The organism is Loigolactobacillus binensis, from assembly GCF_005405165.1.
GTDB classification, from domain to species: Bacteria; Bacillota; Bacilli; order Lactobacillales; family Lactobacillaceae; genus Loigolactobacillus; species Loigolactobacillus binensis.
This window is the reverse complement of sequence record NZ_BJDN01000004.1, coordinates 115343-155874: the sequence shown is the minus strand read 5'-3', so window position 1 is coordinate 155874 and position 40532 is coordinate 115343. Positions and strand designations below refer to the sequence as shown.

The following is a 40532-nucleotide window of genomic DNA, read 5'->3' as shown; positions in this document are numbered from 1 at the left end:
GGTTTATTGAGCATAAAAACACCTCACCATTTCTTATGATGAGGCTATCATACCGCGGCCGATACGCTATTTATAGTCGGTCTGTTATTGGGTGCTTACGCCTAATCAAGTCCACAGATTAATTAATTAGAAATTTTAGCAACTAATTATTTGACCTTTTTTGACCAATAGACTAAACTAGCATTACACTTAATTGAGTGCTAAAATTAATTTAAACTTGAAACTTTAGGAGGTCACACTATGTTAGTTCCTACAGTCATTGAACAATCTTCACGGGGCGAACGTGCTTACGATATTTATTCACGTCTGTTAAAAGACCGTATCATCATGTTATCTGGTGAAGTAAACGACCAAATGGCCAACTCGATCATTGCCCAATTACTCTTCTTGGATGCGCAGGATTCAGAAAAGGATGTTTCAATTTACATCAACTCTCCTGGTGGCTCTGTTTCAGCCGGCTTAGCTATTTACGATACCATGAACTTCATTAAAGCTGATGTTCAAACGATCGCAATGGGCATGGCTGCTTCTATGGCCAGCGTTTTACTTACGGCTGGTACTAAGGGCAAGCGTTTTGCTTTGCCAAATTCAACGGTCTTAATCCATCAACCATTAGGTGGTGCCCAAGGTCAGCAAACTGAAATTGAGATCGCAGCACGGGAAATTTTGAAAACACGGAATCGTTTGAACAAGATCTTGGCTGAAGCTTCTGGCCAGGATCTGGCTACCATTCAAAAAGATACTGATCGTGATCATTATTTAACTGCGCAGGAAGCGTTGGATTATGGTTTGATCGACAAAATCATGGTTAACCAAAAATAAATTCACTTTTACCCTACTGGCCTTAGCCGGTAGGGTATTTTTGGAGGTGCTAAAATGGAGACAAGTCAGATCAATCCCGCTAAAATCAGCCAACGTGGCCTAGTAATCGGTGCTAACAACGCCCCAATTACGGTTATTGAATTTATTAACCTCCGTTGTCCTTACTGTAAACAATGGTTTGAAAAGGCCGCGCCACTTTTAGAACCTGCTGTCCAAAACGGTCGGGTCAAACGATTTTTTAAATTCTTTGATAAGCCTAAAGAAAAATTGCAAAAAGGAAACGTGGCCCAACACCACATTCCTTACGCGCAACCAGAAAAGGCTTATGCGGCAATAAAATTTCTCTTCGCCCATCAAAAAGACTGGGGTGAAAACCTAAGTCATTCCGAAATTGATGACTACATCGAACGGCAACTGGCTTTACCTAAGCAGCCTAATCAAACTATGATTGACCTAGTTTTAAAGGAAACACAGGCTGCCAATATTCAATTTGTTCCCACTATCATTATTGGTGCCGCTATTTTTGACGAAAAAATCACACCGGCGGAACTGACCAAGCTGATTTAAAGTTCTAATCTTATAACGCCATTTAACTGAAGCCATACTAAAAAGCCGCGAGAAAATGTTCCCGCGGCTTTTTTCAGTACCTACTGATTTTAAACTGAATTGGTTGTTCTTCATTCATGAAGTCACTTTACCAGCACGTAAATTATCGGCGATCTGCATTAGTTTTCGCAGTCGGTGGTTGATCCCTGATTTAGAGATCGCGCCACTGGGAACCAATTCACCTAATTCTTTCAACGTGATATCCGGATTAGCTAACCGTAAAATTGCGATTTCCTGCAATTTTTGGGGCAAGCTATCTAACCCGACGATCTGCTGAATAAATCTAATATTTTCCACTTGATGGGTGGCAGCGTCGATTGTTTTATTTAAATTTGCAGTTTCACAATTAACCAATCGATTAACTGAATTACGCATGTCGCGCACAATCCGAATATCCTCAAACTTAAGCATAGCACTGGTTGCCCCGATCAATTGCAAAAAATCTGCGATCTTTTCGCCCTCCTTGAGATAAACAATATAGCCTCCCCGACGTTCAGTAACGCGGGCGTTTAAGCCAAATTGATTGATCATCGCGGCAACTTGTTGATTGTGCTCTTCGTACAATGAGTAGATTTCTAAGTGATAGCGACTAGTTTCAGGATTATTGACCGAGCCGCCGGCCAGAAAAGCTCCCCGCAAATAAGAACGTACCTTTTGATCCGAAGCTTTGACCTCTGCTGATGGTAATGTTGACAAGGTTGAGGTTCCCGCCAATATGTGCAGATCATTGAGTACTACAGTACTACCTTGTTTCAAACGTACAATATATAAATTATTTTTCTTCAACTTCATTTTACGGCGCACTAACAATTCAGCTTCGATTGCGTAGTTATCCCGTAAAAGTGCGTAGATTCGGCGAGCGATCGCCGGATTTTCTGTCTGTACATTTAGAATAAATTGATGATTGGCGATGCTTAGCGAACCGTTCATTCGGATCAACGCCTCTAATTCAGCCCGCGCATGTTCGCGGTGAACCTCCAGCGTAGTGAGTTCTTTTTTTACTTCACTAGCATATGAACCCAAAGCGGCCACCTACTTTCTTGTTAATCGTGTGGTTGAAAGGCTAGATTCAGCAGTTCTTGGGCGACCTTATCACCATCGTGAAAGACACCACGATCGTGCAATGATAAAAAGTTATCAGAAATCACTCGGCAGCCTAAGCCGCGTAAACCCTTAAAATCATGCTCAACTTGCACTAAGTATTCGTCATACTTTTGGTGATCCAAATAATCTGGTGGCACTGGTTCCGTGTTGACCAATACCGTGTTAACAAATTGACCCCCTAAGTGATGTGCCAAAACACGCACATGATCGGCATCAGTAAAATGCTCCGTTTCACCTTTTTGCGTCATAATATTACAAACATAGGTCACGTCGGCCTTAGTCTGTCGAACCGCCTGCCCGACATTGCTGATCATTAAATTAGGCAAAATACTTGTAAATAAGCTGCCGGGACCTAGTACAACTGTGTCGGCATCCATAATTGCAGCAATCACCGCTTGAACCGCTTGGGGTTCGGCGTGTGTCGGATCAGCCGGGGTCACCCAAACTCGATCAATGCTTTTACCAGCAGCCGTAATTTCTGCTTCACCGGCAATTTCTGTGCCGTCACTAAAATGTGCATTCAAAACCAAGGGATCATCACTGGCCGGATAAACATGGCCGTCGATACGCATCATACTCGACAATTCTTGAACGGCATCAAAAATACCAGAACGCATTTCCGACAACGCAGCAATGATCAAATTACCGATAGCGTGGCCGCCGAGAAATGAATCATCACTATTAAAGCGATACTGGAAAATATCCAAATAAAGTTGTGGTAAGTTAGATAACGCAACTAAAACATTCCGAATATCACCAGGTGGTACAACGTTCACATAATTGCGAATAGCACCAGACGAGCCACCGTCATCGGCCACCGTTACGATCGCCGTGATATCTGCATTTTGTTTGTGTAGACTTCTGAGGATAACGGGTAACCCAGTTCCCCCACCGATCACCACCATTTTAGGGCGTCGATAATTACGTGGGGATCTTGTCATGAGCGGTTCACCGTTTCCTTTCGCTTATTCATATCACGATGACTAGTTTCGACCGGATAATGTTGACCAAGATCCTTCCCTAAACGCTCGGCGATCGCCACCGAACGATGTTGCCCGCCGGTGCAGCCGATTGCAATCGTTAGACTCGTTTTACCTTCTTTTTCATAACCCGGCATGATCACGTGCAGCATGCTGCTGAAACGTTCGTAAAAGTCTTCTGTGGCCGGCTGCTGCATTACATAATCATAAACGGCTTGGTTCAAACCAGTTAATTTCTTAAATTCTGGTACATAGTAGGGATTCGGTAAGAAACGCACGTCCATTACAATGTCTGCATCGATCGGCACGCCATATTTAAAACCAAACGACATAACTTCCACATGAAAGGTCTGTGTTTCCGCCGATTTAAAATTATCAAAAATTTCTTCCCGCAATTGTCGTGGCGTTAAATTAGATGTATCCACGATCAATTGGGAACGATTTTTAATTTCCGATAATAGACGCCGCTCCTTAACGATTCCGTCTAACAAACGGCCTTCCATCGCTAATGGATGGGCACGCCGTGTTTCTTTATAGCGAGAAACTAATTCTTCATTGGAAGCATCTAAGAAAAGAATTTTCGTAGTCACAAAATTAGTGTTATCCAAATTAGCCAACATTTCGTCCATTTGGTCATAAAAAGCCCGGGAACGCAGATCAATAACTAAAGCAATTTTGGTCACTTTACCGGATTCCTTCACTAATTCCCAAAACTTTGGTAACAAGCTGGGCGGCATATTATCTACACAAAAATAGCCGAGATCTTCAAAACTTTGCATAGCGACTGTTTTACCAGCACCACTCATCCCAGTGATCACCACTAAATTTAACGTATCTACCATTTTTAACATCCTTTCGCAGCGCTTTAATGGCAACGCCACCTAGTGTCTCATTAAACACATCTGAACAAGTGTAACATACCGGGTGTATCATTGCTAGTCTTCGACTTAAATGGATCTGTTTAGGAACAAATAAAAAGCCGCGCCATCCATTACCGACGTCACAGCTTCCGCACAACAATTTAATTTTTTTGTAATGGCCGTTGCGGTATCAATGCCAGCGGCAACCAAGTCAACAAATCAATGATCCCTAATAGTGCCACAATAGCTAGACCAATGCTTACACCAATCGTACCACCACTAAATAATGCCGGTATCACTGCCAATACAAACAACAATAAACTAATTGCTAACCAACCCGTTAAAAGATAATACCCGTAGTCCATTTTGATCATACCGCCAAGTAAGGGCAAAACATACAACACCGTATAAATACCTACGGCAATCCACATACCTATCCCATTAAATAGCACCAACTCCGGCGTGCCCGCGTTAGCTGTTATCAACATAATCGCGGCACAACCTAAAAGCCATGAACCGACACTTAATAACTTTGCTTGATTCTTCATACCGCAACGCCTCCCAACGTTTTAGTAGCAGCACCAACCAATATTTCCCTATCCAATTTACTACTTTTATTATAGTTGATTCAGATGAGAAAGCGTTTAGAAATAACGGACTGAGAACGAAAAAATTTGAGCACACAAAAAGTAGCCACTAGCCGTACTAATTATATTGGACATAAAAAAAACTTTACCGTTTTTGCACGGCAAAGTTTTAGTCATCATTGTAAATGTGCCTTAGCGGCAGCGATTTGTTTTTTGATCTGATCAAAGCCAGTGCCACCCAACGAATTGCGCCGGGCCACTGCTGTACGCGGATCTAGTGCCTGGTAAACATCCGCGGCGATCAATGGCGACAACGCCTGATAGTCAGCTAGCGAAACGTCCTTCAAGTATTTATGTTCTTGAATGCATTTCAAAACTAACTCGCCGACTAATTCGTGCGCCTGACGGAACGGTAAGCCTTTGCTGGCTAAATAATCAGCTAACTCAGTGGCGTTGGAGAAATCGTGACTAGTGGCGTGGGCCAGATTGTCAGTTTTCACCGTCAACGTAGCCAGCATTCCCCGGAAAACCGTCAACGATTGTTCGACGGTATCAACCGCATCGAACATGCCTTCTTTGTCTTCTTGGAAATCCTTGTTATACGCCAGCGGCAAGCCTTTCATCACCGTCAACAAGCCCATTAGGTCACCGTAGACCCGGCCAGTTTTGCCGCGGATCAATTCGGCCATGTCCGGATTCTTTTTCTGCGGCATGATCGAACTACCGGTGGAGTACGTGTCGGATAATTCCACATACTGGAATTCTTGGGTATCCCACAAAATGATCTCTTCGCAGAAACGGGAAAGGTGCATCATCAATTGGGCACAGTTGCTGAGAAACTCCAGAATAAAGTCACGATCACTGACCGCATCCAAACTATTTTGGTAGACATCAGTAAAACCTAATTGCGCGGCACTGTATTCGCGATCAATCGGGAAAGTCGTGCCAGCTAAGGCAGCCGCACCCAGTGGAGAACGATCGGTATGCTTTAAATTAAATTCAAAGCGGTCGTAGTCCCGCTGCAACATTTCGTAGTAGGCCATTAAATAATGGGCGTAAGAGATCGGTTGGGCGTGCTGCATGTGGGTGTAGCCAGGCATCAGCGTTTCCACGTGCTGATCGGCCTTATCTACCACAACTTTTTGTAACTTAACAATCAAGTCCAAAATCGTGTGCAACTGATTTTTCAGGTACAAATGCATGTCCGTCGCCACTTGATCATTCCGACTGCGGGCAGTGTGTAATTTACCAGCCACGGGGCCGATCTCGGCAGTCAATAAGCTTTCCAGATTTAAATGAATATCTTCATTTTCAATGGTGAAATGCAATTCGCCAGCCGCTAATTTGTGCTGCAGCGTGTGCAGGCCCGCCGTGATCTGATCGGCTTCGTCGCCCTTTAAAATGCCGGTGTGCTTCAGCATCGCAACGTGTGCTAATGAGCCGTGCAGATCCTCAGCCGCCATTTTTTGATCAAAATGGATCGATGCGCCGAAGCTTTGTACATATTCGCTTGGCTCTGCGGTAAAACGGCCGCCCCATAATTGATGATTTTCTGCCATAAATTACTCCTTTGCCTGATCTGCGTTCACTTTGTCCTGCACTTGAGTGTAAACCTGTGTTGGTAGGCCCCAAAGCTTGATGAAGCCAACGGCGGAAACATGATCAAATGTATCTGACGACGTGTAAGTAGCCAAATTCTTGTCGTACAAGGAATATGGTGACTTCCGGCCTTCAACGGTAGCGTTGCCTTTAAACAACTTGACCCGGATCGTACCGGTAACCACTTGTTGCGACGTCTTCAAGAACGCCAACAAGGAACTGAACAATGGTGAGAACCAAAGGCCGTTATAAATGGTGTTGGTCAATTGCAATTCAATGGTTGGTTTGAAATGGGCCAAATCACGTTCAAAGGTCAGATCTTCCAAAGCTTTATGCGCCTTGATCAAAACTTCGGCAGCTGGGGCTTCGTAAACTTCCCGTGACTTAATGCCGACTAACCGATTTTCAATATGATCGATCCGGCCAATACCGTGTTTGCCGGCAATTTTATCTAATTTAGCGATCAAATCAACTAGGCCTAATTTTTCGCCGTTTAAGGCAACCGGCACGCCTTGTTTAAATTCGATCTCGACTTTATCGGCTTCATCCGGTGTGTCCTCGATAGCATTAGTCAAATCGTAAGCGTCTGCTGGTGGCGTGACCCAAGGATCTTCCAAGACGCCGGCTTCGTTGGCCCGACCCCAAAGGTTTTGGTCGATGGAGTAAGGACTGCCTAATTTGATTGGTACCGGAATATCATGTTCCTTGGCATAGTTGATTTCTTCTTCACGGGACCATTTCCAGTCCCGAACTGGAGCTTCGATCTTCATTTCTGGTGCTAAAGCGCGAATCGCCACTTCAAACCGAACTTGATCGTTCCCTTTACCAGTACAACCATGGGCGATGGCGGTGGCGCCTTCTTGTTTCGCCACTTCAACTAATTTCTTAGCGATCAATGGCCGCGACAAGGCGGAAACCAACGGGTACTCGCCTTCATACAAGGTATGACCTTGCAGGGCAACGGTAACGTAATCCTGGGCGAATTCTTCACGACAATCTAAAGTGTAAGAAGCAACTGCCCCAATTTTCAAGGCCTTCGACTTAATGAAGTCCATATCCTTGCCAACTTCACCAACATTGATACAAGTTGCGACCACGTCGTACCCTTTTTCGATCAACCACGGAATTGCCACTGAAGTATCCAAGCCACCAGAATACGCTAAAATAATTTTCTCTTTTGCCATTTAAGCCACTCCTTACACGTTTTAATTATTATTAAACTTAATTAATTTTCTTTAATCATTCAATGGATTCATCATAACGCATCAACAAAAAAAATGCAACATTTTTTGATATTTATTCATAAACAAGTTAAATATTCGTATATAGCTGTATATTAGACCGATTTTGTGTAATAAAAAAGTGAGCTTAAGTTCAGCTCACTCTCATTTTTATTGATTTTGTTCAAACCGCGGCCGTTTGCTATCCCGCTCTAAAACGGGCTTTAAATATTGGCCAGTATAACTGTTAAGCGTCGCTGCAATTTTTTCAGGCGTGCCAGTTGCTAAAACTTCACCACCACCGGCGCCACCTTCTGGTCCTAGATCGATCAAATAATCAGCCGTTTTGATCACATCTAAATTATGCTCGATGATCAAAACCGTGTTGCCAGCATCGACTAAGCGATGCAAAACCGTCAACAAACGATTGATATCGTCAGTATGCAAGCCCGTAGTCGGTTCATCTAAAATATAGAACGTTTTACCGGTTTGGCGCCGATGAAGCTCGGAAGCTAACTTCATTCGTTGTGCCTCACCACCTGATAAAGTGGTAGCAGATTGACCTAGTGTGACGTAACCTAAGCCAACATCCACGATCGTTTGCAATTTACGCCGAATTTTCGGAATCGGTTCAAACAATTTCAAAGCTTGCATCACCGTCATGTTTAAAACGTCAGCAATACTATAGCCTTTGTACAGCACCGCCAATGTTTCGGAATTATACCGAGTACCATGACAAACCTCACACGGGACATAGACGTCCGGCAAGAAATTCATTTCAATCTTGATGATGCCGTCCCCTTTACAGGCCTCACAGCGTCCGCCTTTAACGTTGAAGCTGAAACGGTTCTTTTTGTAGCCATGAATCTTGGCCTCATTTGTTTGTGCAAATAAATCACGAATATCGTCGAAGACACTGGTATAGGTCGCCGGATTACTGCGCGGCGTCCGCCCGATCGGACTTTGATCAATGTCGACAATTTTATCAATATTTTTAACACCAGCAACCGATTTATACTGACCAGGCTTTTGTTTATTGCGATTGAGCTTTTGTGCTAAGACACGCTTCAGAATACTGTTGACCAGTGTTGATTTGCCTGAACCGGAAACCCCAGTGACAACAATAAACTTGCCCAATGGAAAATCCACCGTAATGTTCTTTAAGTTATGTTCACTGGCACCAGTAATGCGAATTTTCTTACCATTACCTTTGCGCCGCTTTTCTGGTAGTGGAATGTATTTTTCTCCAGCTAAATATTGACCAGTTAATGAATGTGGATTGGCCTCTACCTCCGCCGGCGTACCGGCAGCCATTACCCGGCCGCCATTTTCACCAGCACCCGGCCCGATGTCGATCAAATAATCGGCAGCACGCATGGTATCTTCATCATGTTCGACCACGATCAATGTATTACCGAGATCACGCATTGACTTCAACGACGTGATCAAACGATCGTTGTCCCGTTGATGCAAGCCAATGGATGGTTCGTCCAAAATATACAGCACGCCGGATAAGTTGGAGCCGATTTGCGTCGCCAAACGAATCCGCTGCGCCTCACCACCAGATAAAGTACCCGCAGAACGGCTTAAATTCAAATAGTCTAACCCAACATTTTTCAAGAAGGTTAACCGATCAGTCACTTCTTTCAGAATTGGTTTAGCAATCGTGTTTTCTTTTTCCGTCAATTTTAAGTGCTTGAAGAATGCTAGAGAGTCATTGATCGCATAATCAGAAACTTCCGCAATATGTTCACCATTGACTTTAACCGCCAAAGCCTGTGGATTCAAACGATAGCCATGACAAACTGGGCAAGTCAATTCAGTCATATATTGCCGCATCTGCGTCCGGGTGAAATCACTGTTAGTTTCCCGATAACGGCGGGCCACATTGTTGACGACTCCTTCAAATGTAGCGTCAACATCACGAATCCCACCAAAGTCATTTTCGTAATGAAAATGAAAGGTTTGGTCGCCGGCGCCGTAAAGGATCGTCTGTTGCTGCTCAGCGCTTAACTTTTTAAACGGTGTATCCAGATCAATATCAAAAGCCGTGGCCGCTTGTTCTAGTAACTGTGGGTAATATTGTGATGAAATTGGATTCCACGGTGCTAATGCGCCGGCACGTAAAGTCATACTCGGATCAGGAACGACTAAATCAGTATCGACTTCCAACTTCATCCCTAAACCATCACATTCAGAACAAGCCCCAAATGGTGCGTTAAACGAAAATAAACGTGGTTCTAGTTCGCCGATCGTAAAACCACAGTAAGGACAGGCATAGTGTTCAGAAAACAAAATGGGGTCACCACCAATAATGTCTGCGGTGGCATACCCTGCAGATAGGCGTAACGCTGATTCAAACGAGTCAAATAGTCGCGATCGGGCACTAGCCTTAACAATAATCCGATCAATTACAATATCAATATCATGTTTCTTATTCTTATCCAGTTCAATATCATCGCCAACGTCCTGAATTTCGTCATCGATCCGAACACGGACATAACCTTCTTTTTGAATGCGTTGCAAAACTTTTTTGTGCTGACCTTTTTTACCGCGAATGATCGGCGACATGATCTGTAGCCGCGTACCTTCAGGCAAAGCGAGGACACGATTAACCATTTGTTCCACCGTTTGACTACTGATCTCGGTGCCATCGTTGGGACAGATCGGGTGGCCAACCCGCGCCCACAACAAACGTAAATAGTCATTAATCTCAGTGACCGTTCCTACCGTTGAGCGCGGATTCTTGGATGTCGTTTTTTGATCAATGGAAATAGCTGGGCTTAACCCATCAATGGAATCTACATCTGGCTTATCCATTTGACCTAAAAACTGGCGTGCATAGGCCGATAAGCTTTCCACATAACGGCGCTGGCCTTCAGCATATAACGTATCAAACGCCAATGAGCTTTTGCCAGAACCTGATAAACCGGTGACGACGACTAATTTGTCCCGGGGAATGGTCACATCAATATCTTTTAAATTGTGGGCCCGCGCCCCATGAATCACAATTTTATCGTTTGCCAAAAGTTATTTCCTCCTACTAGGATGTGGCGCCTAAAATAGAACAATTAGGCCCCACGTACCACTATTCAATTTCTGCTTTTAATTCTAAAATCGTATCGCGCAATGTCGCCGCCTGCTCAAACTCCAAATTCTTGGCTGCTGTACGCATCTGCTCTTCTAACCGTCCAATCATGGCTTTTTGTTCCTTTTTCGACATGTCATTAAAGTCGGTTTCAGCAATGGCCTCGCCGTTGTGTTCGTCCACTGGTACTGATTTAACTGGTGAGATCAGATCACGAATTTCTTTTTTGATCGTTGTCGGTGTGATGTGATGCTTTTCATTATAGGCTTCCTGAATTGACCGCCGCCGCGCAGTTTCATCAATCGCACCTTTCATCGAATCAGTAATATTATCGGCGTACATAATAACTGTTCCGTCAACATTGCGGGATGCCCGCCCAATTGTTTGGATCAATGAACGCTCACTGCGCAAGAAACCTTCCTTATCCGCATCCAAAATAGCGATCAACGATACTTCCGGCACATCGATCCCTTCACGCAATAAATTGATCCCAACTAATACGTCAAATTTACCTAAACGGAGATCACGAATAATTTGCGTCCGTTCCAAAGTTTTAATATCACTATGCAAATAACGGACTTTAATACCCAACTCTTTCAAATAGTCGGTTAAATCTTCGGCCATTTTTTTAGTCAACGTTGTGATAAAAGTTCGTTCGTGGCGCTCAATTCGTAAGTTGATCTCACCGACTAGATCATCGATCTGACCCATGATCGGCCGCACTTCAATTTTAGGATCCAACAATCCTGTCGGCCGAATGATCTGCTCGGCTACCTGATCGGTTTGTTCATATTCATAAGGGCCAGGCGTTGCAGAAACATAAACAATCTGATTGACGTGCTGTTCAAATTCTTTTATGGTCAACGGCCGATTATCCAACGCACTCGGCAAACGAAAACCGTAATCAACTAACATTTGTTTGCGGGCTCGATCACCATTATACATTCCGCGAACTTGGGGCATTGTCACATGCGATTCATCGACCATGATCAGAAAATCTTTCGGGAAAAAGTCGATCAATGTGTACGGCGGTTCCCCTGGTTTACGACCGTCCATATGCCGCGAGTAGTTTTCAATGCCTGAGGTATAGCCCATTTCCCGCATCATTTCAATATCATAATTAGTCCGTTGTTCCAAACGTTGTGCTTCCAACAACTTATGCTGATCGTTTAATTCAGCCAAGCGCGTTTTTAATTCAGCGGCAATACCATCAATTGCGTGTTCCATTTGTGCATCATTGGTCATAAAATGTGTTGCCGGAAAAATGGCGACGTGATCGCGATCACCAATAACTTCACCTGTCAAAGCATCGACTTCGCGAATACGATCAATTTCATCGCCAAAAAACTCGATGCGTAACGCACGTTCATCCCGGGAAGCTGGAAAGATCTCGATCACATCACCACGTACCCGAAAACGGCCCCGCTGAAAATCAATATCGTTGCGTTCAAATTGAATACTGACTAGTTGGCGTAATAATTCATTGCGCTCCAATTCTTGACCAACACGAATCGACAGCACATGATCAGCATATTCTTTAGGATCACCTAAACCAAAAATACTCGAAACTGAAGCCACTACGATCACATCATCACGCTCTAATAACGAGCTGGTCGCCGAATGCCGTAATTTATCGATTTCATCATTAATACTAGAATCTTTTTCAATATAAGTATCACTGGAAGGCACATAAGCCTCTGGCTGATAATAGTCATAGTAACTAACAAAGTATTCCACTGCATTATGCGGGAAAAATTGTTTAAATTCACCATAAAGTTGCCCGGCTAAGGTTTTATTGTGTGCTAAAACTAATGTTGGTTTATTAACATTTTTAATAACTTCACTCATCGTGAAAGTTTTCCCGGTCCCCGTTGCACCAAGCAAAATCTGTGCCTTGGTACCATCTTTGATACCCTTGGTCAATTGTGCGATCGCTGTCGGTTGATCACCAGCAGGCTGATAAGGCGAAACTAATTCAAAATCACGATGTGCTTCACGTTGAATCACAGAATAACCTCCCACTCAAACTCTAATTTACTGTGCAAATACGCACCAAACGAAAAAGGTTGGAAGCAACTCCCAACCTTACTTGTCAATTTACTGGTTCAATTTTAGCATAGCGAACATATTTTCGCTACTATGTTGTTCAGCAAAACTTATTTTATTCTTTTCGCGCCAACAAGCCGTTAGAACCCCTATTTACCAGCAGTGATCTGCTGGGTGATCTGCCGCAATTCATCCTGATTAGTGAAGTTTTCTGCCAACAAATCAGGCAGAATTTCTTTAAAGAAATATTGAACGCTGGCCATATCAACAAAATCAACAATCGTCTGTAAACTTTCCCGATAAATTTCTGTAAAAACGGGTTCTGGATTTCCTTTTTGGATCTCACCAAAGGATTCATAAAGTAAATCGACCTTATCAGCAACCGATAAGATTCGTCCTTCCAGTGTATCGTCTTTGCCTTCACTTAATCGCCGCCGATACGCCGCCTGAAACTCGGTTGGTAGTTCGTTTTGAATAAACGTTTCCGTTAAATTTGCGTCAACATCCGCCAACATTTGCCGTAAAGTCGGTGTCGCATATTTAACCGGCGTTTTAATATCACCGATAAAGCGTTCGGTATAATCGTGATTTAACGCCTTTTCGTATAACGCACGCCAATTCACGGTTTGACCGGCATTCTCTTCAATATCGCCTAACATCTGTGCAATCTGGGTCACCTTAAAGGAGTGTGCCGCAACTGAATGCTCTTCATATTTAAAATAACCTGGTGCGCGGTGGATCGTTTCTAAATTGCTTAAACTTTGTAAATATTGATGCATTCCCATGCTGGTCACCTACCTATTTTGATTTAAATTGTTACTATTTTACCGATATTTGCTTAAGCTGACAAGTTCTTTGCTTCATAAAAAGCTCAGCCAATTAAGACTGAGCTTCTAAACACTTATTCAGCAGCAAATTCAGTTAATGCTTTTTCAAAAGCAGCTAATTTAGTGGCAGCATTAGCCTCACTATCCCCGATCGTACCAACATAGAACTTAATCTTAGGTTCAGTACCAGATGGTCGGATCGCGATCCAAGTTTCATCTGCCAACAAATACTTCAAAACATTAGAAGTTGGCAATGTCATCTTTTCTTGATGCCCATCAGCGTAAGTCTTAGTTTGTTGGGCAAAATCTTCCACTGCAGTAATTTTAACGTCATTAAACGCTACTGGTTGTTCTTCCCGGAACTTAGTCATTAATTTGGTCATTTTATCAGCACCACTAACGCCATCAAAGGTTTGTGAAATGGTCTTTTCAGCATAATAACCATAAGCTTTAAATAAATCCTGCAAACCATCATACAAAGTCTTACCTTGTTTTTGATAGTAAGCCGCAATTTCAGCCAACAATAATAGACCTTGAATCGCATCCTTATCACGAACAAAAGGATTGATCAACGATCCATAACTCTCCTCAAAGCCGTACATATAAGTATGGCTATGGTCTACTTCATACTGCTTGATTTTTTCACCAATAAATTTAAAGCCCGTTAAAACATTGAGCATTTCAACATGATAATGGTGCGCAATTTGCGTCGCTAGTTCCGTAGACACAATTGATTTGATGGCTACTGCATTAGCCGGCAAAGTTCCTGCCGTTTGATTAGCCCGTAAAATATAATCCAACATTAAAGCCGCAATTTGGTTACCGTTTAATAAACGATATTCGCCATTTGGCTGGCGAACGGCGGTTCCCAAACGATCAGCATCAGGATCGGTTGCAACTAAAATATCCGCATTTTCTTCTTTACCTAATGCGATCGCCATATCAAACGCTTCTGGAAATTCTGGGTTAGGAAATGCCACCGTCGGAAATTCCGGATCAGCAATGGCTTGTTGGGCAACTAACTTAAACTGTGTAAAACCAGCATTATGTAATGCTTGCGAGCCTAACATTTTCCCGGTACCATGCAGCGGTGAGTAAACTAGCTTTAGCTTAGGACCAATTTCATCGACTAATTTTTGGTTGATCGTCACTTTTTTAATGTTAGTCAGATAGGCCTCATCCACATCCTCGCCGATCAAAGTCATCAATTTAGCCGTCCGCAAAGCATGCTCGTCGGCCACATCAATTGCGAATAAATCAGCGACCTTCCGCACATAACTTGTGATCAAATCTGCTTCTTTAGGCGGCATTTGTCCACCATCAGGACCATAGATCTTGTAACCATTATATTGCTTAGGATTATGACTTGCCGTCAACATGATTCCAGCGTAAGTCTTCAAATGACGAACAGCAAAGGATAATTCTGGTGTTGGTCGCAAACCGTCAAAAACGTAACTCGGAATTTGGTGTGCGCCTAAAACACGAGCGGCTTCGTGCGCAAATAATTCAGAATTATAGCGGGAGTCAAAACTAATAGCGACCCCCTGCTTTTTCGTTGCTTCATCTAATGTATCCATTAAACGCGCCAAGCCTTCAGTTGCTTGCCGCACTGTATAAATGTTCATCCGGTTGATCCCAGGACCCATAATACCGCGCATACCGGCAGTACCAAATTCCATCGGCGCATAAAAAGCGTCTTCTAATTGTCCTTGATCCGTTGTTGCCGTTAATTCTTCCTTCAAATCAGCATCTAACCCAGGATATGCTACCCAAGTTTGATAAGTATCTTGCCATGCCAATTGCTTCATCTCCTCGTAGTTATTCATCAACAGTATACTACAAACGGGAGCGCTTCACTAAACTTACTTGGTCAGGCCTAATCTAATTTTCATATACCGATTATTGGTCTAGTCCAAATTTGCTTTTGTGAAATGCACAATGGCTATTGTACAGCAGTTTCCAACCTGATTTTCAAAATAACGGCTTAGGTCAAAAAAATTAGGGTGGCACCACCTAATCCATTGAGCACTGACCAAATTTTACCTACGACAAGTTAGCGGTCAGCATGCTACTGTTAAATAGTTAATGCTTATTGGACAAGGCCGATCTTAATTAAAGATACAAAAACAGCACCAACAAAAGTCGACTTTTATTGGTGCTGCTCATTTAATGAAGAATGATTCAACTTATTTTGCGGAAACCTGCTGATCAACTTTATCCCCTAATGACTGAATATAATTGAAGACCTCTTGACCAGCGATACCACCATCGCCAACAGCAGTAGTGATCTGCCGCAAATCTTTTTGACGCACATCCCCAAGTGCAAAAATACCAGGAGTCGCCGTGCGCATGTGTTCATCAGTAACGACCCAGCCTTTTTCATCCAAAATATTTAAATCCTGGAAACCAGTCGTCAACGCATCAATTCCAACGTAGATGAAAGCCCCACTGGCAGGTAAAATATGTTCCTCACCGGATACTTTGTCAGTATAACGAACACCGGTTACCTTCTGGCCATCACCCATAATTTCTTGAGTATTAGCGTTCCAAACAAAATCAACTTTTGGATTAGCAAAAGCGCGTTGTTGAATAATCTTTTGTGCCCGTAATTGGTCACGCCGATGAATGATCGTAACTTTTGAAGCTAATTGAGCGAGATAAAGCCCCTCCTCAACAGCCGAATCGCCACCACCGATCACGGCAACTTCACGATTCTTAAAGAAAGCGCCGTCACAAACAGCACAGTAGGAAACACCACGGCCACTATAATCCTCTTCGCCAGGAATTCCCAACTTACGATGGTCGGCACCAGTAGCAATGACAACGGCCTTGGCTTTAAAGTCACCATCATCGGTATGAACTAACTTAAACTGGCCTTGATCTTCTACACTCGTCACGTTGCCATAAGCGTATTCAGCGCCAAATTGGGTTGCACTTTCGTACATATTCTGCGCCAAATCAGGACCTAAAATTGACTTAAACCCAGGATAATTTTCAATCTCCGCCGTATTATTTAATTGGCCCCCATAAATTCCCCGGTCAATAATAATTACGGAAAGGTTAGATCGTGACGCGTAGAGTGCGGCTGTCAAGCCACCAGGACCGGCACCGATCACAACAACATCTGCCTGTTTTGTCATGCTCATTCCTCCATCTCACAAGTTTATGTTTCCATCTTACGCTGCGCTTTTAGGAAAGTCTAACATTTTGCTTACTTTTAGTTAGAAATTTCCTTGTTCGTGGTGTAATTGCGATAATAGATCCGTCGCTTCATGTTTAAATTCTTGTTGACCACTGGCTAAATAAGTTTTAACGTACTGTAAACTTTGATTAAACTCATTCATAAAGGCATAGCAATTTGCCAAGAAATACTGAATCTCTGGGTGATGTTCACCATAGTGTAAATCCAGTTTTTCTAGCCGCTGAATTGCTTCGTTATAGCGATTATCGTATTGTAGGCAGATGGCTAACTGACAATTAGCAAAGACATAATCATCATCGGTGTGTGCTAAGGTTTGTGCACGCTCTAAGTAAGTGATGGCCTTTTTGTAATTGCTTTTGGAAAAGGCAGTCATGCCTAAATTAAAATAAAATTCACACGATGGTAGAAATGAAATAACTTCACCCATGGCGGTTTGTTTCCTCCTTTGAATTCAATCAATCTTTGAAAGCACATTGATTATAGCATAAAAGCAAATTTGTTAATTTAAAAAGTTCTCATTTAATTATCATCAAACCACTTACGCCAATTCCATTTTACCAGCCCGCTTCATTAACGTCGCAATTTCGGTACCAATATCTTTATTTTCATAGAGCACATGATAAATTGCGGTGGTGATTGGCATATCCACTTGTTGCTGTTGCGCTAATTCATATGCTGCTTTAGTGGTAGCAACACCTTCAACGACCATACCCATATTTTTCAAAACGGCCTCTAAAGATTCCCCTTGGCCTAATTGATTACCGGCCCGCCAGTTACGTGAATGGACACTGGTACAAGTCACGATCAGATCACCAACACCAGATAAACCGATGAAAGTCAGCGGTTGTGCACCAAAGGCTACTCCAAGCCGACTAATTTCTGCAAGTCCGCGGGTCATTAACGCGGCTTTAGTATTATCGCCATAGCCTAGACCATGTAACGCACCGGCACCGATCGCAATCACATTTTTCAAGGCGGCACCCATTTCAACGCCAACAACATCCGTGTTCGTGTAAACCCGGAAATAATCATTCATGAACAACTGCTGTACAGTTTCGGCAGCTGCTAAATCACTGGAGGCCGCAGTCAAGGAGGTAATATCACCAGCTGCAACATCCTCGGCATGACTAGGACCAGAAAGTACAACGATTGCTTGCCGCATAGCGGCGGGAATTTCTTCGGCCAACACAACGGACAGCCGTTTATGTGATTGTTGTTCTAAGCCTTTGCTGGCGTGAATAATGATCGGTTGGCGCTGTGAGCGTTGCAAAACAGTAACCACCTTTCGTGCAACTTGGCGTGTGGCATTAGTCGGGATCACGAAAAGAATCACTTCCACATCAGCTAAAGCGGCTGCTAGATCTGCAGTAGCAACAAGCCGTGGGTCTAACTTGAAATCCGCCAAATAACGGTGATTAGTTTGTTGGGTCATGATTTCTGTGGCCTGGTCAGCCCGGTGCGTCCATAAAGTGACTTGATGGCCATTTTTCACCAATAAATTTGCCAAAACAGTGCCCCAAGAGCCAGCACCTAAGACTGCAATTTTCTTCATTATAATAAATCTTCCTTTTCATCTATAAAATTACTGTGCCATTAATGCGGTCATCCAAATTGAACTGGGTGTCTATGATTAACTTAATGTGCATTATCTTTTTGTGCCCGTGCGGCAGAGGTCAACTGGTTGCCACTTAAGTAATCAGCTAGCAACGGTTGGTAATAACGACGGCCGAACCAGAGAATCAACGCACCAACAAATAAAACTGCCGATAACAACTGTGATACCCGCAAACCGCCAAACAACATCAAACTATCTGTACGCATTCCTTCGATGAAAAAGCGACCAAAAGCATACCAGGTAACGTAGCCTAAGAAAACTTCTCCTTGTTTAAACCAGTGTTTGCGGTGGCGCAGACTCAATAATAAAATCACGCCTAAAAGATCCCACAACGATTCATATAAAAATGTTGGTTGCCGATAAGCCCCGCTAATATACATTTGCTGAATAATAAAATCAGGTAAATGCAGTCCTTGCAAAAAGCTAAGTGTTGTTTTGGCACCAAAGGCCTCTTGATTCATAAAGTTACCCCAGCGACCAATCCCTTGGCCCAGCAAAACTGTTGGCGCAGCAATATCCAGCACCAACCAAACCGGTAACTGCCGTTTACGACAAAAAATCAGCACCACAACTGCCGCAGCGATCAAACTGCCATAAATAGCCATGCCACCATGCCAAATAGCGATGATCTCTCCAGGATGAGCTGCGTAATACGGCCACTCAAACAACACGTAATAGGTTCGTGCCCCGATCAAGGCAAACGGTAACGCCCATAAGATCATATCGAATAGATCATCAGTAGAAACCAAGCGCCGCTCTGCTTCGCGCATGGCTAAAACCACCGCTAAAACAACTCCGGTAGCAATGATCACCCCATACCAGTGAATTTCTAGCGGACCCAAGCGCAGCGCAATTGGATTTAATGCTGCTATTATCAAGCTTGGCCACCATCCTTATCTGGTTTAGTTGGTGAATTAGGCAAGGCATCATTTGCCTTATTAGCCTCATCGGCCTCATCCTCTAGTGTATTCTGTTGGATCAATTGATTTAAATTGGACTCAAAAGTTTTGGTCGCATCGTACCCCATCGTTTTAGCCCGATAATTCATTGCCGCCACTTCAATAATGATCGCCAAATTACGACCGATTTTAACTGGGATCGTAATTTTCGGTAAAGTAACATCAAAAATCTGCATAGTCTCTTCACCATTACCTAAACGATCAAAATTCTTGTCAGCCGTCCAAGTTTCCAAGTGCATAACCACCTGAATTGGCGTATCACTGCGCACAGCCCCAGCGCCAAATAAATTCATCACATCAATAATGCCGATGCCCCGAATTTCCAATAAATGTCGTAAAATTGCTGGCGCTTCGCCAATCAAAGTTTGTTCATCCTGTTCGTAAACCTCTACCCGATCATCAGCGATCAACCGGTGCCCCCGTTTAACTAACTCCAACGCAGTTTCACTTTTGCCCACACCAGAATCACCAGTGATCAGCACACCAATTCCATAAATGTCGACTAAAACACCATGTAACGAGCGGCGTTCAGCTAAGCGTCCTTCTAAATAATCAGTCATCAAGCTAGAAAGTCGTGTGGTTGCTAGCTTGGAACCCAGCACGGGGATGCCAGCTTCCTTGGCGGCCTGCAACATTTCTGCTGGTACCGGTAAAGAACGTGAGACAATAAAAGCTGGTGTGTCCACGCCACACATTTTTCGGAAAATCATTAACCGTTCTTCCGGCATCATCTTTTTGGCAAAAGAGATCTCCGTTCGGCCAAACAACTGGATTCGATCATGCGGATAATAATTAAAATAACCGGTTAATTCCAGCCCCGGTCGTGAGATATCACTGACGGTGATCTGCCGTTTTTTTAAAAACTCTGCGCCAGCATAAACTTCTAAATTAGCACGAGTCACCAACTCACTTACTTTGACACTTTGCACCATTTGATTTAACTCCTATCTCAATAACAGCGACCAACTACCTGGTCGCCAATAATTTTAGCTGCTGTTTTAGTAATTACTAGATTTTTATTGCCGGTGATACAAGCCGTAACACTTTTTATACTTCTGATTTATATTTTAACATTTAGCGTACGATAGCGCACTCATTCTTGTGAAAAGGTCATTTTCATAAACTGTTACATTCGTAACTAACAAAAAAAGTCATTGTGCTGCCTGTTTAGGCCGCGCCAATGACAATTCATTATTTCTTTAAATCTGGTTGTGGCACCACGATCACTAATAAAGTAGCAATCAGGCACATAAATCCAGCCATAAAAAAGGCCATCACATAACTATGAACACTGTCATGAACGGCGCCACTAATGTAAGCCATCAAGGCGCCACCAATTTGATGACCAACAAAGACCCAACCAAATAAAATACCAGAACGGTGTAAACCAAAATTGGCACTGATCAATTTGATCGTCGGTGAAACGGTGGCGTTCCAACTGAGACCAAATAAAATTGCGTACAGGATCAGCACCAACCCGCCTTGGTGAAAGGCCAGTGGTAGTAAGAATAAGGCAATCCCACGTAACCCATATGTAACTGCTAAAATCAGCCGCGAATCAATTTTTTCCGTCAACCAACCAGCTAACAACGATCCGCAGATATCAAACACCCCCATCACCGCTAAAATATTGGCTGAATGAATCGCATTTAGCCCATAATCGTGGCCCGCCGCAATAAAATGAACACCGATCAAACCAGACGTTGACGCACCACAAACAAAAAATGGCAATGCCAATAGCCAGAAGACCTTACTTTTAAGCGCCAAACGTAAAGCTTGCAACGGTTGCATAAGTACACTACGCAGATCAAGTGCCGGATAGCTTGGTGTAGTTAGCTGCGTTTTACCTAAGATCGGTAGTCCAACTTGTTGCGGATAATCACGCATCAACAGTAGATTGGCCAACCAAACTAAGAAAACACCGCCTGCCACAACCAGCGCCGTATACCGCCAACCATGGTGAGCGATCAAGGTTGTGAAAATCGGTAAAACCACCAGCTGCCCAACTGAAGAACTAGCTGTAAATAAGCCCAGCACTAAACCGTGATTTTTCTTGAACCAATTGTTAGCAATATAAATACCAAAAACATCAGCGATCATCCCCGTCATAGTTCCTGACAATAGGCCCACCAGTAATGCCGCTTGCCACAATTGATGCATGAATGGCAATATGGCCGTTACAATCACCAAGATCAGTAAAGCAACACTGCCGACTTTGCGAGCACCATAACGCTGCAAAAAGGCTGCCGAAAAAGGACCGATCAACCCAAATAGTAGTGTGCCAATAGCGATCACCGCCGATTCTGCACCGCGACTCCAATTAAAGCTTTGCTGCCAAGGTAGCACGAAAGTTGCCGGTAATGCCCGCACACTAGCAGAAATTAATAACACTAAAAACCCAATAAATAAAGTTAACCCGTACCAACGGCGTTTACTCATAGGCCACCGCCTTAGCCTGTTGCGTTGCCCGAGCCATCGCGTGAGCTACAGCCAATTTTTGGGATCGACCACCCATTAATTGATCAGATCGTTGACGAAAATCATTTAACGCGCGGTGCATCGTCGGCAAAATCGTATTGGCCGTTGTCGTTAAATAAAGTTGCGTTTGATGACCCTGCCGTTGCTTACGCAGCCATTTTTGTCCACCTAATTTCTGCAATAAGCGTGATAACGTTGATTGTTCATAATCAAATGCTAATGCCAATTCAGTCATCGTAATGCCAGGATTAGCCTCGATCATCAAAGTTAAATAGGTATAGGCTGGGGCCATTTTTGTGCTGGCAAAGCTTTTAGCAGCTAGTTGCTCCAGTTCACGTTGCAAATGATTGGCCGTAAAATACAAACAATTTTGCATAAAGGTTGGTTGTTGAATACTCATAGTCCATCTCCATTTTATAATGTACATACATTATAAAATAATAAAACACTATTAACAAGCACAAAAAAACGTTACCGGATAATTTCGGCAACGTTTTTTTGATTTAATCACGGGCAAAACGATCACTGACGATCGCATTGACCAACGAAATGATAACTGCAGTTAGAATCGAAGCACCAAAACCACTAAAGGCAAAGCCGCTACCAACAAACCAAGCGGTCAGCTGCAACATAATGGCATTGATCACTACACTGAACAAACCTAAGGTCAAAATCGTGATCGGTAACGATAAAATCAGCAAAACTGGTTTGATCAAAGCATTTAGTACACCCAACACTAAACTTGCGCCTAGGGCCATCCAAATGCTGGAAACATAGATCAAATGGGGAAAGAAACCAGCCAGCGCTAAGAAAATCAACGCATTAACTAAGACACGTTTCCAAAAACCCATTAGAAGTCACTCCAATCATCATCTTGAACCTTAACGTCACGAGCATTTTTACGCTGCCGCTGGCGTTGTTCATGGTGATGTTGGCGATACTCAGTTCGACCATAACGTTGCCACTGTTGCTGCTGCGTCCATTGACTCCGACCATAGTGATGACGTCGCCGCGTAATCATTAAAATGAAAAACAAAATCAGTAACGGTACCGCCAATATTCGTAATGTAAATAGTAGCACCACGGCTAACAGAATCAGTAACGGACTTAGAAAAAGAAAAAATAGAAACGGCATTAGAAATCACTCCAATCACTATCATCAGTACTTTGTTGCTCAGTACTATCTTGCGCTTGATAGTCTGGGTGTTGCGGTCGGCTTGGAATCACCAAAGTCAAAAGGACGTATAATACGATTCCGGGAAAGCCGACGGTAAAGAAAGTTACAACAGCATAAATGACGCGTACCCACGTCGGGTCAATATTGAAATACTCAGCAATGCCACCAAGCACCCCACTAATAACGTGCTGTTCTGATTTATATAAACGTTTTTCTGCCATTTTGATCGCTCCTCACAGATGAATTGCGCTGACTTACCTGGACAAGCGGTCCCCAGCGCATTTATTCTTGGGTATCTTTTAACAAAATATTACCAGAAGTCGTACTTAATTCTAGCTTTGCCGGCGTATCCCCTAGATCCCGTTCAAAATCATAAACCGAATTACCCGTGTTATGACGTTCATTTAGTACTTCCACATTACTAAGTCGGGTTTTGATCGCACCAAAGCGCGTCTTACTTTTACCTGCTAATGCTAAAGCCGTTGGCACCGCAACCTTGACGCTACCGTTAACCGAGCTCGCCACTAATTTAGTCAGCGTATTTTCGGTGATCGTCGCTTTAACATCGCCATTGACCGTGGTCAATTCCGCTGATTCCACGTTACTAACAAAACGAACTTCACCATTGACCGTGTTGACCAAGGCGTCGATCAAACGACCACCGTTTACTTTAATATTACCGTTAATTCCTTCAACTTCAAGCATTGAGGCATTGACACTATTGAAAGTCAGCTGACCGTTGGTACTCTTAATAAATAAGTCGTCACCTTCAAAGCCCTCTAAAGTCACATTGCCATTCAATAACTTGATCGTTGTGTGGTCGTAGGTTCGTTCTGGTAAATAAAACGTTAAATCAGCTTGGATCCGTTTGTTTGGTACTTTAAACGTTAACGTATCGGCAGTGTTAGCTAACTCACTACGTTGTAGGAAGTTTTCCAACGGACTATCTGATTCCATTTTACCAAACAATTTCACGTGGGCGCTAACTTTAATATCGGGACTGTCCCAAGTTTTAAAATTAACATCACCATTGGCCACTTTAACGTCTAAAATCGTAGCACTGGCGGTTTCATAAATAAAGTCATGATCAAACTTAGTCGTTGCGATACCAGGGACGCGGATGTTCACTTCTTTCCAATCCACGTTTTCCATGATCGTCTGCGCAGTGTTTTTAATGAATTTACCTAACTGGGTACTAGCATCACCAACCTTTTCACCTACTTGGTTTAAAGTATCGGTGGCATTATCTTTCCAATCATCACCTAAGTTTAATTTATTAGCTAACCGTTCTTTATAGTGATCCCGTTGTGCTTTATGCAATGCGGCAAGTTGTTTTTGTAGTCCAGCCTTTTCATCATTTAAAATAGCGATCTGACTTTCTGCTTTACCGATAGCTTCCTTGGTTTGATCGCGTTCCGCTAATTTATCGGCCGATAAGGTTTCCAGGTCTTCCATGGTATCCAACACCTGTAAATGTTCTTGTTGGCCTTTTAAGTCATGTTGAGCGTCCTTTAATTGCGCTTCAACCGCCTTTAATTGGTCCTGAAGTTCATCCAGCGCCTGCGTATTATCGGTTGTTGTTTCGGCCGACTCAGTTGGCGGTGTTTTTTGTTCAGTAGTTGTCTTTTGTTCAGCTGTACTTTTATCTTGCGCTAAATTTTCTAATAACATTAACGCCTCTTCAGTTGAGATGACGCCTTGTTTGACTAAATCGAGAATTCTTTCGCGTTCATTCATGTTAATGTCCTCCTTGGGCTATAAAGCAAAGCATTATTTAAATTCAAAGTTTAAGGGCAATAACGACTTCTTTTGCCATGACTCTATTATGGCGTGCTGCGCACAAAAATGCATAGGACCTAAGTTGGATTTTCCGCTCAGCTATTTGGTGGAACTACATGACCGACTAGAGCACTGTGATCATAAATAACTTTATGGTCATGTTTTATTGATGGCATCTTTGCCTTAATTTATTCTCACTTTGTTCCAGCAATACGTCAGGATCAATATTAAATTTACTACCGCTAATTAAAACTTGCTCCAAAACATCTGCCAACTCTTCTTTTAGATTATACACTAAGGCTTCCTGTTTATTTTTTTCACCTGGATGATCACGACCAATTTCGATCGCGCGCATGGCTTGTGATAATTCACCAACTTCTTCCGTTAAAAAGTTTAAGCGAATAAACGGCGAATCATGATACCAATTATGAATTTTATAGAAACCACCTAACAATTTCTGATGACCATCAAGTTGCAAATACCTAGTCGCCAGCCTTTTTCACGCAAATTCTCCTTTCTAGTATAGTCCTTCTCCAGACTAGAACACGAGTAACATACTCCTGACCGTGCTTTCTTATCGATCAAATCAGCGATTTTTAATCCCGCTAAAAAGTAGGCCACCTTCATTTATTTTTTTGTTGTGCTCCCCATCAATTTTTATAAAAAAAGAGTATTTGCTAAATGCAAATACCCCTTTAATTCTATTGATCGACTAACGCATCCTTAACTTTGATCTTTTTATCGATCAAACCAGCATTATAGAAAACGTCAGCAATTTTTTGTTGTTCCTTCACGATTGAATTGGTGACTTTTCCCATGGAGAAGGTTCGGCGACCAACTTGCTTTTTGATCACCGTTTTTGATAGATGTAGTGACTTGCTCATCATCGTGATCAATTTATTCTGATGCTTAGTTGCCCATTGCATATCGTCCGCCAAATAACTAACTAAATATTTACTGACTGCGGTATGAGCCTTGGCATAGCTGCTGGTGGAAACCACAAAATCACGATTCTTCGACAGGCCAGTGCCATCAACTAATAATTTAGCGTTTTGCTCGACTTCCGCCGTAGCAGTGAACGGATCCCAAGTAACCCACGCGTCAACTTTACCCTTTGCAAAGGCCACGCTGGCCGCCGATTGATCCATATTAACCAACGTCACATCGTCAGTTGTTAGGCCAGCTTTTTTCAAAGCCTGGAGGATCAAAAACTGCGCGGAAGTTCCTTTAGTATAAGCGATCCGTTTTCCTTTTAGATCCTTTAAGCTGTTGATACTGGCGCCTTTTTTAACCAAAATACCAGAACCATTTTCTTTGGAGGCACCGGCAGCAACATAAACCAAATTCATTCCGCTGGCCTGCGCCGTGACTGGCGGTGTATCACCAAGTCGGGCGTAGTTGATATTACCTGATTTCAAGGCAGTGATCAGCGCCGTACCGTCAGAAAATTCCTTAAAAACAACTTTATAACCTTTTGCCTTCATTTTTTTGGCCAATTCGCCGCGTTGTTGTGAAATGTCCACTGGATCACCTTTTTGATAGCCAATGGTCACTGTCGTTAAGTTACTGTGGCTGGAGTCCGTCTGGCGATAGCCATAAAAGGCAACACCGAGCCACGCGATCAACGCAATTAATAATAAGCCTAGCTTCCAACGGTGCTTTTTCATCTAGCCACACCTGCTGTTAATAGTTGTTCCCGTAATTGCGGCCGTAAAACCTTACCGGTCATATTGCGCGGAAATTCACGGACAAATTCGACCCGCGTTGGGGATTCATATTTGGCCAAATGATCTTGTGCATAATCCAAAATTTGTTGGCGCTGGTCGGCTTCATGTAAACCGGGTGTCGTACTGATCACCACGGCAGTTACTTCTTCACCATACAGCTCATCAGGCATACCAATCACCGAAAGTTGTTCGATAAAAGCCAGTTCATTTAACACGTTTTCCACCGCTGCTGGCGCAACTTTTTCACCGCCACGACTGATAATTTCCTTGCTACGACCCTTAACAAATAAATAGCCCTCCTCATCTAGATAGCCAAGATCACCAGTCAGGAACCACCCATCTTTAAAGGAATCCGGGTTAGGATCCATATACTGCGTGATCACATGGTCGCCTTTGATGACAATTTCACCGAGCACATTAGCTTCGGTGGTGATCACGCCATCCACTAAAATACTGAGTTCGGTTCCGAAAGCTTTACCCGCTGAACCAATCTTAGGTGCATCAAAAGGATTGATCGTACATTGACTAGCGGCTTCGGTCATGCCGTAGCCTTCGATCACTAAGGTGTTGAAATTATCCTGAAAAGCGCGCAATTTATCTTCTGGTAAAGCAAAAGATGATGAGCGGACGTAACGTAAATGAATATCTTCCGCATTTTCCCGATAAACTCGATTGGCATTATCATTTAACAACAAGAACGTTATGATCGTAGGAACGACCGACACCCACGTGACGCCGTTATCTTTGACCTGCTGCCAGAACCGGCTGGCACTGAATTTCGGTGTAACCAGAATCTTTCCGCCAGCTAAGCGCGTGGATAACGTGGACATTACTTGCGCGTTGATGTGAAACATCGGCATGGTGATCATCGCTACATCAGCGGCAGTCATATGATTGCTGACAATATCATTCTGCGCTGCGTTGACCAACATGGCGTGGGTCAGCCCGACACGCTTAGGCTTGCCGGTGGTCCCAGACGTATTTAGGATCAAGCCGAGATCATCTTCTTGCGGCAAATAGGTGCTGGTAGTAAGACGGCCCGCGATTTGCTGGCGATCGACTAAAAACGGCAATTCGGCTACCGTGTGCAAATGTAGGTCATTAGCCACAAACGGAGCTCCCGCTAAAGCCACCGCTAAAGCCGGTGCAAGTAAAATTCCCGCGTAGTGCCGTGCTCGCCAATCGGCCCGTAATTCCGCGATCGGGGTTGTTGGTGAAATTGGATGAACAATGATTCCTAATTCCCAGGCTGCCTGATTGATCACTGGGAAAACAGCGGAATTAGGTAGACAGACTAGAATTTGATCACCATACCCTAACTTGTTGGCCACAAAAGCATTACGTAACTGATGAACGTCATCTTGTAGATCTAAACCAGTGAACCAAATTCCTAAGTTTTCATCTTTAATGACAGGCTGATCTAAATTATTTTTGAGTTGTTGTGATAATAGATTTGTTAGTTTGGTCATGAAGCACCATTCCTCTCTTTTTAAACAAATGCACTTGCGGGCGACCGATCATAATACCAAATGGCGGTACGCGATAACAGAACCACGCAATACCAAAGGAGATCGCGACAACCAATAGATAACCGACTGGGATCAAAATTAAAAATACCCAATCAGGAACACTGACGAAGCTTAACAACCAACTTAAAATAGTTAAGCCGATCATTTGGTCTAAATAGATGCCAAAAGATACTTTGGCACCATTCCGAACAAATTTTTCAAACCAAGGCCAAATGCCATGTTGCCGCCAGTAAGCGTAGGCCTTACCGATCCAAAAGACAAAGATGATCATCATACTGTCATAAATCAACATGTAAGGCTGATGTGGCGAAACGGCGGCCGTGTGGGATAGGCCAAGAACGCCACGGTTCCAAGCATAGTAGGCAACGGTCCCCACACCTAAAGTGATCGTCACTGTAGCGATTGCCTTAATGTGGCGTTGGATAAACGCATTGACTTCTTGATAATGTAAGGACGTATACGCACCAAAAATAAAATAAAATTGATAAGTGAAGACATTAACACCATACGCACGGAACCACCAAAGCCAATGACTATCATCAATGTGTGGCAGTCCATATTTAATGGCAAACATCAATCCTAATTGAATTAAAAAACTGATCAACAGAATTTTATTGTGGCCTTTAGTCCACCGCTTAAATAATTTAACGATGAATGGAAACAAAAGATACAATTGTAAAGTGACTAAAATATAATACATATAGAATTGATCCCCGTGGAGCAACGCATCTAGATAAGTGGACCCAAAATTAGTCCAAGAAAAACCAGGTACACTGACTAAGGTGGCCAAAGTCATTAAAACCAAATTCCATAATAAATACGGCCAACCAGAACCAGCAAAACGCTTTTTAAAAAAGCTTGGCCAATTGTCACGGTGATAATAATTTAAAGTTAAAACTAACCCCGTCATAAACATGAAGCCCATCCGGGTGAAATGGATCAGTAAATGCGTACTGAGTAAAAGCAGATGGGGCCAACCAGTTGCGTTGGTCATTTGGGCCGCAAACGTTGTAGTCGTATGGTTTAATAACACCCCGAAAATAAAGAAGATCCGCATAAAATCAACTTCATATAAGTAAGGGCGTTTCTTCTTAGCTGTTACTTGGGTATTCGTCAGTGTTGTCATCTCCCCTCAACACTAGCCGCAGTTGCCGGCGCGTGTAAAATCACGTTAAGAACTTCTTCTGCCACGGTTGCGATCGTTGCTTCATCTTGATTTTTAGCACCATCTGCTTCATAAACATTAGTTCCATTTTTAACAACCAATATCCGGTCCGCCATTCGAGCAGCTTCCGTTACATCATGTGTGATCAACAAAGTCGTTAAGTGTTGCTTGGCACAGATCGCGGCAATAAAGTCCTGCATTTTACGTCGCGTCAATGCGTCTAAGGCACCTAATGGTTCGTCTAACAACAGTAATTGTGGCTTGGCCATTAATGCTCGCGCTAACGCCAAACGTTGCTTTTGCCCACCAGATAACTGGCCGGGATAACTAGCCGCAAAATCGGCCAACCCAACTTCATTTAACATGGCCAGCGCACGTTGTTGTTCCTGTTTATCACTACTTTTAAAGGAAACATTTTCTAAATTAGTCATCCATGGTAAAAGGCGATCATTTTGAAACATGACTCGCATCGTTGTCGCTGGATCATTAAATTGAATCTGCCCGGCGGTTGGTTGTTCTAGCTGAGCGATCAAGCGAAGAATCGTACTTTTGCCACCGCCACTCATCCCGACTAAGGCCATGAACTCGCCGGGGTAAATATTAAAATTAACGTTGTGTAAGGCCACTTTAGTTCCATAATTCTTACCAACTTGCTCTAGGGTTAATAATGGTTTGATCATTGTTCAATGCGCCCCGCTTTCTGCCAGTCTAAGCAAATATTTTCCAGCGCCTTAGCCACTAAATCAGAGAATTTACCTAATAAGGCATAAATGACGATACATAATAACACGGTATCCATATTCATGAATTCTTGCGCATTAGTTGCCATATAACCAATACCAGAGCTAGAAGAAATCGTTTCGGCCACAATCAAAGTGGTCCACATCACACCTAAAGCGTAGCGAACACCCACTAAAATCGTCGGCAAAGCGCCAGGAAAAACAATTTTTGTTAACAGAGCCCGTTTGGATAATCCATACGCATGCCCCATTTCTAATAATTCTGGATCAATACTAGTAATACCGTGGAACGTATTAATGTAGATCGGGAACATCACCCCAACGGCGACCAACGAAATTTTCGCGGTCTCACCGATACCTAAGGCAATGATCACCACTGGGATCAACGATAAATGCGGAATATTGCGCAACATTTGAATCGAAGAATCGAATAGTGCTCGGGTAACTTTAGAAAGTCCGTTGACTAAACCAAGTAAGAAACCAATACTGCCGCCGATGACAAAACCGGCAGTCGCACGATAAAGACTGATACTGATATTTTTAGGTAATTCACCTGTTTGCCAAAGTGCGATCCCATCTTGAATAACGGCGAGCGGTGACGGTAATAAGCTACTGCTGATCCAATTTGCGCTGACCGCTAGCTGCCAGAAACCGACTAGCATAACGGGGATCAGCCACGGTAAAAATTTTTGCCAAGTTAAGTGTTGTCGTTTATGGGGACGCGTTGCACCAAATGCCGCTACGTTTTCCATTTTTACTCATCTCCATTGATTAATTGAAAATAAGCATAGCTGGATAAACTTAAACCCAACTTAAAAGTAATTATTTTTTTACACCAGATTTTTTAGTTCATTAAATATGAAAATCTAAGTCATAATACGTCGCACCAATCCAACTTACTTTTTTCGCCCTGTTGCCATTAAATAGTTGCCGGTCAGATCTCTAAAACTATTTTAAGGTTGGTTTGAGGTAGCCTTTGTATACTGTTTGGTATTAAAGCTAGCCGAATTTTTGGCCGACACTATTATGGAGGAATACATTATGGCAAATTATCAAACGATTGATCCTTATACTGAAGAAATCATTGCTACGTATACAACAGCAACCACCGCAACGATCAATAAGGCTTTAGCTGTCGGTAATGCTTATTACCAAACGACTCAGCAATTAGGCTTTGCTGGCGTCCAGGCTCGCACGCGCCAATTACAGCGTTTGGCCACGATTTTTGAACAGAATGCAACTCGCTTGGCCACTACGGCAACGGCTAATATGGGCAAGTTACTACGAGAAAGTCGCGCCGAAATCAATGGCAGCATCGGGGTTGCTAACTACTATGCCGATCATGGTGCTGCGGCCTTACAACCGCATATTCGCCAATATCAAGGTGTCGAGCAAGCTCAAATTAGTTACGAGCCCACCGGTATTGTACTAGCCATCGAACCGTGGAATTTCCCCTATACACAAGTTATGCGGGTTTTTGCGCCTAATTTTATTTTAGGTAACCCAGTTATTCTCAAACACGCTTCCAGTGTTGCGGATTGTGCCTTATTGTTCACTGAAATGGTTCAGGCTGCCGGGATCGAGCCTGCCGCTTTACAAAACTTATTTTTAACGGACGAACAGGCCGCCACAGTGATCGCTGATCAACGAGTCCAAGGGGTAGCCTTAACCGGCTCAACGCGTGCTGGTCGGGCAGTTGCCAGTGAGGCCGCACAAGCACTAACGAAATCAACGTTAGAGTTAGGTGGCAATGATGCTTTTATCGTGTTAGCTGATGCAGATGTACCAGCTGCCGCCGCTGCAGCAGTCGGCTCACGCCTACGCAATGCCGGCCAAGTTTGTGTATCCGCTAAGCGTTTCATCGTCCACCAAGCAGTTGCCCCTGCTTTTACGGCCGCCGTTAAAGCTGCCTTTGCCCAGCAAAAAATCGGCGATCCACGGGATGAAACGACCACATTAGCACCCTTGGCCTCGCAGACCGTTCAACAACGAATCCAAGTTCAAGTTGATTTGGCCATTGCACACGGGGCCACCGTTTTAGTCCCAGGTGGCCTCGTACCTGATCAACCCGGTTATTTTTTCAAACCAGTTTTATTAGGCGACATCACTGCCACAAACCCGATCTTTGATCAAGAACTATTTGGACCTGTGGGCCAATTACACATTGTGGCTTCTGACCAAGCGGCAATTGCACTGGCCAACCACTCACAATACGGGTTAGCAGGCACCGTTTTCGGCGCCACTAAACATGCACAAGCAATAGCCGCCCAGCTGGAAACCGGCCAAATTTTTATTAATCAGCAGGCCGTTGCGCAACCCGAATTACCATTTGGCGGCGTCAAAAACTCTGGTTACGGCCGCGAAATGAGTGAACAGGCATTATTTGAATTTGCCAACCAGAAAGTTATTGCTTACTAAAATAAGGAGCTAAAAATACGGCGAACTGAATTTTAACCGTAATAACATTAAAAAATATTAACCACAAAAATTTCAGGCTATAGTCTGGATGAGGAGGCTTTACCATGCAACGTTTGTTAGTGATCCACGGTGGCGGCCCGACCGCCGTTTTAAATAGTTCGTTATACGGCGTGATCAAGGCGGGCCAAGCACAGCATTTGCAGGTTTTAGGGGCTCGTAACGGCATCGCTGGCTTAGTGACCGCCGATTTTATTGAGCTTAGTAACCGTTCGCCACAAGAAATTGCGGCGCTATTACACTCACCTGGAAGTGCGATCGGCTCCTCACGCACACCGTTGACAGCCAAAGATTACGCCGATCTAGTCATTCAACTTGAAAAACAGGCGATTGATTATGTGTTGCTGACTGGCGGGAACGGCACGATGACTACCTGTCATCATTTAGCACAAGCTTGTCAGGCCGCTGCGACCACTATTAAAGTGATCGGCATTCCCAAAACCATCGACAACGATTTAAATGGTCTTGATCACGCGCCTGGCTTTCTCAGTGCCGCAAATTATGTTCGCCAAACAGTGCGCGAAATTGCTGCCGACGTCGTCAGCTTACCGATTCATGTTTGTATTATTGAATTAATGGGTCGCGATGCTGGTTGGTTAGCAGCGGCAGCGGCCTTAGCCGATCAGCCAGGCGGTCGGCTAGCTCCTGATCTGATTTACGTTCCCGAACGACCTTTTTCCCTGCAACAATTTCTCCAAGATGTGCAACGAATCTACGCCCAAAAACATGAAGTGATCGTTGTCGTCGCGGAAGGCCTAAAGCAGGCTTCCGGACAGCCAATCGTGCCTGCTCGTTTTCAAGCCGGCCGCGCCGTTTATTTTGGCGAAGTTGGTAGTTATCTAGCCGAACAAGTAGTAAAAGAACTAGGCATTAAAGCGCGTAGTGAAAAACCTGGTTTAGCTGGCCGCGCTAGCATCACCCAACAGAGCTTGCGCGATCGCACCGAGGCCAGTAACGCCGGCCAACGTGCCGTTGCGGCCGTTTGTGCAGGTGCAACTGATCAAATGGTCGGTATTAGTACAGCGGAACAGGCGCAATACCCCTTGATCCCACTAACGACTGTTGCCCAGCACACACGCCAATTGCCGGCCGAATTTATCAATCAAGCTGGTAATGGCGTCACCGCCGAATATATTGACTGGCTAAGTAACCGTTTGGCCGACACCCCGCTGCCAACGATCGTGAACTTTACTTAAAGTTTACTAGCTATGTATGGCTGTCCCGAACTTAATTAAGGTAGCAAAAAGGCCCGCCGCTAAATTAACTTTAACGGTGGGCCTTTTAATTCCCTGGTAAATGTAATTATCACTAAATCAAGCTTGCCCGGCCGAACCAAAAATCTGTAATTTTGCGCTGACTTCGGCTTGAACTAATTGCTGCGTCCAATTATCAACATCCGAAATAAAAACCTGGGTTGTTGTTTGTTGTAATTTCTGCTTAACCGTGTTAGCAACTGTATAAGCTAGATTAGAATAGTAATTAATTTTACAGATTCCATTGGCAATTGATCGCCGATAATCTTGATCAGCTAAACCTGAGCCGCCATGAACAACTAATGGAACACTGACCAATTGCGCAATTTGCTGTAAGCGGTCAAAACTTAAATGTGGTGTTTGCGAATAAATACCATGTACGGTGCCGTAAGCGATCGCCAGGAGATCGGTGCCGGTAGCGGCCACAAAGCGCTCAGCCGCTTGGGGATCCGTGTAGGTTTGTGCTAACTGGCGATAGTCAACCGTTGTACCACCACCTTCTCGGTTCATTGGTCCTAATTCAGCCTCCACTGATACCCCTAACGCATGTGCCACTTGAACGACTGCTTTAGTTTGGGCAATATTGGTAGCAAAATCAGTTTGCGAAGCGTCGATCATAACGGAACTAAAACCTAATTTCAAGGCTTGAATGATTACTTCATAACTGAAACCGTGATCCAAATGCACAGCGATAGGTACCTTGGCCTGCCGTGCCAAAGTCAGCATTACGGTTCCCATTAAGTCCAAGGGCACGTAATTAGTCAATTGTTTTTCACCGATCTGTAAGATTACTGGCGAACAATTGGCCTCTGCAGCCGCAACAACACCACGCGCCATCGCAATATTAGTGACATTGAAAGCACCGACCGCATATTGTCCACGTTGGGCGGACTGCGTTAATTCTTTAGTTGTTACTAAGGTCATCTGGTTCCCCTCCTAATAAGTATGGATCGGTAATTGTAAAAGTGCACCTAATTGTGCAACTGTCGCTGTGAAGTCACCATAAACCAACGCATAATGTTGTTCGTAGCCATTACGGACAATATCATCAAACACTTTTGCCACTGGGGTATCCAACCTAATACGCCCCGAAACGCCGTCAAATTGTGCCGGCGCGTCCTGGGCCGTGCCCCCTAAAGTAACTAATTCGTAAGCACCAGCCGCATTAACGTGTACCCGCAGCAAGGTCACTCGGCCAGGCTTCAAAACAAACTGCGGACTGACCAGCATTTTTCGATTCGGATGGACGCTGGTTTCAACGCCATATTTGGGATTGGCCAGCGCAAAGGGACCATAATCATGCCAAACAGAGATCGTATTGTCGCTTGGCTCAAAACTAGAAATATCACCTAAATAAACCGGCGTATCTGTTCCGGCCATTTGTTGTAAAATATACATGGCCAAAGCCCCATGAATATCACATTCCATTGCGGTCGGTAGCCCTTCATCACATAATTGTGACCACACCGCACCGGGTGCGGCGGCATATTTATCAAAGAAATCTGGCCAACAACGAGAGGCCAAGGCATTAAAGCCATCCCGCTGGCGCCATTGCCGCATTAAGGCCACAAATTTCACGTACTTAATGGTTTCTGGCAGCTCAGGATCAAGGTGTCGCATGTGTGCTTGCGCATAGGCCAATTCGCCAGCATAAGCCGTTTCTGGTAAGGCCGTGGCGTCTGCAAAGGCTGTATCCACTTCGTAATGTAGCAGTTCTGTACCAAACGTCCGTTTTAAAGCAGCTTCATTCGCGCCGGCAAATGCAAAACCAACTGGGTAAGTACCAACTACCCCAATTTTCAACTGCGCTAATTTGGCCTTTAAACTGACACTTTGACAAAAATCTTTGACCTTGTATTGCACCTTGGTTTCATCTGGATCACCGTAAATATAACTGTACGGATGGTGACGCCGCATCAAGGAATTCGCGGTACTGATCAAACCAGTGGCCCCATTTAGGCGCAGCCAGCCACCGATACTTGGCTCCCGAGAAGCGATCAGTAAAATCGGTGTTGTGGGAAAATAATCAGCGATCTGTTCAATAAACTCAGCACCAGTAAATGATGTATTATGAAAAATGATGCCATCAAAGTGTTGCTGATTAACTCGGGTCATAAAATTACCCATTTCTTCTGGCGTTCCTAAATTATGTTCCGGTACCGTCACGTGATAAGGCTGTAAAACTTTCAACATTTGCGTATAAATATTATCAGCAGCGGCGGCATCAAATAACCGCCGTTCAACGGGAATATACAATAAATTAGCCATAAATAAACACTCCTCATTTAATTAATTATTTTAGAAACCACATCTGATTCAAATAAAAGACTATCCGTCAATTGGATAGCCTTTTATTGATCGAACCATTATTCGATCGCGGCGGCAGCTTTCTTGATCATATCGGTCATAACGTAATTCTTGGCCGTTTTCAGTTTGCCGTTGTCCTTTAAAAGTCCTAACTTAATAAAGTTTTTTTGTTGCTTCGTATAATATTTAAACAATTCGCCGTTATTGATCAATTCAACTACTTGTTTCGCTGAATAAATCTTTTCCGTGCTGGTGATCTGTTTTTTCACATCACTGACACTAAGGCCCAATTGCTGAGCGATCCATTTGGCCGCATTTTTGCCACCATTTTTACGATAATTCATTGCTTGTAACATGGCTTTATCAAACTTCAGGATGGTTGCTTTATTTTTCTTAGCGTAACTTGGCGTGACGATCCATGAGCAAGTAAAAGGCATTGAACTTGTAAAATCACTATCCTTAGCTAACGTGATCGCATTGCTACCAAGTTTTTCTTTGATTTTAGTTGTTCCTGGTGCCCAAGTCGCAGCGGCATCAATTTTTCCAGAGACCATCGCATTAACGATCGAATTAACGCTCATGCTGACCACCTTAACGTCACTTTCAGTCATCCCCGCTTTTTTCAAAGCTGCATCCAAAATGACTTGGCTGGTAGTTCCCGCAACAACAGCCACTTTTTTGCCTTTTAAATCTTTGATCGACGTAATGCCAGATTTTTTATTGGCAATAATTTTGTCCGAAGTACTCAGGCCGTCAAACATCACGATTTTAGCGTTGCCTTGGGCCACTTGTGTATGCGCACCAGGCCCAATTTCACCAATATCGACACTGCCAGATTTCATGGCGGCGATGATCGAAGGACCATCAGAAAATTCAACTAATTTAACGTTCAACCCTTGGGCCTTAAAATAGCCGGCCTCCTTGGCGATCGCGACTAAACCAACACTATTAACTGAATTCATATAACCAATTTTGATCGTTTCCGTTTTACTTGCTGCCTTAGTGTTACCAGTGCCACCTAGCGTGGTCAACAACAGGGCTAATAACGATAACAGGGTCAATAGGCCCCAAAACTTTTTCTTCATGGCTGATCATCTCCTTAACTAAACTGCGGTTGCGTGATAAACTTGCGCCCAAACGTGTTTTTTTATGGCCAAAAAGTCCTCACTTAAGCGGGTTTCCTGATTACGTGGATACGGCAAATTCACCGGAACAACTTCCTTGACGGTACCCGGATGTGAATCCATGATCACGATCCGTTGCCCTAATAAAATAGCTTCATCAACATCATGGGTAATAAAGAAACAGGTTTTCTGTTCTTTTTCCCAAGTTTGCAGTAGCTCTTCTTGCAATTGTCCCCGGGTTTGTGCATCTAAGGCGCCAAAAGGCTCATCCATTAATAAAACTGCCGGATCAGCAGCATACGCTCGGGCAATGGCCACTCGTTGGCGCATCCCCCCAGATAATTCCTTCGGATAACTGCCGGCAAACTCACTTAAACCAACCATTTTAATATAACGGTCGATTCGTGCCTGTCCAGCTACGGACTTATCCTTACGCATTTTTAAACCAAAAGCGACATTTTGGCGAACCGTCAACCACGGAAACAGCGCGTATTGCTGAAAGACAACGCCCCGTTCACTACCAGTACCTTTGACCGGCTGATCATCACAAATAATTTGACCACTGGATGCGGTCTCCAAACCCGCAATAATATTTAATAAGGTTGATTTACCACAACCAGAAGGCCCGATCACCGTGACAAATTCATTTTCATCAATACTTAAATTAATATCTGCCAGCGCGGTTGTTTCACCGCGCTCAGATTGATAAGTTTTAGAAATATGCTGAATTGCTAATTTTATTTGTCCTGCCATTTGGTGACCTTCCTTTCAAAAAGACGAATGAATTTATCTAACGTAATGCCGATGATCCCGATGATAATGATATAAAGCATCATAGGTGCCACATCAAAGGTTTGGCTCAGTGATTGGATCCGCATTCCTAGACCAGCTTCGGCACCAGTAGATTCGGCGGCGATCAACGTGGTTAAAGCCGTAGTCGCACCTAAACGCACTGCCGTAATGATATAGGGTGTAGCTGCCGGAACGATCACATGAATAAAAATATCCCGATCACGAGCACCTAAAACGCGCGCAGCCTTGATCAAAGTCGGATCGATATTAACAACTCCTTGATAAATCGTGACCGTCATGACTAAGAATGTTGCAATACAGATCACAATAATCTGTGCCTTAGCCCCGATCCCTGCGGATACAACGACCAAAGGAACGTAAGCCAGCGGCGGAATACTACGAATAAATTGAATCCACGGACCAATAATATTTTCTAGTGGTTTGTACCATGCCATCAAAATGGCTGTGGGTAAGGCAAGCACAAAACCAAAGATAAAGCCCCAAGCAACGGAGAACAGGCTAGAACCAATATCGCTGAGCAAAACACCGCGGCCAACCATTGTCCCGATGGCTTGCGCCACACTGACTGGATTGGGAAAGCTTTGCGCGGTGCTGGGAATCACGGACAACAACCACCAGACACCTACCGCAACCGTAACGGATAAAGTTAACCATGCCATCTTTTTCACGCGAGGTGGTAGCTTAAATGGTTTATTCTTCTTGCTTTTATGTGCTTTAGTTGGTAGCGTTAATTCACTTTGCATAACGGTTCACTCCTCATCTATAAACAAGTTCTAACTGATAAAGTGAATTGTACTGGCATTAACTTAAATCCAACTTAAAACGACAACTTAGTCTAAAAGGTACTGAAATCCGACCTGCAAAAATGGTGGGCTAAATCTAATAAGTAGCCACTGCTAACAGTGACGATCTAAGTTATTCAATGAGTTATCAACCTTTAAGGTGGCATAATTCGAGGCAGGCCACCTTTAGCAACTACAAAACGCCGGTGAAAGCAGTAGGCAATGGCCTATTGTTCACCGACGTTTTATTTGTTAGCTATTAATTTAAAATTTACTAAAGGTACACCTTACATCTTTTCTTGATTATTTGTATTTAATTCAATCAACTTATTTGTGTTTAAATAAACGATCCACTCACAAATATTGGTAACGTAATCGCCAACACGTTCTAGATAGGTGCCCACTAATAAATAATCGGTACTGCCGATCACCGTTTGTGGATCACGTTGCATTTCAGCAATACATTTATCATAAATCGTTTGAAAAGCCGCGTTAACTTGCTGATCCTGCTGGGCAATTTTACGGGCCTGTTGATCATTTTTCTGCACATAAGCCTTCAGCACTGCTTCCACCATTTGCTTTACAATATCCGCCATATTAGCAATATCTTCTTCAATTTCAGGAACCCGGGTCTTGCCTTTGACTCGAATCGTTGACTTGGCAATACTGACGGCGTGATCGCCCATTCGTTCTAAGTCGCTACTCGCTTTCATGATCGTTACGATTCGCCGCAGATCACTAGTCACTGGCTGCTGCAAGGCGATCATTTCGAAACTGCGCTTTTCAATATCAACTTCGCGCTCATTGATGGCCTCATCATTTTGTATCACTTCTAGCGCTAGTTCCCGATCGTGATTGACAAAGGCCTTCACCGAATTGTAGACGGCTTCGTTGACTAACATCCCCATTTCGGAGAAGCGGACGTGCAAATTCTTCAGTTCTTCACTAAATATTTCGCGCATGGCGTTACCCCCTCTTTAAACTAAATTTATGATCGTCACGGCCTAAACAATATTAACCAAAACGACCGGAAATATAATCTTCACTTTCCTTATGCGCCGGTGCTGTAAAAAACTTAGCCGTCGCATTAAACTCAATTAACTGCCCATCGAGAAAAAAGGCAGTGCGATCTGATGACCGGGCAGCCTGCTGCATGTTGTGCGTGACCATAATGATCGTGTAATCATTCTTTAAATTTACCAGCATCTGTTCGATTTTACTACTGGAAATTGGATCCAATGCACTGGTCGGTTCATCTAACAAAATTACGGCTGGTTTAACCGCTAAAACACGGGCAATACAAACCCGTTGTTGCTGTCCGCCAGATAAAGACAATGCACTTTGATGAAGCACATCCTTGGTTTCCTCCCAAACTGCAGCAGCTTGCAGACTGCTTTCCACTGCCTCATCCAATACCGTTTTATTTTTCTCACCAGCTAAGCGTAACCCATAGATCACATTTTCATAAATCGAAAACGGAAAGGGATTCGGCTGTTGAAATACCATGCCGACTTCCTTGCGTAATTGGACCACGTCGGTTTCCGGTGCATAAATATCTTGTCCATGCAGCCGAATATCCCCGGTGATCCGAATATTGGGGAGCAGATCATTCATACGATTCAGTAAACGCAAATAAGTCGATTTGCCGGAACCAGAAGGCCCGATCAA

At 43.6% G+C, this 40532-nt stretch carries 38 protein-coding genes (1 of these 38 cut by a window edge); 4 read left to right on the top strand and 34 right to left on the bottom strand.

All coding sequences use genetic code 11. The features are described from left to right. The first annotated feature begins 240 nt into the window (after window positions 1–240). Window positions 241–822, top strand: a complete 582-nt coding sequence (gene clpP, locus FFM78_RS03325) for an ATP-dependent Clp endopeptidase proteolytic subunit ClpP (RefSeq protein WP_137637014.1) — start codon at window positions 241–243, stop codon at window positions 820–822. A gap of 54 nt (window positions 823–876) precedes the next feature. Continuing rightward, on the top strand, window positions 877–1389 hold the full coding sequence (locus tag FFM78_RS03320) for a thioredoxin domain-containing protein (protein WP_137637013.1): 513 nt from the start codon (window positions 877–879) through the stop codon (window positions 1387–1389). 114 nt (window positions 1390–1503) lie between these two features. Here the strand turns inward: FFM78_RS03320 and whiA are convergent, their stop codons facing one another. The 27 genes from whiA to FFM78_RS03185 form a co-directional block, all read right to left on the bottom strand. Beyond that, window positions 1504–2451, bottom strand: a complete 948-nt coding sequence (whiA, locus tag FFM78_RS03315) for a DNA-binding protein WhiA (RefSeq protein WP_137637012.1) — start codon at window positions 2449–2451, stop codon at window positions 1504–1506. Between the two features lie 20 nt (window positions 2452–2471). After that, window positions 2472–3473 carry a gluconeogenesis morphogenetic factor MgfK gene (gene mgfK, locus FFM78_RS03310; protein WP_137637011.1) on the bottom strand — a complete coding sequence of 334 codons (1002 nt, stop codon included), beginning with the start codon at window positions 3471–3473 and terminating at the stop codon, window positions 2472–2474. After that, on the bottom strand, window positions 3470–4354 hold the full coding sequence (gene rapZ, locus FFM78_RS03305) for an RNase adapter RapZ (protein ID WP_137637010.1): 885 nt from the start codon (window positions 4352–4354) through the stop codon (window positions 3470–3472). The genes mgfK and rapZ overlap by 4 nt, the downstream gene beginning before the upstream one ends. 179 nt (window positions 4355–4533) lie before the next feature. Further along, window positions 4534–4920 carry a hypothetical protein gene (locus tag FFM78_RS03300; protein WP_137637009.1) on the bottom strand — a complete coding sequence of 129 codons (387 nt, stop codon included), beginning with the start codon at window positions 4918–4920 and terminating at the stop codon, window positions 4534–4536. A gap of 215 nt (window positions 4921–5135) precedes the next feature. Further along, on the bottom strand, window positions 5136–6518 hold the full coding sequence (argH, locus tag FFM78_RS03295) for an argininosuccinate lyase (protein ID WP_137637008.1): 1383 nt from the start codon (window positions 6516–6518) through the stop codon (window positions 5136–5138). A 3-nt stretch (window positions 6519–6521) separates the two neighbouring features. After that, entirely contained in the window at window positions 6522–7742 is a 1221-nt protein-coding gene (locus FFM78_RS03290; protein ID WP_137637007.1) for an argininosuccinate synthase, read from the bottom strand. Window positions 7743–7949: 207 nt separating this feature from the next. Further along, on the bottom strand, window positions 7950–10805 hold the full coding sequence (gene uvrA / locus FFM78_RS03285) for an excinuclease ABC subunit UvrA (protein WP_137637006.1): 2856 nt from the start codon (window positions 10803–10805) through the stop codon (window positions 7950–7952). A gap of 61 nt (window positions 10806–10866) precedes the next feature. Then, the gene (uvrB, locus tag FFM78_RS03280) at window positions 10867–12873 is read right to left on the bottom strand and encodes an excinuclease ABC subunit UvrB (protein WP_137637005.1); all 2007 of its coding nucleotides are present in this window, start codon (window positions 12871–12873) and stop codon (window positions 10867–10869) included. Window positions 12874–13061: 188 nt separating this feature from the next. Then, entirely contained in the window at window positions 13062–13697 is a 636-nt protein-coding gene (locus FFM78_RS03275; RefSeq protein WP_137637004.1) for an HD domain-containing protein, read from the bottom strand. Window positions 13698–13813: 116 nt separating this feature from the next. Further along, a complete protein-coding gene (locus tag FFM78_RS03270) occupies window positions 13814–15538 on the bottom strand; it encodes a phospho-sugar mutase (protein ID WP_137637003.1) in 1725 nt (574 codons plus the stop codon). A 387-nt stretch (window positions 15539–15925) separates the two neighbouring features. Next, the gene (trxB, locus tag FFM78_RS03265; RefSeq protein ID WP_137637002.1) at window positions 15926–16879 is read right to left on the bottom strand and encodes a thioredoxin-disulfide reductase; all 954 of its coding nucleotides are present in this window, start codon (window positions 16877–16879) and stop codon (window positions 15926–15928) included. A gap of 81 nt (window positions 16880–16960) precedes the next feature. Beyond that, a complete protein-coding gene (locus FFM78_RS03260; RefSeq protein WP_137637001.1) occupies window positions 16961–17368 on the bottom strand; it encodes a tetratricopeptide repeat protein in 408 nt (135 codons plus the stop codon). Window positions 17369–17479: 111 nt separating this feature from the next. Beyond that, on the bottom strand, window positions 17480–18496 hold the full coding sequence (locus FFM78_RS03255; protein WP_171001825.1) for an NAD(P)H-dependent glycerol-3-phosphate dehydrogenase: 1017 nt from the start codon (window positions 18494–18496) through the stop codon (window positions 17480–17482). A gap of 80 nt (window positions 18497–18576) precedes the next feature. Next, the gene (gene lgt / locus FFM78_RS03250; protein ID WP_137637021.1) at window positions 18577–19431 is read right to left on the bottom strand and encodes a prolipoprotein diacylglyceryl transferase; all 855 of its coding nucleotides are present in this window, start codon (window positions 19429–19431) and stop codon (window positions 18577–18579) included. After that, window positions 19431–20447 carry an HPr(Ser) kinase/phosphatase gene (gene hprK / locus FFM78_RS03245; protein ID WP_137636999.1) on the bottom strand — a complete coding sequence of 339 codons (1017 nt, stop codon included), beginning with the start codon at window positions 20445–20447 and terminating at the stop codon, window positions 19431–19433. The genes lgt and hprK overlap by 1 nt, the downstream gene beginning before the upstream one ends. A gap of 259 nt (window positions 20448–20706) precedes the next feature. Then, a complete protein-coding gene (locus tag FFM78_RS03240) occupies window positions 20707–21954 on the bottom strand; it encodes an MFS transporter (protein ID WP_137636998.1) in 1248 nt (415 codons plus the stop codon). After that, complete coding sequence (locus FFM78_RS03235) at window positions 21947–22393, bottom strand: MarR family transcriptional regulator (protein WP_137636997.1); 447 nt, start codon at window positions 22391–22393, stop codon at window positions 21947–21949. Before FFM78_RS03235 ends, FFM78_RS03240 begins: the two co-directional genes overlap by 8 nt. Before the next feature lie 103 nt (window positions 22394–22496). Further along, window positions 22497–22844 carry a phage holin family protein gene (locus FFM78_RS03230; RefSeq protein ID WP_137636996.1) on the bottom strand — a complete coding sequence of 116 codons (348 nt, stop codon included), beginning with the start codon at window positions 22842–22844 and terminating at the stop codon, window positions 22497–22499. Then, entirely contained in the window at window positions 22844–23128 is a 285-nt protein-coding gene (locus FFM78_RS03225; protein WP_137636995.1) for a hypothetical protein, read from the bottom strand. The genes FFM78_RS03230 and FFM78_RS03225 overlap by 1 nt, the downstream gene beginning before the upstream one ends. Further along, window positions 23128–23391, bottom strand: a complete 264-nt coding sequence (locus FFM78_RS03220) for a PspC domain-containing protein (RefSeq protein WP_137636994.1) — start codon at window positions 23389–23391, stop codon at window positions 23128–23130. The genes FFM78_RS03225 and FFM78_RS03220 overlap by 1 nt, the downstream gene beginning before the upstream one ends. Before the next feature lie 61 nt (window positions 23392–23452). Next, complete coding sequence (gene liaX, locus FFM78_RS03215; protein ID WP_137636993.1) at window positions 23453–24907, bottom strand: daptomycin-sensing surface protein LiaX; 1455 nt, start codon at window positions 24905–24907, stop codon at window positions 23453–23455. Window positions 24908–25112: 205 nt separating this feature from the next. Further along, window positions 25113–25427 (bottom strand): MazG nucleotide pyrophosphohydrolase domain-containing protein, encoded by a 315-nt coding sequence (locus FFM78_RS03210; RefSeq protein ID WP_137636992.1) that lies wholly within the window; start codon window positions 25425–25427, stop codon window positions 25113–25115. Window positions 25428–25650: 223 nt separating this feature from the next. Continuing rightward, window positions 25651–26616 (bottom strand): aliphatic sulfonate ABC transporter substrate-binding protein, encoded by a 966-nt coding sequence (locus tag FFM78_RS03205; RefSeq protein ID WP_137636991.1) that lies wholly within the window; start codon window positions 26614–26616, stop codon window positions 25651–25653. Further along, window positions 26613–28145, bottom strand: coding sequence for an AMP-binding protein (locus FFM78_RS03200; protein WP_137636990.1), 1533 nt, complete (start codon window positions 28143–28145; stop codon window positions 26613–26615). The genes FFM78_RS03205 and FFM78_RS03200 overlap by 4 nt, the downstream gene beginning before the upstream one ends. Beyond that, window positions 28102–29331, bottom strand: coding sequence for an acyltransferase (locus FFM78_RS03195; protein ID WP_137636989.1), 1230 nt, complete (start codon window positions 29329–29331; stop codon window positions 28102–28104). The genes FFM78_RS03200 and FFM78_RS03195 overlap by 44 nt, the downstream gene beginning before the upstream one ends. Then, window positions 29328–30050 carry an ABC transporter ATP-binding protein gene (locus FFM78_RS03190; RefSeq protein ID WP_137636988.1) on the bottom strand — a complete coding sequence of 241 codons (723 nt, stop codon included), beginning with the start codon at window positions 30048–30050 and terminating at the stop codon, window positions 29328–29330. Before FFM78_RS03190 ends, FFM78_RS03195 begins: the two co-directional genes overlap by 4 nt. Then, window positions 30047–30862, bottom strand: a complete 816-nt coding sequence (locus tag FFM78_RS03185) for an ABC transporter permease subunit (RefSeq protein ID WP_137636987.1) — start codon at window positions 30860–30862, stop codon at window positions 30047–30049. Before FFM78_RS03185 ends, FFM78_RS03190 begins: the two co-directional genes overlap by 4 nt. A 289-nt stretch (window positions 30863–31151) precedes the next feature. On the opposite strand from FFM78_RS03185, the gene FFM78_RS03180 reads away from it, so the two are divergent. Both FFM78_RS03180 and FFM78_RS03175 read left to right on the top strand, forming a co-directional pair. Beyond that, complete coding sequence (locus FFM78_RS03180; RefSeq protein WP_137636986.1) at window positions 31152–32528, top strand: aldehyde dehydrogenase family protein; 1377 nt, start codon at window positions 31152–31154, stop codon at window positions 32526–32528. A gap of 104 nt (window positions 32529–32632) precedes the next feature. Next, a complete protein-coding gene (locus FFM78_RS03175; RefSeq protein ID WP_137636985.1) occupies window positions 32633–33781 on the top strand; it encodes a diphosphate--fructose-6-phosphate 1-phosphotransferase in 1149 nt (382 codons plus the stop codon). 117 nt (window positions 33782–33898) lie between these two features. Here the strand turns inward: FFM78_RS03175 and FFM78_RS03170 are convergent, their stop codons facing one another. The 7 genes from FFM78_RS03170 to pstB all read right to left on the bottom strand — a co-directional run. After that, window positions 33899–34762 (bottom strand): class II fructose-bisphosphate aldolase, encoded by an 864-nt coding sequence (locus FFM78_RS03170; protein ID WP_137636984.1) that lies wholly within the window; start codon window positions 34760–34762, stop codon window positions 33899–33901. Between the two features lie 12 nt (window positions 34763–34774). Beyond that, the gene (locus FFM78_RS03165) at window positions 34775–36106 is read right to left on the bottom strand and encodes a hypothetical protein (protein ID WP_137636983.1); all 1332 of its coding nucleotides are present in this window, start codon (window positions 36104–36106) and stop codon (window positions 34775–34777) included. A gap of 98 nt (window positions 36107–36204) precedes the next feature. After that, complete coding sequence (locus tag FFM78_RS03160) at window positions 36205–37230, bottom strand: ABC transporter substrate-binding protein (RefSeq protein ID WP_137636982.1); 1026 nt, start codon at window positions 37228–37230, stop codon at window positions 36205–36207. A gap of 18 nt (window positions 37231–37248) precedes the next feature. Then, window positions 37249–38022, bottom strand: a complete 774-nt coding sequence (locus tag FFM78_RS03155; protein ID WP_137636981.1) for an ABC transporter ATP-binding protein — start codon at window positions 38020–38022, stop codon at window positions 37249–37251. Beyond that, window positions 38007–38825, bottom strand: a complete 819-nt coding sequence (locus tag FFM78_RS03150) for an ABC transporter permease (RefSeq protein ID WP_137636980.1) — start codon at window positions 38823–38825, stop codon at window positions 38007–38009. The genes FFM78_RS03155 and FFM78_RS03150 overlap by 16 nt, the downstream gene beginning before the upstream one ends. Before the next feature lie 326 nt (window positions 38826–39151). Continuing rightward, a complete protein-coding gene (phoU, locus tag FFM78_RS03145) occupies window positions 39152–39826 on the bottom strand; it encodes a phosphate signaling complex protein PhoU (protein ID WP_137636979.1) in 675 nt (224 codons plus the stop codon). A gap of 52 nt (window positions 39827–39878) precedes the next feature. Next, window positions 39879–40532, bottom strand: the 3' portion of a protein-coding gene (gene pstB / locus FFM78_RS03140; RefSeq protein ID WP_137636978.1) for a phosphate ABC transporter ATP-binding protein PstB. Its footprint extends 105 nt past the window's final position; 654 of the gene's 759 nt are visible here — the last part of the coding sequence; its start codon lies off the right edge, out of view; its stop codon occupies window positions 39879–39881.

Excerpts from the sequence above, each read along its gene's own strand:
- clpP (WP_137637014.1), top strand. The coding sequence starts at position 241 with ATGTTAGTTCCTACAGTCATTGAACAATCTTCACGGGGCGAACGTGCT.
- FFM78_RS03320 (WP_137637013.1), top strand. The coding sequence starts at position 877 with ATGGAGACAAGTCAGATCAATCCCGCTAAAATCAGCCAACGTGGCCTA.
- mgfK (WP_137637011.1), bottom strand. The coding sequence starts at position 3,473 with ATGACAAGATCCCCACGTAATTATCGACGCCCTAAAATGGTGGTGATC.
- rapZ (WP_137637010.1), bottom strand. The coding sequence starts at position 4,354 with ATGGTAGATACGTTAAATTTAGTGGTGATCACTGGGATGAGTGGTGCT.
- FFM78_RS03300 (WP_137637009.1), bottom strand. The coding sequence starts at position 4,920 with ATGAAGAATCAAGCAAAGTTATTAAGTGTCGGTTCATGGCTTTTAGGT.
- argH (WP_137637008.1), bottom strand. The coding sequence starts at position 6,518 with ATGGCAGAAAATCATCAATTATGGGGCGGCCGTTTTACCGCAGAGCCA.
- FFM78_RS03290 (WP_137637007.1), bottom strand. The coding sequence starts at position 7,742 with ATGGCAAAAGAGAAAATTATTTTAGCGTATTCTGGTGGCTTGGATACT.
- FFM78_RS03275 (WP_137637004.1), bottom strand. The coding sequence starts at position 13,697 with ATGGGAATGCATCAATATTTACAAAGTTTAAGCAATTTAGAAACGATC.
- trxB (WP_137637002.1), bottom strand. The coding sequence starts at position 16,879 with ATGACAAAACAGGCAGATGTTGTTGTGATCGGTGCCGGTCCTGGTGGC.
- FFM78_RS03260 (WP_137637001.1), bottom strand. The coding sequence starts at position 17,368 with ATGGGTGAAGTTATTTCATTTCTACCATCGTGTGAATTTTATTTTAAT.
- hprK (WP_137636999.1), bottom strand. The coding sequence starts at position 20,447 with ATGGTGCAAAGTGTCAAAGTAAGTGAGTTGGTGACTCGTGCTAATTTA.
- FFM78_RS03240 (WP_137636998.1), bottom strand. The coding sequence starts at position 21,954 with ATGAGTAAACGCCGTTGGTACGGGTTAACTTTATTTATTGGGTTTTTA.
- FFM78_RS03235 (WP_137636997.1), bottom strand. The coding sequence starts at position 22,393 with ATGAGTATTCAACAACCAACCTTTATGCAAAATTGTTTGTATTTTACG.
- FFM78_RS03230 (WP_137636996.1), bottom strand. The coding sequence starts at position 22,844 with ATGGGTTTTTGGAAACGTGTCTTAGTTAATGCGTTGATTTTCTTAGCG.
- FFM78_RS03225 (WP_137636995.1), bottom strand. The coding sequence starts at position 23,128 with ATGCCGTTTCTATTTTTTCTTTTTCTAAGTCCGTTACTGATTCTGTTA.
- FFM78_RS03220 (WP_137636994.1), bottom strand. The coding sequence starts at position 23,391 with ATGGCAGAAAAACGTTTATATAAATCAGAACAGCACGTTATTAGTGGG.
- liaX (WP_137636993.1), bottom strand. The coding sequence starts at position 24,907 with ATGAATGAACGCGAAAGAATTCTCGATTTAGTCAAACAAGGCGTCATC.
- FFM78_RS03205 (WP_137636991.1), bottom strand. The coding sequence starts at position 26,616 with ATGAAAAAGCACCGTTGGAAGCTAGGCTTATTATTAATTGCGTTGATC.
- FFM78_RS03200 (WP_137636990.1), bottom strand. The coding sequence starts at position 28,145 with ATGACCAAACTAACAAATCTATTATCACAACAACTCAAAAATAATTTA.
- FFM78_RS03195 (WP_137636989.1), bottom strand. The coding sequence starts at position 29,331 with ATGACAACACTGACGAATACCCAAGTAACAGCTAAGAAGAAACGCCCT.
- FFM78_RS03190 (WP_137636988.1), bottom strand. The coding sequence starts at position 30,050 with ATGATCAAACCATTATTAACCCTAGAGCAAGTTGGTAAGAATTATGGA.
- FFM78_RS03185 (WP_137636987.1), bottom strand. The coding sequence starts at position 30,862 with ATGGAAAACGTAGCGGCATTTGGTGCAACGCGTCCCCATAAACGACAA.
- FFM78_RS03180 (WP_137636986.1), top strand. The coding sequence starts at position 31,152 with ATGGCAAATTATCAAACGATTGATCCTTATACTGAAGAAATCATTGCT.
- FFM78_RS03175 (WP_137636985.1), top strand. The coding sequence starts at position 32,633 with ATGCAACGTTTGTTAGTGATCCACGGTGGCGGCCCGACCGCCGTTTTA.
- FFM78_RS03170 (WP_137636984.1), bottom strand. The coding sequence starts at position 34,762 with ATGACCTTAGTAACAACTAAAGAATTAACGCAGTCCGCCCAACGTGGA.
- FFM78_RS03165 (WP_137636983.1), bottom strand. The coding sequence starts at position 36,106 with ATGGCTAATTTATTGTATATTCCCGTTGAACGGCGGTTATTTGATGCC.
- FFM78_RS03160 (WP_137636982.1), bottom strand. The coding sequence starts at position 37,230 with ATGAAGAAAAAGTTTTGGGGCCTATTGACCCTGTTATCGTTATTAGCC.
- FFM78_RS03155 (WP_137636981.1), bottom strand. The coding sequence starts at position 38,022 with ATGGCAGGACAAATAAAATTAGCAATTCAGCATATTTCTAAAACTTAT.
- FFM78_RS03150 (WP_137636980.1), bottom strand. The coding sequence starts at position 38,825 with ATGCAAAGTGAATTAACGCTACCAACTAAAGCACATAAAAGCAAGAAG.
- phoU (WP_137636979.1), bottom strand. The coding sequence starts at position 39,826 with ATGCGCGAAATATTTAGTGAAGAACTGAAGAATTTGCACGTCCGCTTC.